Source organism: Celeribacter sp. PS-C1 (assembly GCF_019429625.1).
Lineage (GTDB): Bacteria > Pseudomonadota > Alphaproteobacteria > Rhodobacterales > Rhodobacteraceae > Celeribacter.
The window spans coordinates 1-57,671 of record NZ_JAHXRW010000008.1 but is presented as its reverse complement, the minus strand read 5'-3'; the positions used below and the strand labels follow the sequence as shown (position 1 = coordinate 57,671).

Annotated in this window: 50 protein-coding genes and 1 pseudogene; 31 read left to right on the top strand and 20 right to left on the bottom strand. The window is 58.8% G+C overall.

The window, feature by feature from the left end; all coding sequences use genetic code 11:
• Positions 1 to 69 precede the first annotated feature (69 nt).
• Complete coding sequence (locus tag J5Y17_RS12665; RefSeq protein WP_219785624.1) at positions 70 to 2,166, top strand: bifunctional rhamnulose-1-phosphate aldolase/short-chain dehydrogenase; 2,097 nt, start codon at positions 70 to 72, stop codon at positions 2,164 to 2,166.
• 66 nt (positions 2,167 to 2,232) lie between these two features.
• A complete protein-coding gene (rhaI, locus tag J5Y17_RS12660) occupies positions 2,233 to 3,507 on the top strand; it encodes an L-rhamnose catabolism isomerase (protein WP_219785623.1) in 1,275 nt (424 codons plus the stop codon).
• A 459-nt stretch (positions 3,508 to 3,966) separates the two neighbouring features.
• Here rhaI and J5Y17_RS12655 read toward each other — a convergent pair whose 3' ends face one another.
• The gene (locus J5Y17_RS12655) at positions 3,967 to 4,842 is read right to left on the bottom strand and encodes a LysR family transcriptional regulator (protein WP_255572076.1); all 876 of its coding nucleotides are present in this window, start codon (positions 4,840 to 4,842) and stop codon (positions 3,967 to 3,969) included.
• A gap of 214 nt (positions 4,843 to 5,056) precedes the next feature.
• Between J5Y17_RS12655 and chvE the strand changes: the two genes are divergently transcribed.
• From chvE to J5Y17_RS12600, 11 genes are all read left to right on the top strand, one after another.
• Positions 5,057 to 6,109 (top strand): multiple monosaccharide ABC transporter substrate-binding protein, encoded by a 1,053-nt coding sequence (gene chvE, locus J5Y17_RS12650; RefSeq protein WP_219785621.1) that lies wholly within the window; start codon positions 5,057 to 5,059, stop codon positions 6,107 to 6,109.
• 67 nt (positions 6,110 to 6,176) lie between these two features.
• Entirely contained in the window at positions 6,177 to 7,694 is a 1,518-nt protein-coding gene (gene mmsA / locus J5Y17_RS12645; RefSeq protein ID WP_219785620.1) for a multiple monosaccharide ABC transporter ATP-binding protein, read from the top strand.
• An 11-nt stretch (positions 7,695 to 7,705) separates the two neighbouring features.
• The gene (gene mmsB / locus J5Y17_RS12640; RefSeq protein WP_219785619.1) at positions 7,706 to 8,917 is read left to right on the top strand and encodes a multiple monosaccharide ABC transporter permease; all 1,212 of its coding nucleotides are present in this window, start codon (positions 7,706 to 7,708) and stop codon (positions 8,915 to 8,917) included.
• Between the two features lie 24 nt (positions 8,918 to 8,941).
• The gene (gene araD / locus J5Y17_RS12635; protein ID WP_219785618.1) at positions 8,942 to 10,687 is read left to right on the top strand and encodes an L-arabinonate dehydratase; all 1,746 of its coding nucleotides are present in this window, start codon (positions 8,942 to 8,944) and stop codon (positions 10,685 to 10,687) included.
• Entirely contained in the window at positions 10,687 to 11,616 is a 930-nt protein-coding gene (locus tag J5Y17_RS12630; RefSeq protein WP_219785617.1) for a Gfo/Idh/MocA family protein, read from the top strand. The genes araD and J5Y17_RS12630 overlap by 1 nt, the downstream gene beginning before the upstream one ends.
• Positions 11,617 to 11,631: 15 nt before the next feature.
• Positions 11,632 to 12,543: a dihydrodipicolinate synthase family protein gene (locus J5Y17_RS12625; protein ID WP_219785616.1), complete on the top strand. Its 912-nt coding sequence runs from the start codon at positions 11,632 to 11,634 to the stop codon at positions 12,541 to 12,543.
• A 35-nt stretch (positions 12,544 to 12,578) separates the two neighbouring features.
• A complete protein-coding gene (locus J5Y17_RS12620; protein ID WP_219785615.1) occupies positions 12,579 to 14,093 on the top strand; it encodes an aldehyde dehydrogenase (NADP(+)) in 1,515 nt (504 codons plus the stop codon).
• Between the two features lie 4 nt (positions 14,094 to 14,097).
• On the top strand, positions 14,098 to 15,033 hold the full coding sequence (locus J5Y17_RS12615) for a 2-dehydro-3-deoxygalactonokinase (protein WP_219785614.1): 936 nt from the start codon (positions 14,098 to 14,100) through the stop codon (positions 15,031 to 15,033).
• Entirely contained in the window at positions 15,030 to 15,635 is a 606-nt protein-coding gene (locus tag J5Y17_RS12610; protein ID WP_219785613.1) for a 2-dehydro-3-deoxy-6-phosphogalactonate aldolase, read from the top strand. Before J5Y17_RS12615 ends, J5Y17_RS12610 begins: the two co-directional genes overlap by 4 nt.
• Positions 15,636 to 15,645: 10 nt before the next feature.
• Positions 15,646 to 16,515, top strand: a complete 870-nt coding sequence (locus J5Y17_RS12605) for an SMP-30/gluconolactonase/LRE family protein (RefSeq protein ID WP_255572074.1) — start codon at positions 15,646 to 15,648, stop codon at positions 16,513 to 16,515.
• Positions 16,516 to 16,668: 153 nt separating this feature from the next.
• Complete coding sequence (locus J5Y17_RS12600; protein WP_219785612.1) at positions 16,669 to 16,887, top strand: hypothetical protein; 219 nt, start codon at positions 16,669 to 16,671, stop codon at positions 16,885 to 16,887.
• A 150-nt stretch (positions 16,888 to 17,037) separates the two neighbouring features.
• Here J5Y17_RS12600 and J5Y17_RS12595 read toward each other — a convergent pair whose 3' ends face one another.
• From J5Y17_RS12595 to J5Y17_RS12540, 12 genes are all read right to left on the bottom strand, one after another.
• Positions 17,038 to 18,543: an FAD-binding oxidoreductase gene (locus J5Y17_RS12595; RefSeq protein ID WP_255572073.1), complete on the bottom strand. Its 1,506-nt coding sequence runs from the start codon at positions 18,541 to 18,543 to the stop codon at positions 17,038 to 17,040.
• Positions 18,544 to 18,793: 250 nt separating this feature from the next.
• Positions 18,794 to 19,714, bottom strand: a complete 921-nt coding sequence (locus J5Y17_RS12590) for a glyoxylate/hydroxypyruvate reductase A (protein ID WP_219785611.1) — start codon at positions 19,712 to 19,714, stop codon at positions 18,794 to 18,796.
• A complete protein-coding gene (locus J5Y17_RS12585; protein ID WP_219785610.1) occupies positions 19,711 to 21,063 on the bottom strand; it encodes an FAD-binding oxidoreductase in 1,353 nt (450 codons plus the stop codon). The genes J5Y17_RS12590 and J5Y17_RS12585 overlap by 4 nt, the downstream gene beginning before the upstream one ends.
• A gap of 40 nt (positions 21,064 to 21,103) precedes the next feature.
• Positions 21,104 to 22,429 carry an FAD-binding oxidoreductase gene (locus J5Y17_RS12580; RefSeq protein ID WP_219785609.1) on the bottom strand — a complete coding sequence of 442 codons (1,326 nt, stop codon included), beginning with the start codon at positions 22,427 to 22,429 and terminating at the stop codon, positions 21,104 to 21,106.
• A gap of 1 nt (position 22,430) precedes the next feature.
• Positions 22,431 to 23,312, bottom strand: a complete 882-nt coding sequence (locus J5Y17_RS12575) for an ABC transporter permease (protein WP_219785608.1) — start codon at positions 23,310 to 23,312, stop codon at positions 22,431 to 22,433.
• Positions 23,313 to 23,325: 13 nt separating this feature from the next.
• A complete protein-coding gene (locus tag J5Y17_RS12570; RefSeq protein WP_219785607.1) occupies positions 23,326 to 24,276 on the bottom strand; it encodes an ABC transporter permease in 951 nt (316 codons plus the stop codon).
• Positions 24,277 to 24,391: 115 nt separating this feature from the next.
• The gene (locus J5Y17_RS12565) at positions 24,392 to 26,056 is read right to left on the bottom strand and encodes a peptide ABC transporter substrate-binding protein (RefSeq protein WP_219785606.1); all 1,665 of its coding nucleotides are present in this window, start codon (positions 26,054 to 26,056) and stop codon (positions 24,392 to 24,394) included.
• A gap of 102 nt (positions 26,057 to 26,158) precedes the next feature.
• A complete protein-coding gene (locus J5Y17_RS12560; RefSeq protein ID WP_219785605.1) occupies positions 26,159 to 27,490 on the bottom strand; it encodes an FAD-binding oxidoreductase in 1,332 nt (443 codons plus the stop codon).
• Position 27,491: 1 nt separating this feature from the next.
• Positions 27,492 to 28,196 carry an SDR family NAD(P)-dependent oxidoreductase gene (locus tag J5Y17_RS12555; RefSeq protein ID WP_219785604.1) on the bottom strand — a complete coding sequence of 235 codons (705 nt, stop codon included), beginning with the start codon at positions 28,194 to 28,196 and terminating at the stop codon, positions 27,492 to 27,494.
• The gene (locus J5Y17_RS12550; RefSeq protein WP_219785603.1) at positions 28,193 to 28,714 is read right to left on the bottom strand and encodes a MarR family winged helix-turn-helix transcriptional regulator; all 522 of its coding nucleotides are present in this window, start codon (positions 28,712 to 28,714) and stop codon (positions 28,193 to 28,195) included. The genes J5Y17_RS12555 and J5Y17_RS12550 overlap by 4 nt, the downstream gene beginning before the upstream one ends.
• A gap of 206 nt (positions 28,715 to 28,920) precedes the next feature.
• Entirely contained in the window at positions 28,921 to 30,546 is a 1,626-nt protein-coding gene (locus tag J5Y17_RS12545) for an ABC transporter ATP-binding protein (protein ID WP_255572072.1), read from the bottom strand.
• Between the two features lie 237 nt (positions 30,547 to 30,783).
• A complete protein-coding gene (locus tag J5Y17_RS12540; protein ID WP_370628943.1) occupies positions 30,784 to 31,800 on the bottom strand; it encodes a LacI family DNA-binding transcriptional regulator in 1,017 nt (338 codons plus the stop codon).
• A gap of 124 nt (positions 31,801 to 31,924) precedes the next feature.
• Between J5Y17_RS12540 and J5Y17_RS12535 the strand changes: the two genes are divergently transcribed.
• The 6 genes from J5Y17_RS12535 to J5Y17_RS12510 all read left to right on the top strand — a co-directional run bounded on the left by J5Y17_RS12535 (position 31,925) and on the right by J5Y17_RS12510 (position 37,645).
• Positions 31,925 to 32,425 (top strand): gluconokinase, encoded by a 501-nt coding sequence (locus J5Y17_RS12535; RefSeq protein ID WP_219785601.1) that lies wholly within the window; start codon positions 31,925 to 31,927, stop codon positions 32,423 to 32,425.
• A gap of 27 nt (positions 32,426 to 32,452) precedes the next feature.
• Positions 32,453 to 33,460: a TRAP transporter substrate-binding protein gene (locus tag J5Y17_RS12530; protein ID WP_219785600.1), complete on the top strand. Its 1,008-nt coding sequence runs from the start codon at positions 32,453 to 32,455 to the stop codon at positions 33,458 to 33,460.
• 65 nt (positions 33,461 to 33,525) lie between these two features.
• Positions 33,526 to 34,098: a TRAP transporter small permease subunit gene (locus J5Y17_RS12525; protein ID WP_219785599.1), complete on the top strand. Its 573-nt coding sequence runs from the start codon at positions 33,526 to 33,528 to the stop codon at positions 34,096 to 34,098.
• Position 34,099: 1 nt separating this feature from the next.
• Positions 34,100 to 35,419 (top strand): TRAP transporter large permease subunit, encoded by a 1,320-nt coding sequence (locus J5Y17_RS12520; protein WP_219785598.1) that lies wholly within the window; start codon positions 34,100 to 34,102, stop codon positions 35,417 to 35,419.
• 298 nt (positions 35,420 to 35,717) lie between these two features.
• Positions 35,718 to 36,674 carry an alpha/beta hydrolase gene (locus tag J5Y17_RS12515; RefSeq protein WP_219785597.1) on the top strand — a complete coding sequence of 319 codons (957 nt, stop codon included), beginning with the start codon at positions 35,718 to 35,720 and terminating at the stop codon, positions 36,672 to 36,674.
• 23 nt (positions 36,675 to 36,697) lie between these two features.
• Entirely contained in the window at positions 36,698 to 37,645 is a 948-nt protein-coding gene (locus J5Y17_RS12510; RefSeq protein WP_219785596.1) for an AraC family transcriptional regulator, read from the top strand.
• Between the two features lie 72 nt (positions 37,646 to 37,717).
• Here the strand turns inward: J5Y17_RS12510 and J5Y17_RS12505 are convergent, their stop codons facing one another.
• A complete protein-coding gene (locus tag J5Y17_RS12505) occupies positions 37,718 to 38,074 on the bottom strand; it encodes a DUF1761 domain-containing protein (RefSeq protein WP_219785595.1) in 357 nt (118 codons plus the stop codon).
• 386 nt (positions 38,075 to 38,460) lie between these two features.
• Here J5Y17_RS12505 and J5Y17_RS12500 point away from each other — a divergent pair, with 386 nt between their 5' ends.
• The 11 genes from J5Y17_RS12500 (at position 38,461) to J5Y17_RS12450 (ending at position 49,789) form a co-directional block, all read left to right on the top strand.
• Positions 38,461 to 39,288, top strand: coding sequence for an ABC transporter ATP-binding protein (locus J5Y17_RS12500; protein ID WP_370628942.1), 828 nt, complete (start codon positions 38,461 to 38,463; stop codon positions 39,286 to 39,288).
• Between the two features lie 3 nt (positions 39,289 to 39,291).
• Complete coding sequence (locus J5Y17_RS12495; RefSeq protein WP_219785593.1) at positions 39,292 to 40,059, top strand: ABC transporter permease; 768 nt, start codon at positions 39,292 to 39,294, stop codon at positions 40,057 to 40,059.
• Positions 40,060 to 40,334: 275 nt separating this feature from the next.
• The gene (locus J5Y17_RS12490; RefSeq protein ID WP_219785592.1) at positions 40,335 to 41,114 is read left to right on the top strand and encodes an enoyl-CoA hydratase-related protein; all 780 of its coding nucleotides are present in this window, start codon (positions 40,335 to 40,337) and stop codon (positions 41,112 to 41,114) included.
• Positions 41,115 to 41,123: 9 nt separating this feature from the next.
• A complete protein-coding gene (locus J5Y17_RS12485; protein ID WP_219785591.1) occupies positions 41,124 to 42,743 on the top strand; it encodes a class I adenylate-forming enzyme family protein in 1,620 nt (539 codons plus the stop codon).
• Positions 42,740 to 43,510: an enoyl-CoA hydratase/isomerase family protein gene (locus tag J5Y17_RS12480; RefSeq protein WP_219785590.1), complete on the top strand. Its 771-nt coding sequence runs from the start codon at positions 42,740 to 42,742 to the stop codon at positions 43,508 to 43,510. Before J5Y17_RS12485 ends, J5Y17_RS12480 begins: the two co-directional genes overlap by 4 nt.
• Entirely contained in the window at positions 43,503 to 44,207 is a 705-nt protein-coding gene (locus tag J5Y17_RS12475; protein WP_219785589.1) for an SDR family NAD(P)-dependent oxidoreductase, read from the top strand. The genes J5Y17_RS12480 and J5Y17_RS12475 overlap by 8 nt, the downstream gene beginning before the upstream one ends.
• A complete protein-coding gene (locus J5Y17_RS12470) occupies positions 44,207 to 45,373 on the top strand; it encodes an acyl-CoA dehydrogenase family protein (protein ID WP_219785588.1) in 1,167 nt (388 codons plus the stop codon). Before J5Y17_RS12475 ends, J5Y17_RS12470 begins: the two co-directional genes overlap by 1 nt.
• Complete coding sequence (locus J5Y17_RS12465; protein WP_219785587.1) at positions 45,370 to 46,878, top strand: 3-hydroxyacyl-CoA dehydrogenase NAD-binding domain-containing protein; 1,509 nt, start codon at positions 45,370 to 45,372, stop codon at positions 46,876 to 46,878. The genes J5Y17_RS12470 and J5Y17_RS12465 overlap by 4 nt, the downstream gene beginning before the upstream one ends.
• Positions 46,875 to 47,870 (top strand): NADPH:quinone oxidoreductase family protein, encoded by a 996-nt coding sequence (locus J5Y17_RS19320; protein ID WP_219785586.1) that lies wholly within the window; start codon positions 46,875 to 46,877, stop codon positions 47,868 to 47,870. Before J5Y17_RS12465 ends, J5Y17_RS19320 begins: the two co-directional genes overlap by 4 nt.
• A 76-nt stretch (positions 47,871 to 47,946) precedes the next feature.
• Positions 47,947 to 48,846, top strand: coding sequence for a LysR family transcriptional regulator (locus J5Y17_RS12455; RefSeq protein WP_219785585.1), 900 nt, complete (start codon positions 47,947 to 47,949; stop codon positions 48,844 to 48,846).
• A 79-nt stretch (positions 48,847 to 48,925) separates the two neighbouring features.
• Positions 48,926 to 49,789 (top strand): MBL fold metallo-hydrolase, encoded by an 864-nt coding sequence (locus J5Y17_RS12450; RefSeq protein ID WP_219785584.1) that lies wholly within the window; start codon positions 48,926 to 48,928, stop codon positions 49,787 to 49,789.
• 37 nt (positions 49,790 to 49,826) lie between these two features.
• Here the strand turns inward: J5Y17_RS12450 and J5Y17_RS12445 are convergent, their stop codons facing one another.
• The 5 genes from J5Y17_RS12445 to rpoN form a co-directional block, all read right to left on the bottom strand.
• Positions 49,827 to 51,179 carry an MmgE/PrpD family protein gene (locus J5Y17_RS12445; protein ID WP_219785583.1) on the bottom strand — a complete coding sequence of 451 codons (1,353 nt, stop codon included), beginning with the start codon at positions 51,177 to 51,179 and terminating at the stop codon, positions 49,827 to 49,829.
• Positions 51,180 to 51,202: 23 nt separating this feature from the next.
• Positions 51,203 to 52,585, bottom strand: a complete 1,383-nt coding sequence (locus tag J5Y17_RS12440; protein ID WP_219785582.1) for an MmgE/PrpD family protein — start codon at positions 52,583 to 52,585, stop codon at positions 51,203 to 51,205.
• A gap of 30 nt (positions 52,586 to 52,615) precedes the next feature.
• The gene (locus tag J5Y17_RS12435; RefSeq protein ID WP_219785581.1) at positions 52,616 to 53,077 is read right to left on the bottom strand and encodes a MaoC/PaaZ C-terminal domain-containing protein; all 462 of its coding nucleotides are present in this window, start codon (positions 53,075 to 53,077) and stop codon (positions 52,616 to 52,618) included.
• Positions 53,078 to 53,181: 104 nt separating this feature from the next.
• Positions 53,182 to 53,580: a Zn-ribbon domain-containing OB-fold protein gene (locus J5Y17_RS12430; RefSeq protein ID WP_255572068.1), complete on the bottom strand. Its 399-nt coding sequence runs from the start codon at positions 53,578 to 53,580 to the stop codon at positions 53,182 to 53,184.
• A gap of 213 nt (positions 53,581 to 53,793) precedes the next feature.
• The gene (gene rpoN, locus J5Y17_RS12425; RefSeq protein ID WP_219785580.1) at positions 53,794 to 55,275 is read right to left on the bottom strand and encodes an RNA polymerase factor sigma-54; all 1,482 of its coding nucleotides are present in this window, start codon (positions 55,273 to 55,275) and stop codon (positions 53,794 to 53,796) included.
• Positions 55,276 to 55,522: 247 nt separating this feature from the next.
• On the opposite strand from rpoN, the gene J5Y17_RS12420 reads away from it, so the two are divergent.
• Positions 55,523 to 57,175, top strand: a complete 1,653-nt coding sequence (locus J5Y17_RS12420; RefSeq protein WP_219785579.1) for a sigma-54-dependent Fis family transcriptional regulator — start codon at positions 55,523 to 55,525, stop codon at positions 57,173 to 57,175.
• 62 nt (positions 57,176 to 57,237) lie between these two features.
• Here the strand turns inward: J5Y17_RS12420 and J5Y17_RS12415 are convergent.
• A pseudogene (locus J5Y17_RS12415) lies at positions 57,238 to 57,671 on the bottom strand (3-oxoadipyl-CoA thiolase); the annotation flags it as partial.

The following is a 57,671-nucleotide window of genomic DNA, read 5'->3' as shown; positions in this document are numbered from 1 at the left end:
TGACGCAGTCCACGCAGATTTGGCTCAATACAAGACCATCCACTACCTGATGATCGGGAGGAGATCACCATGACATCCGCGTCTACGCGGCTCGCTTCGCTTTGGGATGATGCCAAAGCGAAAGATATGAGCGAGCCTGAAAAACTGCTGTATCGTTCGAACCTTTTGGGCTCCGACAAGCGCGTGACCAACTACGGTGGCGGCAACACGTCCGCGAAGGTCATGGAGGATGATCCTCTGACGGGCGAAAAGGCCGAGGTTCTATGGGTCAAAGGCTCCGGCGGGGACGTGGGCTCGATCAAAATGGACGGGTTCTCGACCCTCTACATGGACAAACTCCGCGCGCTGAAAGGCAAATATCGCGGTGTCGCGTTCGAAGATGAAATGGTCGGCTACCTGCCGCATTGCACCTTTAACCTGAACCCGCGCGCGGCCTCCATCGACACGCCGCTTCATGCCTATGTGCCGAAAAATCACGTCGATCATATGCACCCGGATGCGATCATCGCGATTGCGGCCTCGAAAGATTCCAAAGCCCTGACCCAAGAGATCTTTGGCGACGACATCGGTTGGTTGCCGTGGAAGAAGCCGGGCTATGAGCTGGGCTTGTGGCTTGAAAAATTCTGTCTTGAGAACCCGGAAGCAAAGGGTGTCGTTCTCGAATCCCACGGTCTCTTCACTTGGGATGACGATGCGAAAGCCTGCTATGAGCTGACGCTCGACATCATCAACAAAGCGATCACCTATTTCGAAGAAAAGACAGCGGACATTCCGGCCTTTGGTGGAGCGGTACATGAGAGCCTCGCGCCTGCGGCCCGCCGTGAAATTGCATCGAAACTGATGCCCGCGATCCGCGGCTTTGTCTCCGGCGCGCAGCACATGGTTGGCAATTTCGACGATTCCGACACCGTGCTCGAATTCGTCAATGCGAAGAATATGCGTGATCTCGCGGCGCTCGGCACGTCCTGCCCCGACCACTTCCTGCGGACCAAGATTCGCCCGCTCGTGCTGGATTTCGATCCTGCGAAAAACAACATCGACGAGGTACTCGCCGGTCTGGATGCGCAGATCGCAGCCTACCGCGAGGATTACGCCGCCTATTACGAGCGCTGCAAACACGACGATTCCCCCGCGCTCCGCGACCCGAACGCGGTCGTCTATCTGGTGCCGGGTGTCGGGATGATCACCTTCGCAAAGGACCGTGCGACCGCGCGAATCTCCGGCGAATTCTACGTCAACGCCATCAACGTGATGCGCGGCTCCTCCGCCGTCTCTGAGTATTGCGGCCTGCCGGAACAGGAAGCGTTCGACATCGAATACTGGCTGCTTGAAGAAGCCAAGCTGCAGCGGATGCCGAAACCGAAATCTCTGGCCGGTCGTGTGGCGCTTGTCACCGGCGGGGCTGGCGGGATCGGGGCTGCGACGGCGGCGCGCTATCTGCAAGAAGGCGCCTGCGTCATGCTCGCGGACATAAATGAGACTGCGCTTGATGAGGTCCGCAGCGGATTCGCCAAGCAATTCGGCGTGGATGTTGTGCGCTCCGTGGTGATGAACGTGACCGACGAAGACGCTGTCGCGGCGGCTTATGCCTATACCTCAGTCGAATTCGGCGGTGTCGACATCCTCGTTTCCAACGCAGGCATCGCCTCTTCGGCGCCTGTTGAGGACACCACGCTAGAACTGTGGAACAAGAACATGGACATCCTGTCCACGGGCTATTTCCTCGTGTCGCGCGAAGCGTTCAAGGTGATGCGCACGCAGGGGATCGGCGGCTCTATCGTGTTCGTCGCGTCGAAAAACGGCCTCGCAGCCAGCCCGAACGCATCGGCCTATTGCACCGCGAAGGCCTCCGAAATCCACCTCGCACGCTGTCTGGCGCTCGAAGGGGCAGAGGCTGGCATTCGTGTGAACGTCGTGAACCCCGATGCGGTTCTGCGCGGCTCGAAGATTTGGGAAGGCGAGTGGCTGGAACAGCGCGCTGGCACCTACGGCACGGACAAAGAGGGGCTGGAGGAAATGTATCGCCAGCGCTCCATGCTGAAACGTTCCGTCCTGCCTGAGGACATTGCGGAGGCGGCCTATTTCTTTGCGTCCGAACAATCGGCAAAATCGACCGGTAACATCGTCAACGTGGACGCCGGCAACGTGCAGGCCTTTACCCGCTAAGGCGGACAGAGACCGTGACGCGCGCCTCCTGACGCGAGGCGCGCGCATCTTTCATGGGAGGAAAACATGATCGAGAACTCGATGATCGAGGCTCAGAACGCCACGCGCGACGCTGACCTGAAGAAAGATTACGACGCCCTGGGCGAAAAACTGTCCCGCAAAGGTGTCGACATCGACGCCATCAAAGAGCGCGCCAAAGGGTTTTCCGTGGCGGTGCCATCTTGGGGCACGGGCACAGGCGGGACACGTTTTGCGCGTTTCCCCGGCGAGGGTGAGCCGCGCGACATTTTCGACAAGCTCGACGACTGCGGTGTGATCCACAAGCTGACCGGAGCCGCAGGGTCCGTGTCGCTGCATATTCCATGGGACAAAGCCGCGCCTTCTGATCTTCTGGCGAAGGCTGAGGAGCATGGGCTGAGCTTTGATGCGATGAACTCCAACACGTTTCAGGATCAGCCGGATCAGGCGCAGTCCTATAAATTTGGGTCGCTCTCGCATGTAGACGCCGCGACCCGCGCGCAGGCCGTCGAGCACAACCTCGAATGCATCGAGATTGGCGAGAGCATCGGGTCGAAGGCGCTCACAGTCTGGATCGGCGATGGCGCAAACTTTCCGGGCCAGACCCACATGGGCCGCCAGTTCGAACGATACCTGTCGTCGATGAAGGACATCTACAAAGGTCTGCCGGAGGATTGGTCGATTTTCTCCGAACACAAGATTTACGAACCGGCCTTCTATTCGACGGTGGTTCAGGATTGGGGCACCTCGCTTTTGACCGCGCAGGAACTGGGCGAGAAGGCGAAATGTCTCGTGGACCTCGGTCACCATGCGCCGAATGTGAACATCGAGATGATCGTCTCGCGGCTCATTCACGCGGGCAAACTTGGCGGGTTCCACTTCAACGACTCGAAATACGGCGACGACGATCTCGACAGCGGCACCATCGAACCCTACCGCCTGTTCCTCGTTTGGAATGAGCTGGTGGACGCCGAGGGCACGCCGGGCCTCGACCTGTCGCACATGATCGACCAGAGCCACAATGTGACCGATCCGATCGAGAGCCTGATGATCTCCGCGATGGAAATCCAGCGCGCCTATGTGCAGGCGAGCCTCGTAGATCGTGCCGCACTTGCGGGCTATCAGGACGCGAACGATGCGCTCATGGCGTCTGCCACGCTGCGTGCAGCCTTCCGCACCGATGTCGATCCGATCCTGCAAATGGCGCGGCTTGAGGCAGGTGCAGCCATTGATCCGGTCATGACGTATCGCGCCTCGGGATATCGCGCGAAGGTCGCGTCCGAACGCCCCAAAGTGTCCGGGGCCGGCGGCGGGATCGTTTGATCGGCTTTTGTCATTGAGAGTTGCCGATGAGAGGCCATGTCGATTTTTCGAATTGCTGTGGCTTCTCACTTCGATTTGCGAAGGCTCCCCCATTAGGCCAGATCGCTTTCGGATCTAAATTTCCCTAGTTTCAGTGACGTTGAGGCTTCGCGACGCAGTCTTGGGGCTGCGTCGTCTTTGTTAGAAGATTAGATTGTAATCGACTTGCATGTCATTTTTTGATGCTTTGCGCGTCAACATGGATGTCAGGTCGAGAATTTTATTAGATATTTCATTTGGTTACCTCCGCTCCCGAGTGCAGGGTATGAAAAAAGCCGTCGGTGAGATCGGGTTCAGATGCGGCAGCTGTCGATGACTTGCGGGGGCGGTAAGTGCAGCCGAGATATCCACGCGATCTGCAAGAGCAGACACACGTGCGAGGTGTCGCCTTCGATGAAGAGATGAAGGAGGGCGACAATGTCAAAGCTCGGCCAGGATTTGTTTGTAAAAGAGTGACGCTGCCGGGGTCAGGTCTCGGGTTTGTTCGCGAATGATGAAATAGGGCGAGACCGGCATCAGATCTGCGGCTTCGATCAAGGTAAGCCGCGCCCCCAGTCCCTCGCTTGTCATCAAAGCTGTGACCTCTTCAGACAGCGGTGCGATCATGTCGGAGCTTGTCAGGAGCGCCAGCGCGACCAAAAGCGACGAGGAGTTTACCACCCGCGCGGGCGGCGGCAGGCCTGCGGCGTAGAATGTCGTCTCCACTGCCTCGCGGATCGGCGAGCCGCGCTCCTGCATGATCCATTCGTAGTTCGAAAGCTCTTTGAGTGTTACGTCGGAGCGACCGACCAGCGGGTGGTCGTCGTTGACGAGAAGTCGCACCTGTTCGTTGCGCGCCGGATGCACATGGAGATCCCGACTGTCATGTGTGGGGGGCACCCGCGCCATGATGAAATCGAACCGCCCTTCATCCAGGCCGCGCACCAAATCGACCGAGGGGGCGACGTCGATGCTGATGGAGATTCCGGGGGCGCGGTCGCGCAGGGCCTTCATCGCGGGGATCAGGACGCCCATGGCGGGACCTGTCACCGATCCGATTCTCACCTCCCCCGCGACACCCGTCGCCAGCGCGAAGATTTCCTTTTCCAAATTGTCCAAACCCGCCAGCACAAGACGGGCGTGTTTGATGAAAATTTCCCCAGCCGGGGTGGCCTCCATCCCCTTGGGCGTGCGTTTAAAGAGCGTCGTGCCGCAGCGTTCCTCAATATCTTTGAGAATACGCGAGGCGGCGGGTTGGGTCATGTTGAGCACGCGCGCGGCGACCTGCAACTGTCCAACTTCATGAATCTTAAGCAAAAACTCCAGGTATCCGGGCTTCAGTGTTCGAACGAACTGCATTTCGCGCTCCCTATATATAACATTTTGAGCATACAGATGGTCGATAAGTTCATTTTACAGTGATGTAAACTTTCTTTTAGTTCTCGAGCTGACCTGTGGAGACGGGTCGCATCGCAAATGTCGGGACCAAAGCGCGGGAGAATGGAGCGCTTGGACCCAACGGGAGGAAAATATGAAGATCAAAACCATGCTGACCGCGGCGACCGCGGCCATTGCTTTCGCGTCCGCGGCTTATGCTGACGGCCTAGTCGGCATCGCCATGCCGACCAAATCCTCGGCGCGCTGGATTGCCGACGGGGACAACATGGTCAAGGAGCTGGAAGCCGCTGGCTACACGACCGACCTGCAATACGCAGAGGACGACATCCCCAACCAGCTCGCTCAGATCGAGAACATGATCACCAAAGGCGTCGACGCACTTGTGATCGCCGCCATCGACGGGACCACGCTCTCGAACGCGCTTGAGAACGCGGCGGCTGCGGGCGTGAAGGTCATCGCTTATGACCGCCTGATCCGCGACAGCGGCGACGTCGACTACTATGCCACCTTCGACAACTTCAAAGTCGGCGTGCAACAGGCGACCTCGCTTGTCGAAGGCCTCAATGCCCGCTTTGGTGATGGTCCCTACAACGTCGAGCTGTTCGGCGGCTCGCCGGACGACAACAATGCCTACTTCTTCTACGACGGTGCGATGAGCGTGCTCCAGCCGCTGATCGACGATGGCTCGATCGTGGTCCAGTCCGGTCAGATGGGCATGGACAAAGTCGGCACGCTGCGTTGGGACGGCGCTGTAGCGCAGGCGCGTATGGATAACATCCTGTCCGCCAACTACACCGACAAAGAAGTGCACGGCGTGCTCGCCCCCTATGATGGTCTGTCCATCGGTATCCTCTCCTCGCTCAAGGGCGTGGGCTATGGCTCCGGCGATCTGGCGATGCCGATCGTGACGGGGCAGGATGCGGAAGTGCAATCCATCAAGTCGATCCTCGCAGGCGAGCAATATTCGACCATCTTCAAGGACACCCGCGAGTTGGCAAAAGTCACCGTCGGCATGGTCGATGCGGTTCTCGGCGGCTCCGAGCCGGAAATCAACGACACCGATACCTATGACAACGGTGTCAAAGTCGTGCCCTCCTACCTGCTGGAACCCGTCGCCGTTGACGCCTCCAACTGGGAAGAGATCCTGATCGGCTCCGGGTACTACACCGAAGATCAGGTCAAGTAAGCCATCCTCCCTCGACCCGTCCGCTCATCCTCATGCGGGCGGGTCTTTTAAAGGACAAGAGATCAGCATGACCGCGCTTCTTGAAATGCGTTCCATCACCAAAGAGTTCCCCGGCGTGAAAGCGCTCGACAAGGTGAGCCTGACGGTTGCGGAGGGAGAAATCCACGCGATCTGTGGTGAAAACGGCGCAGGCAAATCCACCCTGATGAAAGTGCTCTCGGGCGTTTACCCGGCTGGCACTTACGATGGGGAAATCCATTACGACGGTGCCCTCGCCGAGTTCCGTGGCATCCGCGACAGCGAGGACCGTGGCATCATCATCATTCACCAGGAGCTTGCGCTCGTCCCGCAGCTTTCGATTGCTGAAAACATCTTTCTCGGCAACGAAACCGCAAACGGCGGCGTGATCAACTGGCACGAGGCCAACCGCCGCACCGAAGAGTTGCTGCGCAAAGTCGGCCTCAAGGAAAGCCCGACCACGCTGATTGACAGCCTCGGCGTCGGCAAGCAGCAGCTCGTGGAAATCGCCAAGGCGCTCTCAAAAGACGTGCGCCTGCTGATCCTCGACGAGCCGACCGCCGCACTTCAGGAAAACGACTCGCAAAAGCTTTTGGACCTGATGCTTGAGTTGAAATCGCAGGGTGTGACCTCGATCATCATTTCCCACAAGCTGGGCGAGGTGCGCTATGTCTCCGATACGGTCACCGTGATCCGAGATGGCATGTCGGTCTCGACACTTGACGCCAAGGCGGGGCTCTCCGAAGACGACATCGTGCGCGACATGGTGGGCCGCGATATGTCCGACCGCTATCCCGAACGGGAGCGCAAAGCGGGCGACATGTTGCTCGAGATCGAGGATTGGAACGCCTGGCATCCCGAACATGCCGAGCGCCAGATCATCAAGAACATTTCCATGAACGTGCGTGCGGGCGAGGTTGTCGGGATCGCAGGTCTCATGGGCTCCGGGCGCACCGAACTGGCCATGTCCGTGTTCGGCAAAAGCTATGGCCGCAATATCGACGGCACGGTGAAGCTGCATGGCACGCCGGTCGATGTGTCTAACGTGCCGCGCGCTATTGAGGCGGGGCTGGCCTATGTGACCGAGGACCGCAAACATCTTGGCCTCGTGCTCGATGAAACCATCCGGTTCAACACCACGCTCGCGAAACTCGACAATGTATCGCGCAACGGGGTGCTCGACAGCCATGCCGAAACGCAGGTGGCGGAGAAATACCGCGAGGCGCTGCGCACCCGCACGCCTTCGGTGTTCCAGAAAGTCGGCAACCTGTCGGGCGGCAACCAGCAAAAGGTCGTGTTGGCCAAATGGCTCAACACCGCGCCCGAGGTTCTGATCCTCGACGAGCCGACCCGTGGCATCGACGTCGGCGCGAAATATGAAATCTACGCGATCATCAACGAGCTGTCCGCCGAGGGCAAAGGGGTCGTCATGATCTCGTCGGAAATGCCCGAACTGCTCGGCATGTGTGACCGCATCTATGTGATGAACGAAGGCGCATTCGTGGGCGAGTTGTCCGCCGAAGAAGCCAGCCAGGAGCGCATCATGTCGCTCATCGTCAACGAATAAGGGACATCAAAATGACGAATTCTCAGAAAGGCATCAAAGCCCACCTGGCCGGCCATATGCGTGACTACGGCCTGCTTTTCGCGCTGATCGCGATCATGGCCTTTTTCCAGATCGTGACAGGCGGCACGCTGATGCGCCCCGTCAACATCACCAACCTGTTCCTTCAGAACTCCTACATCATCATCATGGCGCTCGGCATGCTGATCGTCATCGTCGCGGGGCATATCGATCTTTCCGTTGGCTCCGTCATGGGGTTTGTCGGTGCGCTTGCTGCCGTGCTCATCGTCGAAATGGATATGCCGGTCTCCGTGACCGTGCCGATCTGTCTCGTGGTCGGTGGCCTGATCGGCGCGGCGCAGGGGTATTTCGTTGCCTTTTGGCGCATTCCGTCCTTTATCGTGACGCTGGCGGGGATGCTCGTCTTCCGTGGCCTGTCGCTCTGGCTCCTCGAAGGTCAGTCTGTCGGCCCGTTCCCCCGCGAGTTCCAAATCCTTTCCACGGGCTTCGTCGGAGACATCTTTCCTGCCGCTTGGGGCACGGGGCTGGCCCAACTCTTCGGCGCGCGTAACTTCAACGTGCTCTCCTTTGCCCTCGGCCTGCTCGGCGCCGCCGCCGTGATCCAGATGGGTCTCAAATCCCGCGCCCGCAACGCGCAGTATGGCATCGCGGACGAACCCGCAGGTCTCTTCTGGGGACGTATCGCGATCATCTCTGCCGCGATCGTGTTCCTGATGTTCAAACTCTCGACCTTCCGGGGCCTGCCCAACGTCGTCGTCACCATGGGCGTGCTGATCATGGTCTATGCATTCATCACTTCGCGGACCGTCATCGGGCGCCGCATCTATGCCCTTGGCGGCAACGAAAAGGCGGCCAAACTGTCGGGGATCAAGACCGAACGCCTCACCTTCCTCGCCTTCGTCAACATGGGCGTTCTGGCGGCGCTGGCGGGCATGATCTTTGCCGCGCGCCTCAACACCGCGACGCCGAAAGCGGGCTTTGCGCTTGAGCTTGACGTGATCGCGGCGGTGTTCATCGGCGGGGCCTCCATGTCGGGCGGCTCGGGCAAGATCATCGGGGCCGTGGTGGGCGCCTTTATCATGGGTGTGATGAACAACGGCATGTCCATCATGGGCATCGGCATCGATTACCAACAGGTGATCAAAGGCCTGGTGCTGCTCGCGGCCGTTTTCTTCGACGTCTACAATAAGAACAAACAGGCCTGAGCCTGTCATTGAAAGGACACTCCAATGGCATTCAAACCGGCAAAATGGCCCCGCAAACTGCGGTCTCAGGAATGGTATGGCGGCAATTCCCGCGACACGATTTACCACCGCGGCTGGCTTAAAAATCAGGGCTATCCGCATGATCTGTTCGACGGGCGCCCGATCATCGGCATTCTGAACACCTTCTCCGAGCTGTCGCCCTGCAACGGCGTGCATATGAAAGAGCTGGCCGAGAAGATCAAAGCGGGCATCTGGGAGGCCGGTGGCTTCCCGGTCGAAGTGCCGGTGTTTTCCGCCTCCGAGAACACGTTTCGCCCCTCCGCGATGATGTTCCGCAACCTTGCGGCGCTCTCCATCGAGGAAACCATTCGCGGACAGCCGATGGACGGCGCGGTTCTGATGGTGGGCTGCGACAAGACCACGCCGTCTCTGATGATGGCGGCGGCGTCTTGTGACATCCCTTCGATCGTCGTCACCGGCGGGCCGATGCTCAACGGCTATTACAAAGGCGAACGCGTCGGCTCGGGCACCCATCTGTGGAAATACTCCGAGGCCGTGAAGGCGGGCGAGATGACGCAGGACGAGTTCCTCGAAGCCGAGGCCTCGATGTCGCGGTCCACGGGCACCTGCAACACGATGGGCACGGCGTCGACCATGGCGTCGATGGCGGAATCTCTCGGCATGGCGTTGTCGGGCAACGCCGCGATCCCTGCCGTCGATAGCCGCCGCCGCGTCATCGCGCAAATGTCCGGTCGTCGCATCGTCGAGATGGTGAAGGACGATCTGAAACCCTCCGACATCATGACCAAAGAGGCCTTTGAGAACGCGATCCGCACCAATGCGGCCATCGGCGGCTCTACCAACGCTGTGATCCACCTTTTGGCCATGGCAGGCCGTGTGGGCATTGATCTGACGCTCGAAGATTGGGACCGCTGCGGGCGCGACGTGCCGACCATCGTCAACCTCATGCCCTCGGGCAAGTATCTGATGGAAGAGTTCTTCTATGCGGGCGGTTTGCCCGTGGTGCTCAAACGTCTGGGCGAGGGCGGGCTTTTGCACAAGGACGCGCTCACCGTTTCCGGCGCTTCCATCTGGGACGAGGTCAAAGACGCGCAGAACCACAACGAAGACGTGATCCTGCCCACCGATCAGGCGCTGACCCAGTCGGGTGGTATTGTGGTGGTCAAAGGCAACCTTGCCCCGAAAGGCGCGGTGCTCAAACCCTCCGCCGCCACGCCCGCCCTGTTGCAACACCGGGGTCGCGCGGTCGTGTTCGAGGACATCGACGACTATAAAGCCAAGATCAACGATCCGGATCTCGACATCGACGAGACCTGCATCATGGTTATGAAAAACTGTGGCCCAAAAGGCTATCCGGGCATGGCCGAGGTCGGCAATATGGGCCTTCCGCCGAAAGTACTTCAGAAAGGCATCACCGATATGGTGCGCATTTCCGACGCGCGGATGTCGGGGACGGCCTATGGCACGGTTGTGCTGCACACCTCGCCCGAAGCCGCCGCCGGTGGCCCGTTGGCCGTGGTGCAGAACGGCGATTTCATTGAGTTGGACGTGGCGAACCGCCGCCTTCACCTCGATATTTCCGATGAAGACCTCGCCGCGCGTCTGGCCGAGTGGCAACCGCTCGGCGGTGCACCCGAAAGCGGCTACGCCTGGCTTCACCAACAGCATGTCGAGGGGGCCGATACAGGGGCCGATCTCGATTTTCTCAAAGGCTGTCGCGGCAATGACGTAGGAAAGGACAGCCATTGATGGATATTGCACTCATCGGGATCGGCAAGATCGCGGTGGACCAACATGTCCCTGCGATTGCAGCCTCCACCGACTTTACCCTGTCGGCGGCGGTATCGCGGCATGGCAAGGTCGAGGGCGTCGAGCACTTCGACGACATCGACGCGCTGCTTGCGGCGCGCGATGACATCCGTGTCGTGTCTCTCTGCCTGCCGCCCGTGCCGCGTTTTGAGGTCGCCGCCAAAGCCCTTCGGGCAGGGCGTCATGTGATGCTGGAGAAACCTCCGGGCGCGACGCTTGCGGAGTGCTACGCGCTGGAACGGCTGGCGCGCGAAAATGGCGTCTCGCTCTTTGCCACGTGGCATTCGCGCGAGGCGGATAAGGTCGCCGTCGCCAAAGGCTGGCTTGCGGACAAACACCTCACCTCTCTCAAGGTGACGTGGAAAGAGGACGTGCGCCGGTGGCACCCCGGTCAGGCATGGATTTGGGAGCCGGGCGGCATGGGGGTCTTTGATCCGGGCATCAATGCGCTCTCGATTGTCACGGAAATCCTTCCGCATGACATTCACCTGACAGACGCGCATCTCTTGGTGCCCGAAAACTGCCAGACGCCGATTGCGGCGGAGCTGACATTCGCGCATCCCGAAGGTGCCTCTGTCACCGCCGACTTCGACTTCCGTCAGGAGGGCGAGCAAATCTGGTCCATCGAAGCGGTCACCTCGCAAGGCACGCTCACGCTCATTGATGGCGGCGCCCGCATCCGGATCGACGGCGTCGACGAGGCGCTCGACGACGACAACCCGCTGGCGGGCGAATACCCGCGCCTTTACGCGAAAATGGCCGATCTGCTGACACGCGGTGCCGTGGATATGGACCTGCGCCCGATGATCCATGTTTGTGATGCCCTCTCTCTCGGTCGACGCACGGCTGTAGAGCCCTTCATCGAATAATCCGAAAGACATACCATGACCCAGTACACCGGCATTTGGCCTGTTGCCCCGACCCCGTTCAATGACGATGGCACGCTTGATCTTGACGGGATGAAACGCGTTCTGGACTGCCTGATCGACCAAGGCGCCGACGGGATTTGTATCCTCGCAAACTTCTCCGAACAGTTCCTTCTGACGGATGCCGAGCGCGAAATGCTCACGCGCCTCTCGCTTGAACATGTCTCAGGACGCGTGCCGGTGATCGTCACCATTTCGCACTATGCCACACAGATCGCGGTCGAGCGTGCACGGCTGGCAAAATCTCTTGGCGCGGACATCGTGATGATGATGCCGCCCTATCATGGCGCCACGCTGAAGGGCACGCCGGAGCAGACCTTTGAACAATTCGCCGCCGTGGGTGAAGTCGGCATTCCGATCATGGTGCAGGACGCGCCGATGTCGGGCGTCGATCTCTCCGTACCGCTTCTGGTGCGGATGGCCAAAGAAATTGAGATGGTCAAACTGTTCAAAATCGAATGCCCCCGCGCCGCGAATAAAATCCGCGCTCTGATCGAACAGGGCGGCGATGCGATTGAGGCGCCGTTCGATGGAGAAGAGGCGATCACGCTTTTGGCCGATCTCGACGCGGGTGCGACCGGCTCGATGACCTCGGGCATGATCGTCGATCAGATCAAGCCCGTTCTGACGCATTTCCATGCGGGCCGCCATGACGAGGCCACCGCCGCCTATGGCCGCGTCGCCATGGCGATCAATCATGAAAACCGTCAGTGCGGTTGGCAATCGTGCAAGGCCGCGATGGTCGAGGGCGGCGTCATCAAATCGGAGATGTGCCGTCACCCCGTCGCGCCGCTGCATCCCGCCATTCGCACGCGTTTGATTGAGCTTTTGAAGCCGCTCGATCCGCTGGTTCTGAGCTGGGGCAAATAAGCCCCGACACTTCCGATATTCTGAGAGGACATCACATGACCTTCACCCCGCATGGCAAACATCTCATCGCAGGCGCTTGGGTTGCCGGTGACGAGAGCTTCCAATCCGCTCCCGCGCACGGACCGTCGCATAGTTTTTCCAAGGGCACGCCGTCGCATGTGAATGCCGCATGTGACGCCGCCGAAGAGGCGTTTTGGGACTATGGCTATTCGACCCGCGAGGCCCGTGCCGCTTTTCTGAACACCATCGCGGATGAGATCGAAGCCCGCGCCGAGGCAATCACAGAGATCGGCACGCAGGAAACCGGTCTGCCCGAGGCGCGTCTGAACGGCGAGCGCGGGCGCACCACCGGCCAACTGCGCCTTTTTGCAAGTCACATCCTGAGCGCCGAGTATCTCGACCGGCGTTATGACGAAGCCCTGCCTGATCGTCAGCCGCTGCCGCGTCCCGACCTGCGGATGATGCAGCGCCCCATCGGTCCCGTCGCCGTTTTCGGCGCTTCGAACTTTCCGCTCGCCTTTTCGACCGCAGGCGGCGACACCGCCGCAGCACTGGCCGCTGGGTGTCCTGTCGTCGTCAAAGGCCATGACGCGCATCCCGGCACCGGCGAGATCATCGCCGAAGCCATCCATGCCGCGATCCAAACCTGCGGCATGCCCAAGGGCGTTTTCTCCCTCGTGCAAGGTGATGACCGCATCGTCGGGCAAACTTTGGTCCAGCACCCGCTGATCACCGCCGTCGGCTTTACCGGCTCGCTCGCGGGAGGGCGCGCGCTCTTTGATCTCTGCGCACAGCGTGAGGTTCCGATCCCGTTTTTCGGCGAGCTTGGGTCCGTGAACCCGATGTTCATGCTGCCCGAGGCGATCTCGACCCGTGGCGCAGAGCTTGGCAAAGGCTGGGCGGGCTCGCTTGCCATGGGCGCGGGCCAGTTCTGCACCAACCCGGGCATCGCCGTGGTGATCGAAGGCCGCGAGGCCGAAGCCTTTGTCGAGGCCGCGCGCGCCGCGTTGTCGGAGCAAGGCGCGCAGGTCATGCTGACGGACGGCATCGCCAAGGCCTACACCTCTGGTGCGGCGACCATCGGCGCGCAGGCAGGGGTTCAGGATCTGTTGACCAACATGTGCGACCAGCGCGAGGCCAAGCCGTTCCTCTTTAAAGTGGCCGCCTCCGACTGGCTCGGCAACCACGCGCTGTCCGAAGAGGTGTTCGGCCCTCTGGGCCTCGTGGTCGTCGCGAAGGACGCGGACGAAATGGACCGCGTCGCCCGCAGCTTTAGCGGCCAGCTCACCGCGACTTTGCACCTCGACGAGGGCGACGCGGCGCTCGCACGTCGTCTCTTGCCGGTGCTGGAACGCAAGGCGGGCCGCGTGCTTGCCAACGGCTTCCCGACAGGCGTCGAGGTCTGCGACAGCATGGTGCACGGCGGGCCTTATCCGGCCTCGACCAACTTCGGCGCCACCTCCGTCGGCACCCTGTCCATCCGCCGCTTCCTGCGTCCCGTCTGCTATCAGAACATTCCGATGGATGTTTTGCCCAAGGACTTGGTGTGAGGCCATGACGACACGGATCGCCGTCGATTGGGGGACCTCCGCGCTGCGTCTTTGGGCGCTAAATGCAGCGGGCACGCCGATGGTCGAACGGCGGTCTGACAAAGGGATGGGCAGGCTCTCTTCCGAGGAGTTCGAGCCAGCCTTTCTTGAGATCGCCGAAGACTTGCTGGCTGAGGATGGCCAGACCCAAGTGCTGATTTGCGGCATGGCGGGGGCGCGTGACGGTTGGTGCGAGGCGCCGTATCGCGCGACCCCAGCGCGCCTGACTGCGCCCGAGGCGACCCGCGTGCCGACACAAGACGCCCGTCTCGATGTCCGCATCCTCGGCGGTGCCAGCCAGGCGGAGCCCGCCGATGTGATGCGCGGCGAGGAAACCCAGATCGCGGGCTTTCTCGTGAATGACCCCGCGTTTGAGGGGACGCTCTGTCTGCCAGGCACGCACACCAAATGGGTGCAGGTTTCTGATGGCACGATCCAAGGTTTTTGCACGGTCATGACGGGAGAGCTTTTCGCACTTCTGTCGCGGCAATCGGTGCTCCGGCGCAGCGTCGAAAGCGATGCGCCTCTGTCGATGCCCAGTTTTAGCGCCGCCGTGCGCGAGGCCGTGGAACAGCCCGAGCGTCTGACCGCCGCGCTCTTTTCCCTGCGTGCGGAGGGGCTTGTCGCCGGACTGCGCCCGGAAATGGCCAAAAGCCGTTTGTCGGGCCTGCTGATCGGACAAGAGCTTGCCGCCACCCGCGCGCGCTGGCTGGGTCGTTCGGTCACCATCATTGGCGACGACAGCCTTGCCGAACTTTACCGATCCGCGCTTGAAACGCTGGGCACGGTGGCCCACTGCCAGTCCGGCAGTGCGCTGTCCCTTTTGGGCCTTGGCGCTGCATTCGACACTGTTTTCTCACCGGATTTCTCACAGAATCTCTCATCGGAGACCCAGATATGAGCCGCAATCTCATCGCTATTCTGCGTGGCATCACGCCCCCCGATGCAGAGGCCGTCACGGCCGAGCTGATCGCCGCAGGCATCACCAAGATCGAGGTGCCGCTCAACTCGCCGGAGGCCTTTACCTCCATCGCGGCACTGATCGAGGCCTTTGGGGATCGGGCCACCATCGGGGCAGGCACGGTGCTCTCTGTGGCGGAAGTCGAAAGGCTGGCGCAGATCGGTGCCAAATTGGTGGTCTCGCCCAATATGAACCCCGCGGTGATCCGCGCGACGCGGGCCGCGGGCATGCTGTCCTATCCCGGCGTCATGACACCGACCGAGTGCTTCGCCGCCTTGGACGCGGGCGCGCACGGGCTTAAATTCTTTCCCGGTTCTTTGATCGGTCCTGCGGGGCTCAAGGCGATCAAAGCCGTGCTGCCTGCGGGCTGCGAGATGCTGGCCGTGGGCGGGGCGAGTGCGGAGAACTTCGCCGAATGGCATGCGGCAGGGGCGGCAGGGTTCGGCATCGGCACGGCGCTTTACAAACCGGACGACACCCCTTTGAGTGTCCGCGCGAAAGCGGAGAAAATCGTCGCGGCCTTTGATGCCTGCTACACCTGAGGAGCCCCGCATGACGACCCCAATGAGTGCCACCATGTATGACGACCGTATCTGCGAGCTTGGCGAGGGGCCTTTGTGGCACCCCGAACGGGCCGCTTTGTTTTGGTTCGACATTATGGGCAAGCGCCTGCATTGCCGTGGAGCGGACGGCACAGAGGTCTGGCAGTTCGACGCGCATGCCTCTGCGGCGGGTTGGGTGGACCACGACAAGCTGCTGATCGCCTCCGAGACCGCGCTGACGCTGTTTGATCTGAGGGACGGGTCGCGTGTCGAGTTGATCGGTTTGGAGGCCGACGATCCCGTAACCCGTTCGAACGACGGGCGCGCCGACCCGATGGGCGGCTTTTGGATCGGCACCATGGGCAAACAGGCACAGCCGGGCGCGGGGGCGATTTATCGGTATTTTGGGGGGGAGTTGCGCAAATTGCATTCCGGGATCACCATCCCGAATGCGATCTGCTTTTCCGCCGACGGGCGCACCGCCTATTTCGCGGACACCACAACGCACAGGATCATGCGTCAGGCGCTAGACACGAGCGGCTGGCCCTCTGATGCCCCGCAGGTTCACATTGACCTGACCGGCGAAGGGCTGAACCCTGATGGTGCGGTCGTCGATGCCGAGGGCTGCCTGTGGAATGCGCAATGGGGCGCGTCCCGCATTGCCCGTTATACCCCCGACGGCAGTTTCCTGTCCGAGCACCCAGTTCCCGCTCGACAGCCGTCTTGCCCTGCGTTTGGCGGGGAGGGGGCGAGCACGCTCTTCGCCACAACCGCGACCGAAGATCTGAGTGATCCGCGCGCAGGTGAGGGCTGTGTGTTCAAGGTTGCGACCGGCGTAAACGGGCGGTTCGAGCCGCGTGTTGTGCTGGAAAAGGCTTAGGCCGATCTCGGTGTGCGCGTGACTTGCGATCTGTCAAAGCGGCATAGCAACCGGCGGGATATGATGCGAAAACAGTCTTGGTGAGATAAGCATCTACGAAGTGAAGGTCTTGGACGCTTTACGGCAACGGTGCTTCAGAGGGAGGAGCGGCAAATGTCCGACCTTAAGATTGTCGCTGTTGTTGTGCTCGGATTGGTCGCACTTGGCGCCGGTGGTGTCGCGCTCGTCTTGCTCTTTCAAACCATGACGGGTCTGGGTCTCCCGGGGTTGTTCTTTACGGGCGGCCCCATCCTGATCCTTGGGGGCACTAGTGCTGTTTGCATATTCTGGATTCAGACGATCGTGAAAAAGCCGCCGGACGACAACACGTGATGTGAAAACGTGGGTGCCAGCACCCATCCTTATCTTCTGGGAGCTGGCACGCATTTTTGCCGCGACGAGACGGAAACAAATCTTCCCGCATCTGATCGAGCCGTTATGATCTTCTCCAGCCTCGGCGAGGTCCGATGGCGGCGACCCGATTTATTCGGCGGGTGCGATGTTATGATTCACCCTGAACAAGTTTCCGGGGTCATATTTGGCTTTGACCTGACCAAGCTTCTTCATGTTTGCACCATAAGCCCCGGAAACCCGCTCAACTTCATCATCCGGCATGAAGTTGACGTAGGCGCTCCCCGTCGAATAGGGCGCCATGTCATCAAACAGTTGTCGTGCCCAATCGATACACTCAGCGTCTTTCGAGGCCTCTTCCCAACGCGTATGCACATTCATGATGAAATGCGAAGACCGCTCCGGATATGCGGTCTCACCCACCGGGATGCGCGCCATTGCTCCACCGACATGGGCAATGAACACCTCACAGTTCGGGTCCGGTAAGCCCTCAATCGCAGAGGTCAACTTGGTGATCGCCTCATCGGAAAGGTCTTCGAAGTCGTGGCTTTTCCAATAGTTCCGCATCCCCGGTGTCAAAAGCGGATCGAAGGCGGTTTGCCATCCGACGTAGGGATGAGGACTGATGACATCCGCAATCGGCTCTCCCAGCGCGCGCAATCCAGCAAGCGCCTCTTCTCCTTTTGACAGGTCCCCCGTGTAACAGGCTGCAAAGACGAGAACAGGGCGACCATGCCACTCTTCGGGAAGGAAGGGCAATGGAGGGGCTTTCCTCATGACAACCCAGACCGTCATTTCGTCTGGTGCAGCGTTCGCGATTTCCCGGTATTCCTTCAGGAGGTCGGGGCCCGCTTCAATCGGATGAACGATGAGCCCGGACAAAACTTCAGAACCGATGTCGTGGACCGCAAACTCGAATGAGGTGACGATCCCGAAATTGCCGCCTCCGCCGCGGATCGCCCAGAAAAGATCTGAATTTTCATCTTCACTCGCGAGGCGTACCGCGCCATCGGCAGTCACGATATCGGCCGAGATGAGATTGTCGATCGTCATTCCATATTTGCGCGTGAGCCAACCAAAGCCGCCTCCAAGGGTGAGGCCAGCGATACCCGTCGTGGAGTTGATGCCGACTGGAAGCGCAAGATTGTGGACCTGCGTTTCGCGATCCACATCTCCTAGCGTTGCCCCCGGCTCAACGCGAACCGTTTTTTCTGACGGGTTCACGCGAACGGAGTTCATATGTGACAGATCGAGCTGGAGGGCGCCCTCAACAACGGCGTGGCCCGCGATCTGATGCCCGCCGGAGCGTATTGCCATCAAGAGCCCATTGTTGCGCGCGAAATTGACGGCGTCCTGAACGTCTGCAGCCCCCTTGGCGCGGATGACCGCCCCCGGCTTGCGATCTACCATTGCATTCCAGAGGGTGCGCCCTTCTTCGTATTCCGGGCTTCCATCTGAAAAAACGCCGCCACGTAGACCATTCGCCAAGGCCTCAAGGGCGTCTTCCTCCACAAACTCATCGGTTCTTTGAAGTGTCTTCAGCATCGTCATCTTAAAGTCCCTCCCGTGTGAAATTCGGGGTTCCTTGCCTAGACATTGCCTGACGTGCGGTATGTTCCGCCTGCTTGAAGATAGCATATTTATGGAAGAACTCAGACCGGAAATTTAGAAGTCGGGCGGCGTCAGCGGAACGTGGCTTGAGTGGGGAAGGGCGTTCTTATGTCGACCGCGCATGTCAAACTGCTTACCTTTCAAGTGCTTCAAGACGTCGCCTGAGTTTTTCGCTGGCCGTGATGCGCTACGTTTTGGTTTCTTCTGTCGCCCTGAAAAGTCGAGGAACTTTAGCAGGGGTGCGGCATCGGCGTTGGTCACGAGAGGGTGCGGTGTCTCAATAGCCCTTGCTTCGATCCACGCACCACAAAAGGTTTTTGCCGTCGCGCAATCTTTTCAGGTTCATGCTTACGTTTTGCGCGGAAGTTTGGGCGTCTGTCCGGCCTGCGATATGCGGGGTGATCAGTAGATTGGGGATCTCCCAAATGGGATCGGTCGGCGGGAGCGGTTCGGTTTCAAAGACATCGACAATCGCATTCCCGAGCTGTCCGCTTTCGAGTGCGTCGGCCAGATCGGGAAAGACGCACTGCGCCCCGCGACCGGTGTGCACGAGGCTCGCCCCCGGCTTCATCCGGTCGAAGAACCGGCGTGAGAGAAGGCCGCGCGTTTCATCGGTCAGCGGCAAAAGGCAGACCACAATATCAGCATCCGCCAAAAGACTGTCCAGCCCGTCTTTGCCGGTCTTGCAGGTTACGCCCTCAATCGCGCGCGGGCTGCGCGCCCATCCGGTCACGGAAAAGCCGACGGACGCGAGCGTCCGCGCGGCCTTTTCTCCGATCTCGCCAAGTCCGAGAATGGTGACTGTGGTTTCGGTCGTCGTGCCACTCGGGTCTGCGATCCATGTTTTCTGTCTCTGCCGGTCCGCGTATTTTGGAAAATCCCGCATGCAGGACAGGCATGCGGCGAGGACGTAGTCGACCACCTTCTGGGTGTTGTTCGGATCCACCATTTTGACAAGCTTGATATGCTCCGGCAGCGCGTCGAACTGGTCGATGCCGGCGCTGACCGAAAACACGATTTCCAGATTGTGGAGTGATGACCAATCGTCGAGCGGCCGCCACGTGAAAACATATCGAATGTCTTCGCGTGGGTAAGCCATCTCGCTCGTCACAACCGCAATGTCCGGCAATTCGCGCGCGAACACCTCATGGAACGCATCGAGGCGGTCTTGGTCCGTTACATTCAGTAAAATCGTCATCGCTGAAGGATATTCTCCATCGGGCTAATCTTGCTGCCATCCGAAAAACGATGGAGGCGGAAGGGGGTCGGATCAACGCAGGGTGCCTTGCCGGTGATGAGGTCCGCCACCAAAAGCCCGGCCCCCGTTCCGAGGCCAAAACCGTGGCCTGAAAAACCGGTGGCCACATAGAGCCCTGCAATCCCGTTTTTCACACCTTCGGTTTCGGAAATGACGGGGACCACATCGGGCAGCACATCAATGTAACCGGCCCAACGCTGCGCCACTTTTGCCGACTTGAACGGTTGATAGCCGCGCTTCACCACATCCAAAACTTTGTCGATCAAAGGTGTGTCGGGTTCCGGATCTAGAATACGCGTCTTCTCGAACGGGGTGACATCCTTTGCGGTCCAGCGCCGCCGCGTTTTCAATGCGTCGAAAAAGGCTGGCCCGATCCCCAAGGATACATCGCGCCATTCGTTTTTCAGTGTCGGCAAGAAGGCTTTCAGGAGACGGAAACTGTCCGGGGTCAGTTGGTAGCGGCTTGGAGCAGAAGAGGCGATGGTGTAGCCCCCGTCGAGACGTTTGCGCATGGCGAACCCCGGTGCTTTCAAGGTTTGCTCCGGTCCGTCTTCCACTGCCTCTGTCCGCATAACTGTGTTCTTTGTCCGCAACTGCGGCAGGTAAATGCCGAGATTGCCGAGGAACAGGCGTGACCAGACACCGCCCGCAAGCAATGCCACCGAACATTTGATCGTCCCATGTTCGGTCACGACGCCCGTGACTTTGCCGTCCTTCGTCACAAGGGTGCGCACGGCACAGTTTTGATGCACGCTCCCGCCGCGTTCCTGAACGGCGCGGGCAATGGCCGGCGCCGCTTTTTGGGGTTCGGCGCGCCCGTCATGGGGATTATAGAGCGCACCTTTGATGTCGATCGAGAAACCGGGAAAGTCTGTTTCGACCTCCTCGCGCGTCAGAATACGCGCCGGGATTTGATATTTCTGCAGGTCTTCTGCCGCCTGACGTTCGACCGCCAGCGCCTTTTCGGATGCGACGGTATAGGTCACCCCGCATTGCCGGTAGCCGGTCTCGTGGCCGATCCTGTCGTTCATGGCTTTCCAGAGACGGACAGATTCAACCATGAGCGGCATTTCGCGGGGGTCACGGTGGGTGAGCCGCACCCAGCCCCAGTTACGGCTGGATTGTTCGGCGCCGATTTCGCCCTTTTCGCAGATCGCGACGGTTTTCCCGCGATCTATAAGTTCGAGCGCGGCGCAAACCCCCGCGATCCCGCCGCCGATGATCACCACATCGACTTCCGTGGGCAGATTGGGGTTGCTCTCGACCGGATCAAGTTGCGGTCCCGGCATGGTGGTTCTCCTAAATGAAGCGCGTTGCGCTCTGAAAAAATTATGCGTGTGGAGGGAGCGGTGCGCGTTGCCGTGCAGCCCGCAAACCGTCGCGCAGGCGATAGCCGCGCAGCGCCGCTTGGGGCGCGAAATTCATGTAGAGGGGTTGTTTGCTCAGGGGTTCAATCCGAAGATCGAGGTCGGTCTCGGACACTCCCAGCGCCCAATCGGACAGGATGCCGCCGATCATCGACCCGGTCGGCACACCGCGCCCCGAGAGGCCGGTCATCGCCACCACACCGGGCGCGAGGCCGTAGAGACGCGGCACTGTTTTTCGCTGCATGTCCAATTCACCGAACCAGAAGAACTCCCACCGCAACTCCTCGCGCAGCTCCGGGTGGAGCCATTTCAGGCGATCGGAGAGGACCTTGCGCGTGTAGGCCGGATCTTTGCCGCGTGCGCCCATCGGGAACATGGAGGCGACGATGCGGTTCTCGCGGTTGTATTTGTAGACATAGATATCGCCGCGCCCGTCTTGAATGGTTGTCCGCTTTGGCAGGACAGCCGCCTGCGAGGCCGCAGAGAGCGGCTGTGTCGCTGCGACGAACACGCGCATGATGCGGAAGGTTTCTTCGAGCTTGGGCCAACCGGCAACGGTATAGGCCCCCGTGGTGTAGATCACCTTCTCGGCCCGGACCGATCCGCGTTGGGTTTTGACGACCCATGACTGGTTTTCGCGTTCGCATCCCGTAACACTTGCTCCGGTGAAGATTTGACCGCCTTCGGAGAGCACAGCCCGCCCAAGCCCCCGCGCATAAGCAAGTGCGTTCAGCCCGCCCGCTTCCTCATGGAGCCAGCCACCGTAAAACCGCGAGCTGCCTGTGATGTCGCGCACTTCGTCACGGTCGAGCATCCGCGTGCGTGCGCCAACCTCGTTATAAGTCTTGGCATGCTTTGCGAGGGTCTTGAGGTGCGACGGAAACAGCGCGCCCTGAACATAACCGTTCTGCTCCCATTCGCAGTCGATATTGTAGCTGGAGATCATCTCTCCCACTTTGTCATTCGCGCGGGTTTGGCGGTGGATCAACCGCTCTGCCCAAGGCTCTCCGAGCACCTTGCGCAGGTCCGGCAGGCTGTAATGGGTGAAGGTCGGCGTGCAGTGGCCCGCGTTGCGGCCAGAGCCGCCAAAGCCGATCTCCTCACGCTCCAAAACAACGACAGAAACGCCTTGTCGTGCCAGTTCGAGGGCTGTCGTCAGGCCGGAGTAACCCGCCCCGACGATACAGACATCTGCGGTGACCTCACCGCGCAAAGGCTGGGTGGCCGGGGCCTCCGGCGCAGTCGCATACCAAAGCGTGTCTTTGAATTCGGAGAACTTGGGTTTCATCTCATTCACCCTGTGCGCGGCTGTCGAACGCATCGCGCAACCCGTCTCCGATGAAGTTGAAACCGGTCACAGCGATGGTGATTGCAAGGCCCGGAATGATGGCAAGCCACGGCGCGGATTGCAGGTATTGCTGCGCGCCGTTGAGCATGTTGCCCCAACTCGGGAGCGGCGGCTGGATGCCGTATCCGAGGAAGGAGATATAGGCTTCTAACAGAATGGCACGGGCCACCGTAAGGGTCGCGGCGACGATGATCGGGCCGATGGCATTGGGCAGCAACTCACGGAACATGATCCAGCGGTTCGACAGGCCGAGCATGTGTGCGGCTTGGACGAAATCCTGATTGCGGAGCGATTTGACCTCCGCCTCCACGATCCGCGCGACTTCCATCCAACTCGTTGCAGAGATGATGAGAGCGATCATCACCGGGCCGGGTTGGATAAACGCGGCCAGTGCCAGGAGTAGAAAGACCGATGGGAAAGAGAGGAACGCATCGACGATCCGCATCAGGACTGCGGCGACTTTGCCGCCGTAGTAGCCGGAGACCACGCCAACGACGGAGCCGATGGTGGTGGCGATGATCATCACCGCAAAGCCCACGGCCATGGAAATCTGACCGGCGTGGAACAGGCGCGCCGCGATGTCACGGCCCAAGGGATCGGTGCCGAAGATATGCCCACCCGTTCCCGGCGGCGCAAAGCGGGCCATCAGGTCGATGTGCAGTTCGTCATAAGGCAGGAGGAAAGGACCGATGAAGCAGGCCGCCGTCAGCGTCAGCACCATGATGAGACCGATCAGAGCGAGCTTGTGGCTCAGAAACCGGCGCAGGGCACGGGATTTGATGAAGGGACGGCGCGCGGGGGTATTCGCTGTGAGTGAGCTCATATCAGGCAATCCTTCAGTCGAGACGAATGCGGGGGTCGATCAGGGCGACGATGAGATCGGCGGCGAGGTTGCCGACCAGGACGAGAATGGCAGAGGCCATCAAGAGGCCCATCACGACCGGATAGTCGGAGTACCCGAGGCTATCGAGGAACAGTCGTCCCATGCCCGGCCATGTGAACACGGTCTCTGTGACAAGCGCGCCCCCCAAGACCATGGGCAACTGCAGACCAGCCAGAGTGATCATGGGCACGAGAGAGTTCCCGACGATATGTTTGAGCACAACACGGCGGCGCGGGAGGCCTTTTGATTTCGCCGTGCGGACAAAATCCTGATTGATCACGTTGAGGGTGGAGGTGCGCATGTAGCGGCTCCAGATTGCGACATCGACCAGCGCCAGCACCGCAGCCGGCATGATCAAATGGCTCGCATAGTCGAGCACAGAGCCATCCCCGACGGTGTACATATTGCCTGCAGGCAACCATCCGAGGTTAAGCGAGAAAAAGTAGATCGCGATCAGGCCGAACCAGAAGGTCGGGATCGACAGGGCGACCATGGCGAAAACCGTTGTCGCGTAGTCAAAGGCCGAGCCGCGTTTCAGCGCGCTGAAGATGCCGATCGTGCTGCCGAGAGAAACCGAGATGACGGTCGCGGTGCCCATGAGAAGAAGGGTCGCGAAGAGGTGGCTGCCTATCACGTGCAGGACCGATTGCCCGTCACGATAAGAGGTGCCCCAGTCACCCACGACGAGATTGGACATCCAGTCGAAGTATTGAACGACAACTGGGCGGTCGAGGCCCATCTGCGCGGCGATCTTGTCAATCTGTTCCTGTGTCATGCCGGGGCTGAGCGCGAATTGCGACAGCGGACCACCGGGCGCGAGCGTCAGAACGGCGAACCCGATAAAGGAGACGATCAGCAAGAGAATGAGGCTCTGGCCGAGCCGGGAGAGAATATAGCGCAGCATGTCGCCGCCCTCCTTGTGCGATTGTTATGGGGGCCAGCCGAAGGGACACGGCTGGCCATGAGATGCGGCGGGAAGGGAGCGCCGCATCTCGGGGACGTGTTCGGACGTGCTGGCTTTAGCCGCGTTTCCAATCCCGCACGTTCCAGGTGTCGATGCGGTTGTTCACGTTCGGCTCCGGGCCGGTCACATCGTCTTTCCAGCCTTTGATCACGGCGTATTGGAACATTGGAAGGAACGGCAGATCGTCACGCATGACCGCCTGCATTTCCTCGTAGATCGCTTTGCGCTCTTCAGGGACGAAGTTCGCAGCACCCTTGGTAAGAAGCTCGTCCACTTTCGGGTTCTGATAGGCGAAGGTGTTCTGGCCCGAGCCGCCGAGCGCTGGAGACATGGTGGACATGAAATAGTCGGACGTATCTGGGTCAGCCCCTGCGAGCGTGTTGAGGCCCACAACAACGGAGTCGAATTCGGAATTCATCCAGTAGTCGCCCCACATCACGGCCGGCGGGAAGTTCTTGATCTCCATCTGGACGCCGATCATGGCGAAGGTCTGCTGGATGAACTGTTGCGCCTGCTCGCGCAGGTGGTTGCCTGCGGTCGTGGAGTTGGAGAAGGCGAGTTTCACGCCGTCTTTTTCACGGATGCCGTCAGCGCCTTTGACCCAGCCAGCTTCATCGAGGATCGCGTTTGCCTTCTCGATGCTGAACTCATGCGTCGGCAGGCTCTCGTTGTAGTAGTAGGACTGACGCGGCATGTAGGTCTCGGTCGGGGTCGGCACGCCGTAGTAGAGCGCATCGATGATCGAGGTTTTGTCGATGGCAGCATAGAGCGCCTGACGCACGGCCAGTTCCTGAAACTGCGGGCGGGTCATGTTGAGACCGATGGATTCAAAGGTGGCGGTGCCCGCGACCTTTACGACTTTACCGTCGAGCGTTTCCGCCTCTTCGAGGTGGTCCGGCGTGATGTACTGCAGGCCGATGACGTCGATGTCGCCGGATTTGAACTGCGTGTACATGACGTTCAGATCAGGCACATATTTGATGATAAGCGTTTCGAGGAACGGACCATCCATGTGGTAGTCTTTGTTGGCCTCAAGCTCGATGTGGTCACCGGCCATGCGGCTCTTGAACTTGAACGGGCCGGTGCCGATCGGCGCGGTGTTGAGGACCGTGTCGTTTTTGTCGGCTACACCCTCAAACACGTGCTTAGGCACGATGTAGGTGGAGGCGAGGATCGCGGCCATCGGTGCGAAAGGCTCGCTCATGGTCCAGGTCAGCTCGGTCGGTGAGACGACCGTGATGTTTTCCATGAGCTTGTAGCCCGTGGAGCGGAAGGAGCGGAAATCCGGGTCCATGGTCAGTTCGAGAGAGAACTTTACATCTTCTGCGGTGAACGGGGTGCCGTCGTGCCAGGTCACACCTTCTTTGAGCTTGAGGCTCCAGTTCAGACCATCTGCGGTGATGCCGCCGTTGGCCACGGAGGGAACTTCGGCTGCGAGGATCGGGAAAAACTCACCGGACGGATCGAAATCGAACAGCGTGTCGTAGACAGCGTAGTAGAGGCCTTCGTCCACTTCGATGTGCGGCATGAGCGGGTTGAAGACGGTCGGCTCTTGCGAGAACGCAAGCACCAGTTGGCCGGACGGATCGGCATTGGCGGCAAAGGCGCGGTCACGGCCGATGGCCATCGGCCCTATCAGGCCGGCAGCACCTGCCGCACCCATCATCATCAAGGTTTGGCGGCGGTTGAGATGTGCGGAATTTTTCTTCTCGTCAGTCATCATGGTTTCCCTGTTGGTGTCGCAAGTTGGGGGAGGATCGGTCCGCGCTTGCGTTTCACGAACCGACATTTGCGGCGCCCATCGGAACGGACGCGTGCGTCTTCAGAAACCGGTGATGATCTCGATTTTCGAGCCATCACTGAAGCGGTTGAAGCGGAAGGCCGTCGGATCGACGATCGGAGCCCGCCCTGTCACCAGATCCGCGGCGAGACGCCCCGCGGCCGGCCCGATTCCGAACCCGTGTCCGGAAAAGCCGGTGGCAATGTAGAAGCCGGGAATGTCGTCAATCGGTGAGATCACCGGAACGGCGTCGGGCGTGACATCGATCGCACCGGCCCAGCGTTGAGCAATCTCGGCTTTCTCGAACACCGGAAACGCCTTTCGTAGATTGGCGAGTGCTTTGTCCTGAAGCGAGAAGGCCGGTTTTGGATCGAGCACGCGGTTGTATTCGAAGGGGCTGACCTCATCGAGCGACCATTTGTTCGGGATGCGGGCCTCGTCGTAGAACTTTCCACCAAAGCGCAGCATGAGCGATTTCCACTCCGCGCCGAGGGCCGGAAGAAATTCGCGCATGTAGCGGAAGCTGTCCGGCACGATGTCGACGATATTTCGGAAGCCGTCGGCAATGGTATAGCCACCGTCCTGACGTTTGCGGACGGAGAACCCTTCGGACCAGATCGCGTGTTCCGGCCCGCCTTCGAGAGGTTTGGTGCGGATCACGGAGTTTTTGACCTTGAGCTGCGGCAGGCGCAGGCCCGTGTTGCGGGCAAAGAGGCTCGACCATGCGCCACCGGCGAGCACGACCTGCTCACAGGCAATCTCGCCACGCTCTGTCACGACGCCGCAAACCTTTCCGCCCGCTGTCTGAATCCCGCGCACGGCACATTCGGTGAGAATATGCGCACCCCGATCCCGCGCAGCCTCGGCAATCGCAGGGGCCGCTTTTTGCGGCTCCGCTCGGCCATCGACGGAGGTGAAAAGCGCCCCTTCGATGTTCATTTTCATTCCGGGGGTCTTTTCGTTGAACTCTTTGGACGAGAGCATCCTGCTATCGATCTGGTAGTCTTTGAGATGTTCGAGCCATCTCTCGTGTTCGTCGAAGTCTTTCTTTGTCGCGCAGGCAAAGGCGATGCCCGCACGTGTGTAGCCGAGATCGCGTCCTGTGCGTTCGGCCAGTGTCGGCCATATGCGCAGGGCTTCGGCCATCAGGGGAATTTCGCGGGGGTCACGGCGGGTGATGCGCACCCAGCCCCAGTTGCGGCTCGATTGTTCATGGCCGATCCCGCCCTTTTCACAGAGCGCGACTTTCAGCCCCTGATCTGCGAGTTCGAGCGCGGTGGAGGCGCCGATGATACCGCCACCGATGACGACGACATCGACTTTCTTGGGCAATTCGAGATCGCCATGGACGGGAACGACGAAAGGACCTGGCATCTCAGAATGACTCCTCAAGTTGGCAATTGACGCAGAATTCGGCGACGCTCGCCTCGTTCGGTAGTTCGATCAGCATTTGGATCACGGCGGCGAGGTCCTTCGGGTCGGTCATCGCCTCTGCTGACCGGTCGCTCAGGGCCATGGCCATGTCGGTCGCGACAAATCCCGGACAGACGACTGTGGCGCGAATGCCATCGTCGAAACCGGTGTGGCGCAGGGCATGGGCGAGACCAACGGCTGCAAATTTGGAGATGGCGTAGGACCCCGCGCGGGCGGATTTCACGCGTTTGCCCGAGAGCGATCCGAGAATGATCACGCGGCCCTTGCCCGAGATTTTCAGCCCGTCCCAGCACGCAGCAGCCAAACGGCGCGGGCCCTGAACGTTGATTTCGAGAAGCTGCGCCATCTCGTCGTCGGAAATCTCAACGGGTGTTTTCGGGATCATGATCCCGGCGTTGGCAACCACGGCATCAATGCGCCCGTGGGTCTCCATGACTTCTTTTGCCCAATCTTTTGCGCTTTGTTCCGATGCTGCGTCATAGGCAAAGACATGAACGCGTTCGGGGGCGTCCTTTGCCCAGTCCGGCATCGAAGGGGTGCGCATTCCCAGAGACACAGTCCAGCCAGTGTTAAAGAGCGTCTGCGCGACAGCGGCCCCAATGCCACGGTTCGCGCCAGAAATCAGGGCGATACGAGTGTCACTCATTCGAGTTTTTTCCTCATGTTCAGATAGGCACGTTTCAACATGCGCATGAATGCTTCGCGGTCTTCTGGCTCAATGAAGTCGAAGAACTCGTCTTCCTGTTCGCGAATGATGCCGCGCACTTGCTCGGCCAGTTCGTGACCTTTCTCGGTGATAAAGAGCGCTTGGGCGCGCTGATCGTCTTCTGCCGCTTCACGGCGGATATCCCCGGCCTTGACCAAAGTGTCGATGATCCGGCCCGTGGACGGCCGGTCGCGCATCAGGACTTCCGCGATTTGCGAGGGACGGACGCCTGGATAACGGTCGACGATCAACAGCGCCGTGATCTTTCCTTTTCCTTTCGCGACATCGAGATGCCCCATCCGGTGATCGAGATCGCGGGACACAACGGAATCGAGCGAACGGATATACCAGCTGAACGTCCCCGCGAGCACGTCGATGTGCAGGCCAGCGAGCTCCAAAGGCTCTTCGTCGTGGGTGCGATCAGGGTCAGTCATGGGCGGTGTGCGATCAGTGGTCATTGTCATCTTTCCTTCATGTTTGAGGCCCGGTCCTTCGGTCGCAATAATAAAGTTGCAAAACACAACTGGATAGTTGTGAAAAACAACCATTGCCTCATTTTCGTTCACTTGCGCCAGATCGAAGTCGGCGAATGACCGCGGAGTAAGCAAAAAAGAAGGGGCAACCAAGGCTGCCCCTCTCTAAATCTCAAATGTGCTTTGATGTGTTACGCTGCGGTCGCGCCGGGAATCGCCGCAATCAGCGAGCGCGTGTATTCATGTTCGGGCGCCTGGAAAATCTGTGACGGCGGACCGTATTCGACCATCTTGCCACGGTGCATGACGATGATCTCGTCGCTGATCTGACTCGCCACCCGCAGATCATGGGTGATGAAGATCATCGCGAGTTTGCGTTCGCGCCGGATTTTGTCGAGCAGTTCGAGCACCTGCGCCTGAATAGACACATCGAGCGCGGACACCGCCTCATCCGCGACAATCACTTCGGGATCGAACATGAGCGCCCGCGCGATGCCGACGCGCTGACGCTGGCCGCCAGAGAATTCGTGCGGGTAGCGGTCAAAGGCGGAGGGGTCCAAGCCAACAGTCTCCAAAAGCTCCTCCGCCCGTTTGCGGGCATCATCACGCGTGAAAAGATTGTGGGCGATTGGCCCAACGGTCAGTGCCTGACCGATTGTGAAGCGCGGGTTGAGCGAGGCAAACGGATCCTGAAAGATCATCTGGATGCGCGGACGGAGAGGGCGGAAATTGGTTTCGTCGAGGGCCAAGGTGTTTTCCCCCTGAAACCGGATCTCGCCGCTGTCGGCGGGGATCAGCTTCATGAGCACTTTGCCCATGGACGATTTGCCCGAGCCGGATTCTCCGACGATGCCGATGGTCTCGCCCTTATGTAGCGTGAAGCTGATGTCATCGACTGCTTTCACCTCACGTATACGGCCGAGGAAGCCACTGCGCGTGCGGTAGGTCTTGTGCAGGTTCTGCACCTTGAGGGCGACATGCCGGTTCGTGGCGCGTTCGCGGTCCACTTCGCGCATTTTCGGCACGGAGGCGATGAGCTTTTGCGTATAGGGATGCGCGGGCGATGCGAGCACCTGTTGTGCGGGGCCTTGCTCCACGAGGTGACCCTTTTCCATCACGATCACACGATCCGCAATTTCGGCCACGACGCCGAAGTCGTGCGTGATGAACATGACGCTCATGCCCTTGCGCTGTTGAATGCGGCTGATGAGATCAAGGATTTGCGCCTGCGTTGTCACATCGAGCGCGGTGGTCGGTTCGTCCGCGATGAGGATGTCGGGGTCGAGCGCCAAGGCCATTGCGATCATCACGCGCTGACGCTGACCGCCGGAGAGACGGAAGGGATATTGATGCTGGATCAAGTTGGGATCGGGCAGACCGACCTCTGTCAGCATTTCCAACACTTTCGCGGTCCGACTGTCCGGCGTGCCCATGTTGTGCGTGTCGAGCACTTCGCGAATTTGATCGCCGATGGTCATCAGCGGGTTCAGCGCCGAGAGCGGGTCCTGGAAGATAATCGACACGGCGCGGCCACGCAGTTTGCGCAGCTCGGATTCGGGAAGATCGAGCAGGGAGCGACCCTGAAAGTCGATATGGCCTTTCTCGATTGTCATCACGTCGGGCAGGAGGCCCATGACGGTATTCGCGGTCACGGATTTGCCGGAGCCGGATTCGCCGATGATGCAGAGGATCTCCGCAGGCATCAGATCGAAGCTGATATTTTGAACGGCATAGGGGCGGTCATGTTTGCCCGGCAGCGCCACCGATAGGTCGCGCACGGATAGAACGGGCATGGTGCCCGTTGGTTGGTCAGTCATCAGTTTTCTCATCGTTTGTCATTATTATGCCCGTCCAAAAGGGGCGGGTTTCCCGCGAGGGGCAACGACTGCGATCTGGTTTTAAGGTGGCGCAGCGCAAGCTGGCACGATTTTGCGCCAGAAATTTAGCGGCTTGCGTAATTAATGAGCGGGAGATTGCGTTGGGGAGGCGGTGTTCCCGCCTCTGTCCATATAGGGACGGGGCGAAGGTGTAGCACCTTGCCTTTAACTGCGCCTTCAACTGCGGTCGGTGCTGTCACGGGCGCAAAGGAGCCATTTGAGATCTACGATCGGGTCGCCGGCGTCTTCGTCGTTTGTGCGTGCAAGGATCCTGCGCGCTGCGAGTTCCCCCATTTCACGACGGAAGGTGCGAACGCTGGTGATCGAGGGGTAGGCGGCCGACATCACTTCAAGATCGTTGAAACCGCAAATGCCGATGTCTTTGCCGATCTGGAGGCCACGTCTTTGCGCGGCAAATTGTGCGCCAAGTGCGAGGTCGTCGTTGTTGCAAAAGATGGCGTCCGTGTCCGGTTCGAGTGTCAGCAATCGGTCGAAAAGTTCTCCGCCCAAATGAACGCTGGATGGCTCCTGAGTTGTGAGCTTGCGCAGTTTGCCGTTGGGATCAGCTGCTTTGATCGCGTCGCTGAACCCTGCAAGGCGGCGTTCCGAACGGGGGTCCATCCGCGCGCCGATGAAGGCTGGCGCGCGGTAGCCCTGTGCGAATAGGTGTTCGGACGCGGCGCGGGCTGCATCCCGGTGTGAAAAGCCGACGAGCATATCCACCGGGTCATTAGACACATCCATGATCTGAACGATCGGGCAATCTGCCTGTTCCAGAAGCGCGCGCGAGGCCGGCGACTGGTCAATGCCCGCCACGATGAGCCCTGCCGGACGTTGGCTTAGGAAGATGCGGATCAAGTCTTCTTCGACCGAAGCGATATAACGCGTATTGCCAAGCTGCACATTGTAGGGCGTGCCCGCGACTGTGTCGTAGAGGCCCGAGAGCACGTCGGTAAACACGTTGTTCGTCACCGACGGGATCAAAACACCAATGACGTTGCTCCGGCGCGACGCGAGCGCACGCGCGGACGGATCAGGCACATAGCCGAGCTCTGCGACCGCTTTCGTGATTCGTGTTCGAAGCCCTTCTGACACCATTTCGGGGCGTCTCAGGGCGCGACTGACAGTGATGGTTGAGACGCCGACGGCTCGAGCGACATCCTCAAGAGTTATGCGTTTTGAATGTTTTGGCACGTTTCTGACCGCTTCTTTCGACACAAATAGATAATCGTTGACGAATGACAGCGCTGTCAATAACTATAAATGGCATGACAGCGCTGTCATTTGATAAGATGGCAGCACGAAAGGGAGAAAAACGGTGCGGCATATTTTGGTCATGGGTATTTGCGGAACGGGCAAGTCCACGCTTGCCGTGCTTTTGGCTGATCGCCTGCACCGCCCATTCATCGAGGCCGACGACTATCATTCGTCAGAAGCCATCGCCCGGATGGCCAGTGGCGCGGCTCTCACCGATGATGATCGTTGGTCTTGGCTCGACCGTGTGGCTGAGGGAGCGCTCGCAACCGGCGAGCCGTCAGTCGTCGCATGTTCTGCGCTCAAATCAGCGTATCGCGACAGATTGCGCGAACACCTCGGACCCATCGATGTCATTCATCTGCAGGGGGATCGCGATCTGATCGCATCGCGCATGGCGGCTCGGGAGGAGCATTACATGCCGGTGAGTCTGATCGACAGTCAACTTGCAGATCTTGAACCACCTTCGGGAGAGGCCGTTCTTACTCTCGATATCGCGCACCCCCTCGGCCAATTGGCCGACGCCGCACAAGACTTCGTTACGCGTTCGCCCCTGAAAGCGTGACCTCAATTTCAATCCTGGGAGGAAACCATGAAAACACTTAGTCTCGCCGCTCTGGTTCTGATGAGCGCATCCAGCATCGCAATGGCTCAAGATATGACCCTGCGGTTCCAATCGTCGGATCCGGCCGGCAACCCGAACTTCCTGCTGCAAAAGCAGTGGGCCGAGAGCGTCCTTGAGAAAACCGGCGGCACCATCGCCGTGGAGCTTTTGCCGGTTGAATCCATCGTCGCCCACAACGAAACCCAAGACGCGATTGCGGCGGGTATTCTCGATGGTCACGTGACCGACACCTCCTATTTTGCGGGCAAGGATCCGGCCTTCGGTCTGATTGCCAACCCCGTTGGTGCCTACGGCAAGCCCGAAGAAATGCTCGACTTCATGTATGAAGGTGGCGGCAAAGAGCTCATGAACGAGCTCGAGAACCCCTATGGTCTTCAGTTTATCGGCGCGACCACTCCGGGTCTCGAAGCCTTCGTTTCCAAAGTGCCGCTCAACGGCGTGGACGATCTGAAAGGTCTCAAAATGCGCGCCCCTGAAGGCCTCGTTCAGCAGGTCTTTGCCGCCGCTGGCGCAGCCCCTGTGAACCTGCCGGGGTCCGAGGTCTTTACCTCGCTCGACAAAGGCGTGATCGATGCTGCGGACTACACCGTGTTCTCGACCAACCACGCACAAGGCATGCACGATGTTGCGCCCCATCCGGTGTACCCGGGGTTCCATTCCATGCCGCTCGTCGAAATCTCGATGAACAAGACCAAATGGGACAGTCTGACCGAAGATCAGCAGGCGGCGCTCGAAGCCTCTGTTCAGGAATTCTCCGTGATGCAGGTTGCCGCTCTGCGTGCAGCTGACGAAGCCGCGGTTGAAGAGGCAAACGCCTCCGGCGAGGTCACCATCCATGACTGGTCCGCAGAAGAGCGTGCAAAGTTCCGTCAGATCGCCCAAGGCGAATGGCAGAAGGTCGCGGAGCGTTCTGAGAATGCTCAGAAAGTCTATGACGCTCTGACCGCATACCTCACCGAAAAAGGTCTCATGTAAGCTGGGCTTGATCCAAGGGGCGGCTCCGTATGGGGCGGCCCCTTCTTTTGATGTGGAGGCATCCGATGGGCACCGCCAAGGAAAACAACAAACTCAGTGTGAGTGGCGAAACACCACGCGAGACGGGCGCGCCCGTGCAAGAGGCCGGATTGCTCGGTCGTGTGATCTCGTCCGGGGGGCTGATCTTTGCAGCGGGGATCGTCGTTGCGATGCTAATCCTGATTCAGGAGGTCGTCCTTCGCTATTTCTTCAACAGCCCGACGAACTGGGCGCATGAGACCACGATCTTTTTGTGCGGCGTGGCTTTTGTCTATGGCGGTCTCTACTGCGTCGCCCGCGACAGCCATATCCGCGTCGTGCTGATCTATGATGCGCTCCCGCCGCGGGCGCGTCGTTGGCTCGACGTCGTCATCTCGGTGATTTGCGCCCTGTCCTCCGCGATGTTCGCCTATGCGGCGTGGATCATGGTCAAGCGCGCTGCCTTTACGCCCTCAGGCGAATTCCGCCTCGAGCGCTCTGGGAGTGCGTGGGACCCAGTCTATCCGGGTGTCATGAAGATTTTTCTGCTCGCGGTTCTCACGGTCATGGCCGTGCAGTTCCTGATCCTTGCAATCAACTACTTCCGAGGGAAGCGCTAACATGGAACTCTTTGGATCTTTACAGGCGCTTGGGGTCGAGACGGGCACCTATATGATGTTCGGCATGCTGCTTTTGCTGCTGCTGACGGGTATCCCTCTCGCCTTCGTGACCTTGCTCGTCGCGCTCCTCTTTGCGCTCGGATGGTTCGGGCCGATGGCTGTGCCGCTCATTACGAGCCGTGTTTACTCCTTCGTGTCGAGCTTTGTCTTTGTTTCCGTGCCGATGTTTGTTCTGATGGCGGCAATCCTTGATCGGTCCGGAATCGCGCGCGATCTCTTTGATGCGATGAAACTCGTAGGCGGACGCCTGCGCGGCGGGGTTGCGATCCAGACGATCGTTGTGGCCGTTATTCTGGCGGCCATGTCCGGCATCATTGGCGGCGAGATTGTTCTGCTCGGTTTGATCGCGTTGCCGCAGATGCTGCGTCTGGGATACGACCGTCGTTTGGCGATTGGTGTCGTCTGTGCGGGCGGTGCGCTCGGGACGATGGTGCCGCCGTCCATCGTGCTGATCATCTATGGTCTGACCGCCAACGTCTCAATCGGCGATCTTTTCACGGCCTCGTTCTTTCCGGGGCTGATGCTCGCCGGTTTCTATGTCGCCTATGTGCTCATCCGGGCCTATCTCAATCCGTCGATCGCCCCCGCGCTGCCGGCAGACGACCACACGCCTATGTCGGAAAAGCTCAAGCTCCTGCGCGGGCTGATCCTGCCCATACTTGTGGTGATCGGCGTGCTCGGTTCGATCTATGGCGGGATCGCCAGTGTGACCGAAGCCTCTGCTGTCGGCGTGTTGGGGGTCATCCTTTCGACCATTCTGCGCAGAGAGTTCTCCTGGGCGCTCATGAAAGGGGCCGCACTTCAGACGCTTCAAACCGTCGGTATGATCGTCTGGATCGGGATCGGGGCCTCTGCGCTTGTGGGCGTGTTCAACCTGATGGGTGGTCTTGCCTTTATCCAGTCGCTGGTGGCCAATATCTCCGACAATCCGCTGCATGTGCTCCTGTTCATGATGGCGATCCTCTTCCTCTTGGGGATGTTCCTCGACTGGGTCGGCATCGCGCTCCTCGCCATGCCCGTCTTTGTGCCGATCATTGTCGATCTCGGTTATGATCCGGTGTGGTTCGGTGTTCTGTTCTGCATGAACATGCAGGTGAGCTTCTTGTCGCCGCCCTTTGGCCCAGCGGCTTTCTACCTCAAGTCTGTCGCGCCAGCAGATATCAGCCTCGGAGAGATTTTCCGGTCGCTGCTGCCTTTCATCGCGCTTCAGATTCTGGCTCTCGCGATGCTCATCATGTTCCCGGGTATCACCGGTCGCTGATCTGCGCGTCACAAGGCCAACTATTTGAAATGCCCCGACCTGTCAGGTTCGGGGCATTTTTTGTTGCATTTGGCGTGCCGCAACGCGGACGTCGGCAAGGATGTTGTGGAGTGGTCAATGAGAAATTAGGTCGCTCACACCCGACGTCGCGCTCTGCGAGTGATTGACAAAAATCCACACCTTCGGAGAATTAGGCAAGAATGAAGGTGAATCTTTCTACCTGTCTCGGCCTGCGGGAGACTATCTAACAGTCAACGCCGACACGACCGTCAGCGCGCCGAAATTGAAAGGACAGATCATGACCCTCACTCAAGACTGGGACAAAACCTTCGCGAAAAGCGACAAAGTCGACCACAGCAAAGTCACCTTTACCAACCGCTATGGCATCACGCTTGCCGGTGATCTTTACACCCCGAAGGGTGATGGTCCCTTCGCCGCCATCGCAGTCAGCGGCCCGTTCGGCGCCGTGAAAGAGCAATCCTCCGGCCTGCACGCGCAAGAGCTGGCAGAGCGCGGCTTTGTCACGCTTGCTTTCGACGCCTCCTACACCGGTGAAAGCGGTGGTGAACCCCGCAATCTCGCTTCGCCCGAGATCAACACCGAGGACTTTAGCGCCGCTGTCGATTTTCTTGGCCTGCTTCCCAATGTCGATCGTGAGCGTATCGGCATCCTTGGCATTTGCGGCTTTGGCGGTATGGGCCTGAACGCGGCAGCAGCCGACCCGCGGATCAAAGCCGTGGCAGCCACCACGATGTATGACATCAGCCGTATGATGTCTCAGGGCTACTTCGATAGCACCACGAAAGAACAGCGCATGGAAGGCCGTAAGTCGCTGAATGAACTGCGCTGGGCAGACGCCGAATCCGGCACGCCAGCCTACGGTCCGACCGCGCTTCAGAACCTGCCGGAGGATGCGCCGCAATTCGTGAAGGAATATGCAGCCTATTACACGGACGAAAATCGTGGCTTCCACGCGCGCTCGGTCAACTCGAACGCCTCTTGGACGCTGACCACGCCGCTGTCCTTCATGAACATGCCGCTCCTGACCTACATCGACGAAATCGCGCCGCGTCCGGTGCTGCTCGTCCACGGGTCCGAGGCGCACTCGCTCTACTTCAGCAAGACCGCCTATGAGAATGCGGCCGAACCGAAAGAGCTGTTCATCGTCGAAGGCGCGACCCATACGGATCTCTACGACCAGATGGACAAGATCCCCTTTGATAAATTCACCAGCTTCTTCTCCGAGAACCTGTGATAACTTTGTGGGGCCATCGTGAGATGGCCCCGCTGCACATTCTGGACACCCTGCCGATGACCGATAACGAGACACGAGACACACAGGCCCCGCACGCGAAACTCGCGGCGATGATTCAGGCCTATTGCGGCGAGGCAGAGGACGTGGCTTCGCCGATTGACGGGGTGAGTTTCTTCCGGCGCACCCGTCCGACAGAGCCCGACACGTGCCTCGTCGAACCCGCGCTTTTGGTCGTGGCTCAGGGCGCGAAGCAGATGATCGTGGACGGCGCGCCGCATCGCTATGACCCCTCCGGATTTCTGATCACCTCGCTGGAAATCCCAGGTCAGACCCAAATCATCGAAGCCAGTCCGGAGGCACCCTGTCTCGGCCTTGTCATGCGCCTCAATCAGCGCATGCTGGCGGAGATGGTCGCACGTGATGTGATGCCGCAGCGGCTGCAAACAGATCACGGCAGCGTCGCGGTCGGAACGGTCACGCCGCAGCTTATTTCCCCGCTGGAACGGCTTGTCGCTCTGGTGAACGAACCTGAGGCAATCCCCGTCCTCGCGCCGCTGATCCTGCAGGAAATCCACTACCGCCTTTTGTTAAGCGATCAAGGGGGGCGTCTCTGGTCTTTTGTGGCTGCGGGCAGTCCGAACCAGCGCATTCTCGCTTTGCTCAACTGGATGAAACTGAACTACGCCGAGCCGCTGCGCGTCGACGATTTGGCAGAGCGCGCGCAGATGAGCGCCTCGACGTTCCATCAGCGGTTTCGTGACCTGACGACGATGAGCCCGCTGAAATATCAAAAGTGGCTCCGCCTCACAGAAGCACGCCAGTTGATGTTGAACGATCATTTGGATGCCGCCAGCGCCTCCTTCCGCGTCGGATATGAAAGCCCGTCGCAGTTCAGTCGGGAATACTCCCGTCTTTTCGGCAATCCCCCCAAAAGGGATATCGAGCAGCTGCGTCTCGAGGTTGCGCACTGACGTGCACCGCTGCACGACACGTCAGTTCGAGCCAGCACTCGTTCTCGCAGTCATACTGTTTTGGCGTGGGTGTTAGATGGCCACAAGCAAACCGCCCATGAGAGCGGTTGCAACACAGGCGTAGCCAGCATCGATCAACGTGATCTGCCTGTCGCGGCGCTCGGCCAGATCGCGCAGCCAGAGCCAGGGGGCGATGAAAAACAGACCGATGCCCAAGCCCGCGATGGTGCCGAGCGGAATGCCAGTTGTCAGCCCCGACACAAAGTAGATGTGGCGCAGGAATCCGGCTGCGAGGATCATCACGGGAAGGGCCGCGACGGCAACTGTCCGGCGACGGTCGCCGCCACGCTCGGAGCCGAAATGCCGATACCACGCCAGTCCTAAGATCCAGGCTCCAAGGCCTGCGACGAGCACGTTGAGTATTCCCATGGTCTATCTCCTTGAACCGGCGGGGAGGGGGGCGGACCGTCAGGCGGCCCGCCTTTGCATGAAGCGTGCTATCATTCCCCTTCAGGGAAGTCTGCGGGTTCCTTCCGTCATATAAACCCATTTCAATCCGGAATAAGCGCTCTGCAGTCGAGACAATTTAACCTTGAGCCACGCCGCTGCTCATACAGTGGGGGCGGGGCGGCAACTCCGTGAGGCTTAAAGGGCAGGCATCCTGCACGTGTCGAGACCAGTTCTCTTCTGTCGATTATTATCATTTGCCGATTTTGCTTCGCGAACATGGGCTTTGGCACAGCAATTGCGATATCAAATTTCAGTAGATCTGTTGTCATTTGAAGAATGGCAGCGGTTTTGGAGGAGACACTTTAATGCAAGCAGAAAAAGTAGACCAAATGGTCGCTCGAAGCGCAGCGCCTCACACAGAGGCAAAACCCGAGCTGGTAAGGTTTGACGCGGTTTCGAAATCGTTTGGAGCTTTGCAGGCAGTGCGCGATGTTTCGCTCTCTGTCCGCGAAGGAGAGTTCTTGACGCTGGTCGGCCCTTCTGGGTGCGGGAAATCGACATTGCTCAACATGACGGCCGGATTGTTCGCCCCGACCGAAGGGACCGTCACCTATGGGGGCGTCCCCGTCGAGCCCTACAATCAAAAAGTGGGCTACATGACTCAGAGCGATCATCTGCTGCATTGGCGCACCGTGGCGCGCAACATTGCGGTGCCGCTCGAAATCGCCAAACTTTCTCGGGGCGAGATCCGTGACCGTGTCGATGAACTTTTGGATCTCGTTGGGCTTACGGGGTTTGGTGACCACTATCCGAGTGAACTTTCGGGTGGGATGCGCAAGCGCTGCGCTCTGGCAAGGCTGCTTGCGTACGATCCGGAAACGCTTTTGTTCGATGAGCCATTCGCTGCGCTGGATGCGCAATTGCGTCTCAAGATGCAGATGGAAATTCGCCGCATCGTGGCGCAGCTGAACAAGACTGTCCTGTTCGTGACACATGATCTGGACGAGGCCGTTGCACTTGCGGATCGCTGCGTTGTGTTTTCGGGACGTCCCGGAACGATCAGTGAGGTGCTCGACATTCCGCTTCCGCGCGAGCGCGATTTGTTCAGCATCCGTCACAATGCGCAATATGTGCAACTGACCGCGCGACTTTGGGATGAAATGGCGCCTTCGGCGGCCGCAGGGGAGAACTAAAACATGATCATGTTCATATCGAGATTGGGAATCCTCGCGGCATTCTTGGGGTTTTGGGAGTTCGCCTCCGGGAGACTGATTCAGAAATATCTGATCAGCACGCCGAGCGACATCGCGGCGACTTTCTGGGAATGGTTGCTGGACGGACGTATCTTTTTCCATGCCGGGATTACGGCGATTGAAGCGATTGCGGGCTTCCTGCTCGGGGCTTTCGTCGGCATGACGATTGGCTTGATCCTCGGGCGTGCGGAAAAGCTCGCTGAGCTGCTGAATCCCTTCATTATGGCCTTCTACAGTATCCCCAAAATTGCTTTGGCACCGCTGTTCATCATCTGGTTCGGGATCGGGATCGAAATGAAGATCCTGCTGACGGCGACGATTGTGTTCTTCCTCGTCTTCCTCAACACCTACACCGGTGTGCGCAGTGTGAGTCAGGAACTGGTAAACATCATGCGCTTGATGGGGGCCAATGAGCGCGATGTGATGCGCAAAGTGGTGCTACCCTCGGCCATCGTCTGGGTGTTTACGGGGCTGCGTTTGTCCGTGCCTTACGCAATGATCGGCGCGATCGTTGGTGAAATGATCGCGGCAAACCGCGGACTCGGCTACCTGCTGTCTCATGCTTCGAGCCAGTTCAACACCGCGGGTGTGTTCGCGGCTCTCGTTGCGATTATCACCATGTCGGTGCTGATGAATACCGGGGTCAGCCTTCTGGCGCGCATTTCGATGCCCTGGGAAAAAGCAAAACAAAAACGGGAAATCTCGATCTGAGTTCAATCGAGATACTCAGCGCCAAGGCCCGCACGTTCTTAAGTTTTTACTGTGCGGGCCACTGCGATTTCGCCGAGTTGGCATGCGAATTGCGCTTTCATTGACATGACATGAGCAAAAGCTCGGGGCGTTGCCCTAACGATCTCTCGTCCAGGTTCTCAACCTGGGCGCTCGGAGAGGGCTTGGCTTGTTTGGGAATGACCGCGTCACGCGATGAGCGTTTGGCAAGAGCAGATACGGCGTTGGGTTGAAAAAGTGTTCTGGGAGGAATGAAAATGACATTCAGCGAAATTACTTACGAGGAAGACGGTCCTGTCGGGATCATCACCCTCAATCGCCCCGACAACGGCAATATGTTCACGGAGACCATGTGCCACGAAATTCGGGACTGCATCGAGAAAATTCGGCGAGAGACTCGAACCCGCGTTGTCGTGTTGACCGGCGCCGGGGATCGCTTTTTCTGTATCGGCGGCCAGAAAGATGGCATGGAAAAGACCAAGCTCTATGCGGGCGTGTTGCCGACGCTCGAGATGTATGAAGCCATCGATAAGCTACAAAAACCGGTCGTCGCCAGCGTCAACGGTTTCGCAGTTGGGGGGGGCAATGTCCTCCAGATGGTCTGTGATGTGACCATCGCCAAGGAGAGCGCGGTCTTCCGTCAGGTCGGGCCGATGATGGGCTCCTTCGATGCCGGTTATGGCACATGGTATCTTGAAGATCTGGTCGGCAAGAAGCGTGCCAAGGACATCTGGTACACCAATCCGAAAATTTCCGCCGAGGAAGCGGCACGCATCGGCCTGATCAATCGGGTGGTGCCAGATGATCAACTTAAAGAAAAGACGTTGGAATATGCGCTCGAGATTGCCGAGCGCGGCGCGTTTGCTCTTGCCTCCATCAAAGGGGCGTTCAATGCGCGCCATGGCGGTGTCGGAGGCCTGTCCCGGGTCACGCATGATCTTTTGCTGAGCCAATATCTGGGCACGGAGGAGCATAAGGAGCTCAACACGAGTTTCAATGAGCGACGCGCACCGGACCCGTCGAAATTTGGTCAGTGAGGGCGCAGCATGAGACCCATTCTGACCTTACACGATCCTGCTGAAGCGCGCCGTCACTATGCGGCGGGGCATTGGTGCGACGAGACGTTCTACGATCTCATGGCCAAGCATGAAAAGAAGCGCCCGAATGCACTGGCGCTCAGGGACGGTCGGCAGTCGCTTGATTGGGAGGGGCTGAAGGCACGTGTCGACGCCATGGCGGATGACCTGGCGGAGCGCGGGATCGTGGCCGGGGATCGCGTGTCGCTTTGGCTGTCAAATCGTGTGGAAGGTGTGATCGCATTTCTTGCATGTTCGCGCGAGGGTATTGCGTGCAACCCGTCATTGCACCGGACCTATACATGCGCGGAAATCATCGATCTTTTGACCGAACTTGGCAGCAAGGCGCTTGTCACTGAGGCCGGATGGGGCGCCGACCGCGGGCATTGTGATTTCGACGCGATGCTCTCGGAGTTGCCGTTTCTGGAAAAAGTCTACACGCCTGAAAAGATGCCGAGGCACATCATCACCGTTGAAAGACGGGTTCATGATAATCCGGACAGCGTGGCCTATCTCGCTTTCACCTCCGGGACGACCGGAAAGCCGAAATGCGTCATGCATTCCTGCAATACGTTGTTGGCAAATGCGCGCGATCTGGTGCGTGACTGGGCGTTGGACGAAGAGGCGGTGATCCTCACGCTGAGCCCTTTGTCCCACCATATCGCTTGGGTGGCGGCGGCGCAGTGGCTTGTCTGTGGCGGACAACTGGTGACCGATGATGCGCCAGAAGGCATGTCTCGCTTTGATTGGGTCGTGGAGACGGGGGCGACATATGTGTTGGGGGTGCCCACACATGCGATGGATATTCTCGCTGCGCAGAAACGTGCGGGCGCGGAACGGATCGGTCAGGTTAAGTCGTTCTACATGGCCGGATCGCCGATCCCCGAGATCGTCGCGCAGTCTTTTCTGGATCAGGGCATCGCGCCGCAAAATGTCTATGGCATGACGGAATGCTCCTCACATCAGTATACGCATCCGGGAGACACGCTTGAGGTGATGATCTCCACTTGCGGACGAGGCGGTGAGGCCTACGACGTTCGCATCTGGGACCCGGAAAATCCGGATATGGAAGTGGCGCAAGGACAATCCGGGGAAATCGGCGGACGTGGTGCGGCGATGATGCTGGGCTATTTCGCGAACCAGAAGGCGACCGAAGAGACGTTCAACCAACATGGCTATCTCCTGTCCGGAGACCTCGGTTTTTTCGATGAGCATGGTCATCTCCATATCGACGGTCGGATCAAAGATCTGATCATCCGTGGTGGCCATAACATCTACCCATCCCGGATCGAAGCGCTCGCCTTGACACATCGCGCTGTCGAAAAAGCGGCGGCCTTTGGCGTCGCTGATGATCGCCTGGGGGAGAAAGTCTGTCTGGCCGTGATCGGAGATCTGTCCGCTGATGAGATGTTGAGCCATCTCGCACGCGAAGGTTTGTCGAAATTCGATATGCCGGAATGGTTTCTGGCGGTGCCGGAACTGCCGCTGACGGCCAGCGGAAAAATCCTGAAGCGTGCGTTGAGCGACATGGTGAGGCGCGGAGAGATCGAGCCGGCTCCCGTGAGATATATCGAGGAGAAAGTCACATGAGCGTTGAACTCGAAAAGAACGGTGACATTGCCATTTTGCGGTTGAACCGCCCCGAAGCGCTGAATGCGCTGTCCTTTCAGATTTTGGAAGAGATCGGATCGGCCATCGACGATGTTGCCCGCATGAGTGATGTGCGTGCTCTGCTCGTCACAGGTGCCGGTGACAAAGCGTTTTGTGCAGGCGCGGACATCAAGGAGCTTCGCAACCGCTCACTGATTGCCCAAAAACGGGGTGCGGAGCTTGGCCAGACGGTGTTTGCCAAGCTCGACGCCCTACCGATTGCCTCCGTCGCTCTGGTGAACGGCTATGCGTTTGGGGGCGGGGCAGAGTTGGCTCTGGCCTGTACCTTCCGCTTGGCGTCTCAGGCGGCGATTTTCGGGCTCCCGGAGATTAAACTCGGTCTGATACCGGGCTATGGCGGGACCCAACGCTTGCCGCGCCTCATCGGTGAGGGGCGTGCTTTGGAAATCATCATGACGGGCCGCAATGTGAACGCGGAGGAAGCCGAGCGGATCGGCTTGGTCAACGCAGTGGTTGAGGGCGATCTGATGGAGGCCGGGATCGCGTTCGCGCATCGCTTCACGCGGTACAGTCTTCCTGCGCTCGAATTTGCCCGCTGTGCTGTGCAGAGGGCGCATGAGTTGCCTCTTGCGGAGGGGCTCCGTGTCGAGGCGGATCTGTCGACCCTCGCCTATCAGACCAAAGACGCCGAAGAGGGCATGGCTGCCTTCGAAGAGAAACGTAAACCGGAGTTCAGGGATGAGTGAGGGGCAGATTATCGTGACAGGCGCCTCCAAGGGCATTGGGGCGTCGATCGCACAGGAGTTGCAGGGGCGCGGCTATGAGATCGTATGCCTGTCCCGTTCGGGGGGCGGGCCTGTCGGGCACCAGATCCAATGCGACATGACAGACGAACAGGCTGTTAAGGCGGCTTTTGCGGAGGCCGCAAAGCGAGGGCCGATCATCGGTCTCGTGAACAACGCGGGCGTCCATATCGGTGGCCCGATCGCATCGCTGACGGTCGAGAGTTTCAACGAGACAATGGCGCTGAATGCGACGGCTGTAATGGTCGCGGCGCGGGAGGCGTATCCCTATCTCAGGGAGGATGGCGGGACGATTGTGAATATCGGGTCGTTCTTTGACAAACTCGGTGTTCCTGACAACCTCGCATATTGCGCTTCGAAAGCGGCGGTCGCGGCAATGACGCGCTGTATGGCTGTGGAATGGGCGCGCGACGGGATCAGGGTCATGACCGTCGCCCCCGGCTACATCGAAACGGATTTGAACCGCGACTACCTCGCGAAAGAAAAAGTCAAAGCCTGGATGGCCAGCCGTATTCCGGTCGGAGCCCCCGGTAAAGCAGAAGATGTCGCCCGTCTGGTCTCCGCGATTTTTGCAGAGAAGATCGGCTTTCTGACCGGAGAGACCATCTACATCGACGGTGCGCAAGGGATGAACCACTGATGAAGCTACTAGAGAAAATTGCGCGAGAACGGCATTGGAACGACGAGGAACGTCAGATCCTCGATCAAGTGCAGCGCATGGTAGATGACATTATCTCTCCGAACGCCGAGCAGGTGGATGCGTCCGGCGAATTCCCTTGGGAAAACGTCGAAGCGATCAACGCTCTGGGATTGAATGCTGTCTTCATCCCGGAAGCCTTCGGTGGCATGCCGCTGTCCTACAAACTCTATCTCGAAATCGTATCGATTATCTCGGAGGCCTGTGCGTCGACCGGAATCATCTATGCGACGAACTACCATGGCATGAAGCCATTGATCGACTTCGGAAGCGACGAACAGAGAGAGCGGCTCTTGCCACAGATCGCCGAGGGAGGCCTTGGAGCCTTGGCGATTACGGAGCCATCGGCGGGGTCTGACGCGACCGGCATGAAGACGTCGTTCACACCTGATGGCGATGACATCATCGTCAAGGGCAACAAGATCTTCATTACCAACGGAGATGTTGCAGACCGGATCTTGCTGTTCGGGAAATGGTCCGAGATCGAAGACCCGAAGAAAGCGATCTCCGTACTGATTGTCGAAAAAGGAACCGAAGGTTTCAGTGTCGTCGGCAAGGAGAAGAAGATGGGTCACAACGGTTCATCGACCTGCGCTCTTGCGTTCGACAACATGCGTGTGCCGCGCGCGAACCTGATCGGCGAGCCAGGAGATGGCTTGCGTATCCTTCTGGCCTCTTTGAACAAGTCGCGTCCTTCGGTGGCTGCGCATGCGCGTGGTATTGCCCGCGCCGCGTTCAAGGACATGGTTGCCTACAGCAATGAACGCGTTCAGGGCGGCAAGAAGATTCTGGATTTTCAAGGCAATCAGTTCACCCTTGCGGATCTCGCTTGTGAATTGCTCATGGTGGAGCGCTGGATCGACTATGTCGCCGATCTGGTGGATGGCGGAGAAACGGATTTCGGGATGGAGGCATCGGTCGCCAAACTGCGGGCCACCGATCTCTCGATGAAGATGGCGACGGAATGCGTCCAGTTTCTCGGTGGGTATGGCTATTGCCGCGATTATCGTGCGGAGCGTCTGATGCGTGACGCCAAAATCACTCAGATTTGGGAGGGAACCAATCAGGTTCACCGCCAGCTCATTGGACGGAGTTTTATCAGCAAATGACACATATCAGAAAAGTTGCAATCTGTGGTGCGGGTGGAACGATGGGAGCGGGTATTGCGCTCGTCGCGGCGCGTGGGGGCTGTGAAACCCTATGCTTCGATCTGTCCGAAGAGGCGCTTGCGCGCCAACATGAGGCGGCTCGAAAATTCTTTGAGGCCTCTGTCGCAAAGGGTCGCATGAGCGAAGCGGAGGCCGATGCGGCTCTGTCGCGTATGACATCCACCACCAGTCTGGAGGACCTGGCCGATTGCGATATGGTGATCGAAGCAATCTTTGAGAACCTCGATGTCAAAAAGGACCTCTTCGGCAAGCTGAATGGCATCTGCAAGGAGACAACGATCTTTGCTTCGAACACCTCCACGCTTTCGATCACCGAGATCGCGGGCGGCTCGGGGCGCGATGATCGCGTGGTGGGGATGCATTTCTGTCTGCCTGCTCAGGTCATGAAGCTGATTGAGATGTCGCGCGGCATCAACACGTCTGGTGAGGTGTTTGAGGCGGCCTGGGGCTGGACCGAGCATGTCGGGCAACTGCCCGTCGAAACGCAGGACAAGCCGGGCTTTATCCTGAATGCGCTTTTGGTGCCGTTCAACAATGATGTCATTCGTGCCATTGAGGCCGAGATCTGCACGCCCGAGGATATCGACGTCGCGATAAAATCGGGTCTCGGCTATAAGATGGGGCCCTGTACTCTGCTCGATCTGATTGGTCTTGATACACAGGTTCGCCTTGGCGAAGCGTTCTATCCGATTACTTTGGACAAGCGTGCATCTGTGCCGCCGCTTTGCCGCCGGATGGTTGCCGCCGGGCGGCTTGGCAACAAGTCCGGTCAGGGGCTTCTGAGTGGGACTACGCGTGCAAAAGCGACAGAGGCCCCAGCCTACAGCATCTCCTCAGACCGAGAGAGCCGTTCCTTCCCGGCGGGCGATGCCTTCTTGTCCGGAGGGGCGCAAAATGCAGAAATTTCGATCTGTCTTGGCGGAGCGTTTGTCGCCGACGATACAAAAACTGCCGTTTTGGTCGAGCTCGATATGGAATGTCTCGGCGTACATACGGGGGAACATATGGGCCAGGAGGGGTCAAATGCGGTCGGTTTCGCGCGCTATCGCAATGGAGATGACGCGCCCTCCAATCTGATTGAATTGGTCGTCCAACCAAACACAAACGCAGACGCGATCGCCGCGGCACGGGCCGTGTTCGAAGTTGCCGGCTTTGATGTTGTCCAGTGCAAGGATTTGCCCGGTCGTATCGTGGATCGTCTCCTACGCCCTAAATACAATGATGCTTTGCGCTTCTTGGATGAAGGTCTGGCGCAGGCCGAAGATATCGACAAGACCTGCCGTTTGGGGCTCGGGTATCCCGATGGTCCGATTGAGCGGGTGACGCGCGGCGGGCTTGCGCGGCACCACGATATTTCGCTCGCGATCCAAAGCGCGACGGGAGATATCTCCTATGCCCCTGCCAGACGCGCCTGTGTCGCGAAACAGCGTGAGGCTGCACAGTGAAGGCTGTTGTCGTTTCGGAATTCGGCCCGATTGAAAGCCACACGTTCGCAGTTTGCCCCGATCCGATTTGTGGGCCGAATGACGTGATCGTTGATCTCGAAGCAAGCGAGGCCAACTATCCCGACATCCTCTTTGTGGAGGGTAAATATCAGCGCAAACCGGACCTGCCCGCAGTTCCCGGCATGGGCGGAGCTGGGCGCATTTCCGAAACCGGGGCAAATGTGTCAGGGTTTTCCGTGGGACAGAAAGTCTTGGTTCTGCCGGATCAGGGCACATTTGCGGAACGCGCGCGGGTCCCGGCGGCGCATTGTATTGCGGTGCCTGAAAACGTGCCTTGCGATGTCGCGGCGGCTTTCGGGTTGGCCTTCCAAACGGCCTATTTTGCCTTGATAGAACATGGCCGATTTCGGGTCGGAGAGACGGTAATGGTCCTCGGTGCAAAAGGTGGGGTTGGCTCGGCCGCGATACTTTTGGCCAAGGCGCTCGGCGCGGCGTGTGTTGTCGCGGTGACCCGAGGGGCTGAGGGCCGAGAGGTCGCGCTGGCTTGTGGTGCCGATGCAGTTATTGACGCTTCGGACACGGATTTGCGCGACAGCTTGCGCCGTGAGGTTTACGCGGCAACCGATGGCCGGGGTGTCGATGTGGTGATCGATCCTGTGGGCGGCGCGATTTCAGAAGCCGCCGTTCGGGCCATGGCTTGGGGCGGGCGGCTTGTCATCATTGGTTTCGCATCGGGCGGTTTTCCTGTGTTCAAGGGCAATTACCTTTTGTTGAAGGGGCTATCTGTTACCGGTTTTCAGTGGACAGAGCACAGGGATCGAGAGATCGAGCGCGTCAGGGCGGCGCAGGCCAAGATCTTCGATCTGTGGTCTGCCGGGCGGCTTTCCCCATTGATTTCGAAGCAGTTGCCACTCGAGGACTTCAAACAGGCTTTAAGTGCTCTGCAAGACGGCCGCGCACAGGGAAAGATCATACTCTGCGCGACGGGTTAAGCAGGCCGCTCGCGCGTTGGACTTCTGGCGTCGATCATCGTAATCAAAATGGTCGGCTCTCGGGGAGGAAGTAGCATTGGAACTGCGCCATATCAGATACTTTGTCGCGGCTGCGGAAGAACTGCATTTCGGTCGTGCGTCCGAGGTGCTTTCGGTCACCCGTCCGGCGGTCTCCCAAACCATTGCTGATCTGGAACTGGAGCTGGGGGTCAAGCTGTTTGACCGTCACGCGCAAAAGGTGTCGCTGACGGCGGCGGGTGAGACCATGCTCAAACATGCGAAGGTTATCCTGCAGGATATTGCGGCGGCTGTGCAGACCACCAAACGCGTTGGTCAAGGCAAACAGGGCACGCTGACGATTGGCTATGGCTCGCTCGGTTTGCGCCATCCGATGTTTCGAGAGGCGGTCAAGAAAATGGGGGCGCTCTATCCCGACACTGATCTCATTCTCTTGGAATTGCAAAGTAGTCTGCAGATCGAAGATATCCGCAACGGAAAACTCGACGCTGGTTTTGTCTGGGTTGCACAAGATCCTTCAATGCACACGATTTCGCTGCCGGGATCGGAAAGTATCAGCGAGTTCAATTCTGTTTTGCTCGAAGAATGTGGCATCGGGGTCGCGATCCCCCAAGATCATCGTTTGGCGGGAAGTGAGACGCTCGCACTCGCTGATCTTAGCCAAGAAGGATTCATCATTGTGGGCGGGTCTCTCGTGAACCCATATTTCCCGTTTCAGCCCAGGATCGTTCAGCAGGTGTCCAACATTGCCATTCAGATCAACCTGATCTCTGTGGGCATGGGGGTGGGGCTGGTCGTGATGTCGCCAAGCTTGCAATATCCAGATGACATACAGGTCATTCCGCTTCGTGATCTCAGCTACCGAAGCCAGCTTCGCCTCGTCTGGCCCAATGACGCCTCGGAAGCCATCTTGCAGAATTTCGTTGGTATCGTTCGCGAACTGCTCCCAGCGGAGTGAGCGGAAGTGCACGCCTGTCATGTGTCTTTCGCCATCGCGAAACCTACCAGCCCCGTAGGGACAAAACAGGTTTGAACATATGACGCACCATAAGAAGAAAAGCCGTACGATCGATTTTCTGCACGAAGAGGTGCCGGAATATGGATCCCCCGTGACGGTGCTTGACGGGGTTCGTCGTATCGTGGCCCGCAACCCAAGTGTCATGACATACCACGGGACCAACACCTTTCTTGTCGAGGCCGCCGGCGGAGACATCGTGATTGATCCGGGTCCCGACATCGAGGCACATGTGGATGCTATCGTCAGTGCAACCCAAGGGAAGGTCAGCGCGATCCTCGTGAGCCATGGCCATGGCGATCATGTGGGCGCAGCGAAGCGCTTGCAGGAGGAAACGGGTGCTCCGATCCATGCTGCAAGTCTACCACCTGTCGCAAACACTTTGACGCCGGATTTGCCGTTGTCGGATGGGGGTCGTATTGGCGATCTATCCGTCATCGCCACGCCGGGCCATACTCGAGATCACTTCTGTTTCGCGCGTCTGGATGATGGGCTGCTGTTCAGTGGTGATCACGTTTTGACTTGGTCCAGCAGTATCGTGTCTCCGACACATGGCGATATGCACGACTATATGCGCAGCCTAGAGCTTCTTATCGCACGCGATGAGACGCATTTATTGCCGGGGCATGGGCCGATGAAGGTCGAGCCGAGGGCGTATTATGAGGGGCTTTTGAACCTTCGACAGAGGCGCGAGGACGCGGTTCTGGCCGCACTCTTGAAAGGCCCGCAAACCCTGCCGCAGCTGGTCCGTCGCATTTACCCGCATCAAACGCATGAAAAGGCGATTTGGGCGGCCGGCCAAAATCTCGTGGCACATCTGAGCAAACTGGTCGCCGAAGGACGGGTCGGCGAGAAAGAGCATCAGGTCTGGCATTTGCTAGAGTGAGGCAGGTCCAGTCTGCCAAACTGCGATATTGATATCGTCAGTTGTAGTCACACAGGGCGTCCACAAGAATTTTGACACTGTCCAAAGTGTCGATGTTCCAAATCCTGTCGAGAATGCTGGATTTTCCATGGTCGCTGAATGTCTCTGGCCAGAGCCCATCGAACTTTTGCACCAATTCCTCATCACTCATGGGGTTTTCGACGTGCCCTTTGGGTTGCAAGGTCTCCGAGGTTTCAATCTGTCCGGTGCGGGTTTCGACGGTGATACGCGTGCGGGCTTGTCCCGGATAAAGCGCCGAAAATGCCTCTGAGGATCGCACCTCAATTTTTGGCAGGAAGTCCTGCAGGGCAGGGGAATTCAGGCTTTCCTCGTCATAATCCGAGGGTCGCAAATTTCCTGTCATGAAGACGGTGCCAACCACATAGGGGATGCTGTGATCAGCCGTTTCACGGTTTTTGGGAGCCCAGCGACTGCCGTCATTCCCCATAACCAAGAAAGCGGCATCATAGGTTTCAATACGCACAGTTTGGATGTCTTCGGGGGCGAATTTGCCTGTCAGGGCCATGGCTGCATCAACAGCCGATTGTCCGTGGTAGCAGACCGGATAGGCCTTGAGGTGCGTGTCCAGAATGCGAAGCCGCTGTGCTCCTTCGGAACCGAACTCGAAAGGCCCAGTGATATGTTTGAGGCCGTAGGCGCCGTCGAATATCGCGCTTGGACCGGATAAGCCTTCGGCGGCCATTTGCGCGGCAAAGACGCCGTTGCGGGCGGCATTTGGGCCGGCGATGGCTTTCCAATCTGAAAGCGCGCCTTGGCGGACGTTGTAAAGATTGACGTTGGCGCCAAGGGCGAGAGACAGGGCCTGACCCGTCTGTTCTTGATCAAGATTCAACAGGTGGCTGGCCCCTGCCGCGGCTCCGAGTGCGGCGGCGGTTGATTGATCGATCCCGGATTTTTGAAAAGCGACGGCATCGCAGAGCTGACCGTAAGCCTCATAGGCGGCCACGATTGCGGTGATGAGAGTTTTTCCATCTGCCTCGAGGGTTTCCGCCAGAGCGACCAGGGCAGCAATCATGTCGCTTGGGTGACCCGCCGCTTTGCTCAGGATCGTATCGCTCAGGTCCAAATATCGAACCATCGTGCCGTTCGCGAGACCCGCAGCGTCCAATGTGCTTTCGGCCCCGGTAAACCAGACACGCGCTGGCGGAAGCCCTTTTTCTCGGCCTGCGAGGTCTCGCATTGTTTGGCTTAGCGGGTATTGGAATGCGCCAGCGGCGCAGCCGACGCTGTCCAGAAGACGTCGCTTTGTTTCGTGAATGACCTCCGGTGAAAAATCGTCAAACCGCAGGGTTGAGATTGTCTCGGCCATACGGCTTGTCGTTTTGTCCATGGATCAAACCTTCTTGGCGTCGCTTACGAGAGGGCGCGAATGATGTGGGTGGCGTCGTTCAGGTTCTCGAGATCCTGAATCATGTCAACGGCCCGGTCGATCTGAGCGTTCTCCAACGGCTTATGCGAGAAAGAGGCAGCTTCGCGGAATTTTTGCACAATATACTCCCAGTCCATTGGAGCCTCGGATTCTCCCGGCACTTGATCCCCGATCCGTGTGAAGGTGCGCCCATCCTGTGTGATGACGGAGACGCGACCGTAGGGCAGTTTCCCGTCCCAGTCACCGGACGGATCGGGTTCCGCGACGATTTTGGATGCGACGCTCAAAACGTCCGTGTTTTCCAAAGCGTCTTCCGTGAAATCACTCAAACCAACCGTGCCGCGGACGGCCGCGACGGCGACGCAATAGGGAATGCTGAACTTTGCATCGACGGGAACTTTGGGGGCGCGTCTGTCTTCGATCGGAGTGCAAAGCCGCTCCTGAAAATCTCCGACATGGACTGTGATCTGTTTGAGATCGTCGGGTGTGAGCCCTTGTTCTTTCATCAGGCAGGACATGGCGTGAATGTAGGAGTGTGTCAGGCCGCAGGATGGCCATGCCTTGAATTGAACCGCATGCCCCGTGAAATTTGTTCCGAGATCTGCGAGCATCGCGTCGCGATCGTATTTGCCGTCTAAATAGGTCGCGAAGAAACCCGCCCGACCTTCCATCATCGATCCGGGCCCGACAATGCCGCGCTGGGCCATCAATCCGGCAAGGGTCGCCTGTTTCGATACGAAGCCGGCATACATGCCACGCAAATCGCTTCCGGTCCCATATGCCAGTTCCATGGTTCCGGACGCTTGATGGCCGGCAATTCCAATCGCACTGACAGTTTGGGCGTGGTCGAGTTTGATTACGCGTGCGCAGGCCGCCGCCGCGGAGAGGCCGCCGATGATTGTGGTCAGATGCCAGTCCTGTTTCCAGGAGACATTGCGGCGAATGCGCAGGAACATGTCTTGGGCGATGGCCGTTGCGGCAATCATTTCCTTGCCGGACACGGCACCTGCGCGTTCCGCGAGTGCGAAAGCTGACGGCACGATGGAACTGCTTGGGTGATGACCTTCCGGCGCATGGTCGTCGAAATCCAAACAATGCGCCATCGCGCCGTTTGCAAAGGCCGCATTCAAGGCCGGCACTTTGCCGCCGAAGCCAAGCATCGTGGCTTCTGGTGTGCCGCCCATTTCCAACGTCAGATCAGATATGGCGCCGATTTTTGGAGTGAGGGAACTCGCGGCGATGATCACACCGAGCGTGTCCATGATGCTCTGTTTCGCGCGGTCGCGAGACTCTGCGTCGATGTCATCATACTGCGTTTCGGTGACCACTCTGGCGAAGTCGTAAGATATATCTGCTGTGTCAGTCATGTGCTTTTCACTTCGGTCGCAAGGACAGGTTTAGGACGGGCGGCGTTTGTAGAGCATTTTGACGTCCATTTCCTGTACCGTCTCGCCTTTTTGATTTTTGAATTCACGTTTCATCGAAACCACCCCTTTGTCGGGTTTGCTGGTCTCGTTCTTTGCGACGACGGTGAGTTCAGCATGGATGGTGTCACCGTGGAACACGGGTTTGAGCATGCGCCAACCATCAATCTGCAGCAAGGCAATGAGGGTTCCATCGTTGATACCAGAGGCATATTGCAGGCCGCCGACAATCGAATAGACCAGTGGGCCATGTGCAATCGGTTCGCCGAACTGCGTCTCCTTGCAATATTCCCAGTTGGTATGGACTTCATTGAAGTCCCCGGTCAGGCAAGCGAAGTTGACGATATCCGTGGAGGTCACGGTGCGTTTGGGGGTGTAAATCGTCTCTCCGACTTCGAAATCTTCCCAGTATTTTCCTCGAACCGGTGCGGTCATTTGATGTCTCCTCGTGGTGTTTCTGTGCCGCGCAGATCGCTTCGGATATGTCCTGTGGACTTCCGGTTTGTGGACGGCGTTTGTGGATCTTCTTCAGGCCAGTGTCAGGCCAATTGGAATTGTGGCAGGGTTTCGTCGTCGGCATCTGTCTGAAAAACGACTTTGACCTTCGCGCCGATTGCAACGTTGAGTGCATCCTCCCCCACGAGGTTCGTCAGCATGCGAGGGCCTTCCTCGACGAGGATTGCGGCGACGACATAGGGGACTTTGTCGCGGAGTTGGGGCAGCGGAGCGCGACGTACGATGGTGTAGCTTTCCACTTCTCCCAGTCCGGAGCTTTCAGTCCAGCCAAGATCGGCTTCCCAGCATGAGGCGCAATGGTGGCGCGGTGGGAACTGGATTTCGCCACAAGATGCGCATTTTTGAAAGATCAGACGTCCTTCCTGAGCGGCCTTCCAGTATTCCATGGAGTCGCCGTTGGCATAGCGGGATATTTCGGTCAAAGGTGTCACTCCTCCAAAGTCGGCGCTCTGTTTGAGCGCGGATAGTCTGATGTCTGCGTCCCATAAGGTCCCATCGCTTGGCTCACTCAGGCAGCTCGAATCTGTGAGATGCGTCGGCGCGCAGGATATCTTTGGAAACTTCAGGCATGTTTTCGTTCAGGTTCAGTTGGCTTAAGCGGAGAGGCGCAAGTCCTGTGCCAACTTCGCGCGCGTTCATGCGAAATTGAATTTTGCTTTCGCCCTCTTTTCGCGGCGGCGTTGGGGAGAGGATGGAATGCGCATCATGTCGCGGTATTTGGCCACTGTGCGGCGCGCGACCTCGATGCCTGAGGACTGAAGTTGCGCAACGATTGCGTCATCTGAGAGCACCGCCTCCGGTTTCTCCGCATCGATCAACTGTTTGATCTTATGCCGGACAGTTTCCGAAGACTGGTCTTCGCCGCCGTCCAGAGAGGCCAAAGAGTTGGAGAAGAAGAACTTCAGCTCGAACAGCCCATGCGCGGTCATCATGTATTTGTTGGCAATGGCCCGGCATACGGTGGATTCATGGACGCCTGCGGCCGCGGCGACATCCTTCAGGCCGAGCGGTCGCAAGTGCTCCGGCCCGTCGCGCAGAAAGCGATCTTGTTTGCGGGCAATTTCCGTGGCGATTTTCAGGATCGTCTGGGCGCGTTGGTCGAGGTTCTTTGTCAGCCAACCCGCATTTTTCATACAATCGACGACAAACCTTTTGTCCTGCTCGTTCAGGCGCTGCGTTTTGATTTCTGCATAATATTGTCTGTCAACGAGAACACGCGGGAGCAGAGCGCTGTTCAGCTCGACGGTGACCCGACCGTCTCGCGTCCGGTTGACCAAAATGTCTGGATAGGCGGAAAGAGTGGGGCTGTCGTCGAATTTGCGACCGGGTTTCGGGTCGAGCGTGCGAATTTCTTTCGCCATCTCCAGGACGGCGTCCCGGCTCGTTCCGGTCAGGGAAGCCAGACGGGAAATGTCGAATTTTGCGAGGAGATCGATGTGGTCCAACATGATTTCCATCTCAGGACGAAGTTTGCCGAGATCTTCGAGTTGGATCTTCAGGCATTCCCCCAAATCCCGGGCGCCAACCCCCGCCGGATCGAAGCCCTGAATGACTTTCAGTGTCTTTTCGATTTTCTCTGCATCGACACCGAGCATAGGAGCCAGTGTCGTTGTCTTTGCGCGAAGATACCCATCACCATCAAAGTGCTCAATCAGTTCCGCAGCCAGTCTCTGGTCCGAGAGATCACGAAAGGCAAAGCCGATCTGGCTGAGAAGATGCTCGCGTAGGGTGGTCTTCGCGGGGCAGGTGGCCTCGATAACATCGATGGCATCGCGAATGTCATGCGATTTGCGACTTTGGCCTTGTGAGGGGCGGGCACCAAGGCTGTCGCCTCCGCTTTGCATTGCATGCGTTTTTTCCGTCGCAAAAGTGGACCCTGGCGCGTTTGTCGCTGTAAGCCTCTCCGTCTGACCTTTGGCTTCGGTCGGCGGCTCCGGCATCGCGTCGGTCGGGTTTGGCAGCTTGAGGTTGATCAGCGGATTTCGCTCGGCTTGATCTTCGAGATAGGACGACAGTTCGCCGTGGCTGAATTGAAGAATTTTCAACGACTGGATGGTCTGCGCTGAAATGTGCAGGCTTTGCTTCTGCTGAAGATGAAGGTTCCGTTCAAGTAACATGGCAGTCCTCCCTTACTGCTTGAAATGTTGGACATGAGTGCGGGGCCTATCAGCGCGCTGGCGGATCCTGGCCCTGCTGTCTCCAGGCGCGTCGTCGCACATGGAGAGATGCGCCGCCCCGTAATCGCGCTTCTGAGTTTGTGTTCATTTTTTGGACATTATTTTGTTGACTTGACTTCAAAATGGACATTTTATTGCGCTGAATGGAGGCTGTTCCTCGTTTCGGGGCGCAAAATTGGAGGGATCTATGGGACGAACGGAGTTCGCAACGGCTAGTAGCCATGTCGGAGTTGCCATCGTAGGCACGGACGGACAGGTGCTTGCGGCCTTGGGAAAGGCGGAAGATCCTCGCATCCAGGCGATGGTGTCCGACGAAGACTGGATTGCCCAAGCGCGTGAAAAACGTATCGTTCCGATGCTGTTTGCCGATGCAAAATGCATCGCTCATGTCGCGCCCGTTTCCGGTGGCTATATCGTTCTGCTTTCGGATGAACCCGGTGAGAACGTTCTGAATTTCGTCCTCAACGTCGATTTTGCCTACGACATCATCGAACACATTTTGACGGATCCCTACGATGCGATGGCCGTGGTCGATGCGAAGGCGAAGCTGGCCTATATTTCGCCCGTTCATGAAAAGTTTTTCGGATTGCGCGCGGGCGAAGGCCTCGGTCGCCCTGTGCGCGACGTGATCGAGAACACGCGCCTGCATCATGTCCTCAAAACGGGCATCGCCGAAGTCGGTCAGATTCAAAAGATGGGCAGCCGTGAGCGGGTGGTGTCGCGCCATCCCATTCGGCGAAATGAAGCGATCGTCGGCGCGATCGGTCGCGTCATGTTCAAAGGACCCCAGCAGGTTCAGGCCATGGCCCGCCGGATCAATGTGCTCGAGGCTGAGGTCGAGACCTACAAGAAGCACACCAAAGAAATCACCCAGACGGATAAAAGCGAGAGTTTTCTGGACGCGATTATCGGCAAAAGCCCCGCCATTCAGTCTGTTCGCCAACAAATCCGCAAGATCGCGCCGCTGGACATTCCCGTTCTTATTCAAGGGGAAAGCGGAACAGGGAAGGAGCTTGTTGCACGCGCGCTTCACATGCTGAGTGCGAGACAAGATGCGCGATTGGTGACCGTGAATGCGGCGGCGCTTCCTGAATCTCTCGTCGAAAGTGAGCTGTTTGGATACGAGGCCGGATCGTTCACCGGCGCCGCGAAGAAGGGCAAGGCTGGCAAGTTCGAGATGGCTGACAAAGGAACCATCTTTTTGGACGAGATTGGAGATATGCCATTGGATGTTCAGTCCAAGCTTCTCCGCGTCCTGCAAGATCGGGTTGTCGAGCGTGTCGGCGGGGACAAGCCCAAGCATGTCGATTTCCGCCTGTGCAGCGCGACCAATCGCGATCTTGAGGCCTTCGTGGATCAGGGGAAATTCCGACTGGACCTGTTTTACCGGATCAGCCCGATTGTCATCAGATTGCCGACCCTTGAAGAGCGCATTGAAGACATCCCGCTCTTGGTCAATCACTTCGTTCGAGAGATCGCGGAGCACCACAATCGCACGGTTCCCGAGGTCGATATCGATGTGACCCACTATTTGATGGATCAATCCTGGCCGGGCAATATCCGGCAACTCCGCCATATCCTTGAGCGCGCTTTTGTTTTTGCGGAAGAGGGGCGTCTCTCGGTCCGCGACTTTGAGAATGGCGGGGCCATGATGGGGGAGGGTGATAAACCCGATCTGCAGGGAGGTCCGCGAACGCCGAGCAAGTTGAAAGGCGCGCTGGATGATCTCGAGCAGAAGTTGATCGCTGATGCTTTGGCGCGGTTCAATGGCAACAAAAAGAAAGCCGCTGAATACCTTGGCGTTTCCCGATCCTATCTCTACACGAAACTGGATCTCTGAACGGTCCATAGCGGGCGGACGGTGACCTGGCCCGCGTGCCGCTCCTATGGGCGCGCGGGGTTTCACAGGGCCTCCAGAGCAATGGCGATGCCTTGACCGACGCCAATGCACATGGTCGAGAGCGACTTTTCACCCGGCTTCAGCTCCAGCATCGCCGTGCCGGTGATCCGGGCGCCGGACATGCCCAGCGGGTGGCCGATGGAGATCGCGCCGCCGTTCGGGTTCACGCGCGGGTCGTCGTCGGCGATGCCCAGATCGCGCAGCGTGGCGAGGCCCTGCGAGGCGAAGGCTTCGTTCAGTTCGATCACCGCAAAGTCTTCCTGCGTGAGACCGAGACGGGCCATCAGTTTCTTCGACGCGGGCGCTGGCCCAAAGCCCATGATCCGCGGTGCAACACCGGCGGCGGCCCCGCCCAGCACCTTGGCGATGGGTGTCAGACCGTGCTTTTCGGCGGCGTCTTTCGAGGCAAGGATCAGCGCAGCCGCGCCATCGTTCA

Bases quoted from the DNA above. Each gene is read 5' to 3' on its own strand.
- J5Y17_RS12665 (WP_219785624.1), top strand. From the start codon at position 70: ATGACATCCGCGTCTACGCGGCTCGCTTCGCTTTGGGATGATGCCAAA.
- rhaI (WP_219785623.1), top strand. From the start codon at position 2,233: ATGATCGAGAACTCGATGATCGAGGCTCAGAACGCCACGCGCGACGCT.
- chvE (WP_219785621.1), top strand. From the start codon at position 5,057: ATGAAGATCAAAACCATGCTGACCGCGGCGACCGCGGCCATTGCTTTC.
- mmsA (WP_219785620.1), top strand. From the start codon at position 6,177: ATGACCGCGCTTCTTGAAATGCGTTCCATCACCAAAGAGTTCCCCGGC.
- mmsB (WP_219785619.1), top strand. From the start codon at position 7,706: ATGACGAATTCTCAGAAAGGCATCAAAGCCCACCTGGCCGGCCATATG.
- araD (WP_219785618.1), top strand. From the start codon at position 8,942: ATGGCATTCAAACCGGCAAAATGGCCCCGCAAACTGCGGTCTCAGGAA.
- J5Y17_RS12630 (WP_219785617.1), top strand. From the start codon at position 10,687: ATGGATATTGCACTCATCGGGATCGGCAAGATCGCGGTGGACCAACAT.
- J5Y17_RS12625 (WP_219785616.1), top strand. From the start codon at position 11,632: ATGACCCAGTACACCGGCATTTGGCCTGTTGCCCCGACCCCGTTCAAT.
- J5Y17_RS12620 (WP_219785615.1), top strand. From the start codon at position 12,579: ATGACCTTCACCCCGCATGGCAAACATCTCATCGCAGGCGCTTGGGTT.
- J5Y17_RS12615 (WP_219785614.1), top strand. From the start codon at position 14,098: ATGACGACACGGATCGCCGTCGATTGGGGGACCTCCGCGCTGCGTCTT.
- J5Y17_RS12610 (WP_219785613.1), top strand. From the start codon at position 15,030: ATGAGCCGCAATCTCATCGCTATTCTGCGTGGCATCACGCCCCCCGAT.
- J5Y17_RS12605 (WP_255572074.1), top strand. From the start codon at position 15,646: ATGACGACCCCAATGAGTGCCACCATGTATGACGACCGTATCTGCGAG.
- J5Y17_RS12600 (WP_219785612.1), top strand. From the start codon at position 16,669: ATGTCCGACCTTAAGATTGTCGCTGTTGTTGTGCTCGGATTGGTCGCA.
- J5Y17_RS12595 (WP_255572073.1), bottom strand. From the start codon at position 18,543: ATGCTATCTTCAAGCAGGCGGAACATACCGCACGTCAGGCAATGTCTA.
- J5Y17_RS12590 (WP_219785611.1), bottom strand. From the start codon at position 19,714: ATGACGATTTTACTGAATGTAACGGACCAAGACCGCCTCGATGCGTTC.
- J5Y17_RS12585 (WP_219785610.1), bottom strand. From the start codon at position 21,063: ATGCCGGGACCGCAACTTGATCCGGTCGAGAGCAACCCCAATCTGCCC.
- J5Y17_RS12580 (WP_219785609.1), bottom strand. From the start codon at position 22,429: ATGAAACCCAAGTTCTCCGAATTCAAAGACACGCTTTGGTATGCGACT.
- J5Y17_RS12575 (WP_219785608.1), bottom strand. From the start codon at position 23,312: ATGAGCTCACTCACAGCGAATACCCCCGCGCGCCGTCCCTTCATCAAA.
- J5Y17_RS12570 (WP_219785607.1), bottom strand. From the start codon at position 24,276: ATGCTGCGCTATATTCTCTCCCGGCTCGGCCAGAGCCTCATTCTCTTG.
- J5Y17_RS12565 (WP_219785606.1), bottom strand. From the start codon at position 26,056: ATGACTGACGAGAAGAAAAATTCCGCACATCTCAACCGCCGCCAAACC.
- J5Y17_RS12560 (WP_219785605.1), bottom strand. From the start codon at position 27,490: ATGCCAGGTCCTTTCGTCGTTCCCGTCCATGGCGATCTCGAATTGCCC.
- J5Y17_RS12555 (WP_219785604.1), bottom strand. From the start codon at position 28,196: ATGAGTGACACTCGTATCGCCCTGATTTCTGGCGCGAACCGTGGCATT.
- J5Y17_RS12550 (WP_219785603.1), bottom strand. From the start codon at position 28,714: ATGACCACTGATCGCACACCGCCCATGACTGACCCTGATCGCACCCAC.
- J5Y17_RS12545 (WP_255572072.1), bottom strand. From the start codon at position 30,546: ATGACTGACCAACCAACGGGCACCATGCCCGTTCTATCCGTGCGCGAC.
- J5Y17_RS12530 (WP_219785600.1), top strand. From the start codon at position 32,453: ATGAAAACACTTAGTCTCGCCGCTCTGGTTCTGATGAGCGCATCCAGC.
- J5Y17_RS12525 (WP_219785599.1), top strand. From the start codon at position 33,526: ATGGGCACCGCCAAGGAAAACAACAAACTCAGTGTGAGTGGCGAAACA.
- J5Y17_RS12520 (WP_219785598.1), top strand. From the start codon at position 34,100: ATGGAACTCTTTGGATCTTTACAGGCGCTTGGGGTCGAGACGGGCACC.
- J5Y17_RS12515 (WP_219785597.1), top strand. From the start codon at position 35,718: ATGACCCTCACTCAAGACTGGGACAAAACCTTCGCGAAAAGCGACAAA.
- J5Y17_RS12510 (WP_219785596.1), top strand. From the start codon at position 36,698: ATGGCCCCGCTGCACATTCTGGACACCCTGCCGATGACCGATAACGAG.
- J5Y17_RS12505 (WP_219785595.1), bottom strand. From the start codon at position 38,074: ATGGGAATACTCAACGTGCTCGTCGCAGGCCTTGGAGCCTGGATCTTA.
- J5Y17_RS12500 (WP_370628942.1), top strand. From the start codon at position 38,461: ATGCAAGCAGAAAAAGTAGACCAAATGGTCGCTCGAAGCGCAGCGCCT.
- J5Y17_RS12495 (WP_219785593.1), top strand. From the start codon at position 39,292: ATGATCATGTTCATATCGAGATTGGGAATCCTCGCGGCATTCTTGGGG.
- J5Y17_RS12490 (WP_219785592.1), top strand. From the start codon at position 40,335: ATGACATTCAGCGAAATTACTTACGAGGAAGACGGTCCTGTCGGGATC.
- J5Y17_RS12485 (WP_219785591.1), top strand. From the start codon at position 41,124: ATGAGACCCATTCTGACCTTACACGATCCTGCTGAAGCGCGCCGTCAC.
- J5Y17_RS12480 (WP_219785590.1), top strand. From the start codon at position 42,740: ATGAGCGTTGAACTCGAAAAGAACGGTGACATTGCCATTTTGCGGTTG.
- J5Y17_RS12475 (WP_219785589.1), top strand. From the start codon at position 43,503: ATGAGTGAGGGGCAGATTATCGTGACAGGCGCCTCCAAGGGCATTGGG.
- J5Y17_RS12470 (WP_219785588.1), top strand. From the start codon at position 44,207: ATGAAGCTACTAGAGAAAATTGCGCGAGAACGGCATTGGAACGACGAG.
- J5Y17_RS12465 (WP_219785587.1), top strand. From the start codon at position 45,370: ATGACACATATCAGAAAAGTTGCAATCTGTGGTGCGGGTGGAACGATG.
- J5Y17_RS12450 (WP_219785584.1), top strand. From the start codon at position 48,926: ATGACGCACCATAAGAAGAAAAGCCGTACGATCGATTTTCTGCACGAA.
- J5Y17_RS12445 (WP_219785583.1), bottom strand. From the start codon at position 51,179: ATGGACAAAACGACAAGCCGTATGGCCGAGACAATCTCAACCCTGCGG.
- J5Y17_RS12440 (WP_219785582.1), bottom strand. From the start codon at position 52,585: ATGACTGACACAGCAGATATATCTTACGACTTCGCCAGAGTGGTCACC.
- J5Y17_RS12435 (WP_219785581.1), bottom strand. From the start codon at position 53,077: ATGACCGCACCGGTTCGAGGAAAATACTGGGAAGATTTCGAAGTCGGA.
- rpoN (WP_219785580.1), bottom strand. From the start codon at position 55,275: ATGTTACTTGAACGGAACCTTCATCTTCAGCAGAAGCAAAGCCTGCAC.
- J5Y17_RS12420 (WP_219785579.1), top strand. From the start codon at position 55,523: ATGGGACGAACGGAGTTCGCAACGGCTAGTAGCCATGTCGGAGTTGCC.